The sequence below is a fragment of the Alistipes sp. AF14-19 genome, assembly GCF_003461645.1.
In the GTDB taxonomy this organism is placed as follows: Bacteria; Bacteroidota; Bacteroidia; order Bacteroidales; family Rikenellaceae; genus Alistipes; species Alistipes shahii.
The window spans coordinates 1-57,671 of record NZ_QTXM01000010.1; the positions used below are offsets into that span (position 1 = coordinate 1).

54 protein-coding genes and 1 pseudogene (1 of these 55 running past the window's edge) are annotated in these 57,671 nt (G+C 56.4%); 16 read left to right on the top strand and 39 right to left on the bottom strand.

Annotated elements, in window-relative coordinates; translation table 11 throughout:
* From DWW03_RS09635 to DWW03_RS09675, 9 genes and pseudogenes are all read right to left on the bottom strand, one after another.
* Positions 1-360: pseudogene (locus tag DWW03_RS09635) on the bottom strand (MFS transporter); the annotation flags it as partial.
* Positions 361-744: 384 nt separating this feature from the next.
* A complete protein-coding gene (locus tag DWW03_RS09640) occupies positions 745-2,694 on the bottom strand; it encodes a LamG-like jellyroll fold domain-containing protein (protein WP_181989615.1) in 1,950 nt (649 codons plus the stop codon).
* 132 nt (positions 2,695-2,826) lie between these two features.
* Positions 2,827-4,797 (bottom strand): BACON domain-containing protein, encoded by a 1,971-nt coding sequence (locus tag DWW03_RS09645; protein ID WP_118406669.1) that lies wholly within the window; start codon positions 4,795-4,797, stop codon positions 2,827-2,829.
* A gap of 73 nt (positions 4,798-4,870) precedes the next feature.
* The gene (locus tag DWW03_RS09650; RefSeq protein WP_022062561.1) at positions 4,871-6,166 is read right to left on the bottom strand and encodes a DUF1735 and LamG domain-containing protein; all 1,296 of its coding nucleotides are present in this window, start codon (positions 6,164-6,166) and stop codon (positions 4,871-4,873) included.
* Positions 6,156-7,187, bottom strand: coding sequence for a glycoside hydrolase family 18 (locus DWW03_RS09655; protein ID WP_015547852.1), 1,032 nt, complete (start codon positions 7,185-7,187; stop codon positions 6,156-6,158). The genes DWW03_RS09650 and DWW03_RS09655 overlap by 11 nt, the downstream gene beginning before the upstream one ends.
* 38 nt (positions 7,188-7,225) lie before the next feature.
* Positions 7,226-8,869 carry a SusD/RagB family nutrient-binding outer membrane lipoprotein gene (locus DWW03_RS09660; protein ID WP_022062562.1) on the bottom strand — a complete coding sequence of 548 codons (1,644 nt, stop codon included), beginning with the start codon at positions 8,867-8,869 and terminating at the stop codon, positions 7,226-7,228.
* A 12-nt stretch (positions 8,870-8,881) separates the two neighbouring features.
* Positions 8,882-12,253: a SusC/RagA family TonB-linked outer membrane protein gene (locus DWW03_RS09665; protein ID WP_118406670.1), complete on the bottom strand. Its 3,372-nt coding sequence runs from the start codon at positions 12,251-12,253 to the stop codon at positions 8,882-8,884.
* Between the two features lie 141 nt (positions 12,254-12,394).
* Positions 12,395-13,348, bottom strand: coding sequence for a FecR family protein (locus DWW03_RS09670; RefSeq protein ID WP_118406671.1), 954 nt, complete (start codon positions 13,346-13,348; stop codon positions 12,395-12,397).
* A gap of 113 nt (positions 13,349-13,461) precedes the next feature.
* Positions 13,462-14,049, bottom strand: coding sequence for an RNA polymerase sigma-70 factor (locus tag DWW03_RS09675; protein ID WP_118406672.1), 588 nt, complete (start codon positions 14,047-14,049; stop codon positions 13,462-13,464).
* Between the two features lie 355 nt (positions 14,050-14,404).
* Here DWW03_RS09675 and DWW03_RS17075 point away from each other — a divergent pair, with 355 nt between their 5' ends.
* A complete protein-coding gene (locus DWW03_RS17075; protein WP_371300289.1) occupies positions 14,405-14,713 on the top strand; it encodes a rubredoxin in 309 nt (102 codons plus the stop codon).
* Positions 14,661-15,239, top strand: coding sequence for a hypothetical protein (locus DWW03_RS09685; RefSeq protein WP_240047980.1), 579 nt, complete (start codon positions 14,661-14,663; stop codon positions 15,237-15,239). Before DWW03_RS17075 ends, DWW03_RS09685 begins: the two co-directional genes overlap by 53 nt.
* A 219-nt stretch (positions 15,240-15,458) precedes the next feature.
* Here DWW03_RS09685 and DWW03_RS09690 read toward each other — a convergent pair whose 3' ends face one another.
* Positions 15,459-17,483: a dipeptidyl-peptidase 3 family protein gene (locus DWW03_RS09690; protein WP_409012314.1), complete on the bottom strand. Its 2,025-nt coding sequence runs from the start codon at positions 17,481-17,483 to the stop codon at positions 15,459-15,461.
* A gap of 109 nt (positions 17,484-17,592) precedes the next feature.
* On the opposite strand from DWW03_RS09690, the gene panC reads away from it, so the two are divergent.
* The 4 genes from panC (at position 17,593) to DWW03_RS09710 (ending at position 22,396) form a co-directional block, all read left to right on the top strand.
* Positions 17,593-18,432 (top strand): pantoate--beta-alanine ligase, encoded by an 840-nt coding sequence (gene panC, locus DWW03_RS09695; protein ID WP_022062568.1) that lies wholly within the window; start codon positions 17,593-17,595, stop codon positions 18,430-18,432.
* Positions 18,429-18,788, top strand: a complete 360-nt coding sequence (panD, locus tag DWW03_RS09700; protein WP_015547859.1) for an aspartate 1-decarboxylase — start codon at positions 18,429-18,431, stop codon at positions 18,786-18,788. The genes panC and panD overlap by 4 nt, the downstream gene beginning before the upstream one ends.
* A 182-nt stretch (positions 18,789-18,970) precedes the next feature.
* Complete coding sequence (locus DWW03_RS09705) at positions 18,971-19,483, top strand: DUF456 domain-containing protein (protein ID WP_015547860.1); 513 nt, start codon at positions 18,971-18,973, stop codon at positions 19,481-19,483.
* A gap of 12 nt (positions 19,484-19,495) precedes the next feature.
* Positions 19,496-22,396 carry a M16 family metallopeptidase gene (locus DWW03_RS09710; RefSeq protein ID WP_259301988.1) on the top strand — a complete coding sequence of 967 codons (2,901 nt, stop codon included), beginning with the start codon at positions 19,496-19,498 and terminating at the stop codon, positions 22,394-22,396.
* 98 nt (positions 22,397-22,494) lie between these two features.
* On the opposite strand, the gene DWW03_RS09715 is transcribed toward DWW03_RS09710, so the two are convergent.
* From DWW03_RS09715 to rsfS, 14 genes are all read right to left on the bottom strand, one after another.
* Complete coding sequence (locus DWW03_RS09715; protein WP_015547862.1) at positions 22,495-23,637, bottom strand: hypothetical protein; 1,143 nt, start codon at positions 23,635-23,637, stop codon at positions 22,495-22,497.
* Between the two features lie 11 nt (positions 23,638-23,648).
* Positions 23,649-25,655, bottom strand: coding sequence for a DUF5689 domain-containing protein (locus tag DWW03_RS09720; RefSeq protein ID WP_118406675.1), 2,007 nt, complete (start codon positions 25,653-25,655; stop codon positions 23,649-23,651).
* 30 nt (positions 25,656-25,685) lie between these two features.
* Positions 25,686-26,627 carry an endonuclease/exonuclease/phosphatase family protein gene (locus tag DWW03_RS09725; protein ID WP_015547864.1) on the bottom strand — a complete coding sequence of 314 codons (942 nt, stop codon included), beginning with the start codon at positions 26,625-26,627 and terminating at the stop codon, positions 25,686-25,688.
* A 15-nt stretch (positions 26,628-26,642) separates the two neighbouring features.
* Complete coding sequence (locus DWW03_RS09730; RefSeq protein WP_181989617.1) at positions 26,643-28,181, bottom strand: SusD/RagB family nutrient-binding outer membrane lipoprotein; 1,539 nt, start codon at positions 28,179-28,181, stop codon at positions 26,643-26,645.
* A 13-nt stretch (positions 28,182-28,194) separates the two neighbouring features.
* A complete protein-coding gene (locus DWW03_RS09735) occupies positions 28,195-31,614 on the bottom strand; it encodes a SusC/RagA family TonB-linked outer membrane protein (RefSeq protein ID WP_118406677.1) in 3,420 nt (1,139 codons plus the stop codon).
* 177 nt (positions 31,615-31,791) lie between these two features.
* Complete coding sequence (locus DWW03_RS09740; RefSeq protein WP_022062578.1) at positions 31,792-32,802, bottom strand: FecR family protein; 1,011 nt, start codon at positions 32,800-32,802, stop codon at positions 31,792-31,794.
* A gap of 45 nt (positions 32,803-32,847) precedes the next feature.
* A complete protein-coding gene (locus tag DWW03_RS09745) occupies positions 32,848-33,405 on the bottom strand; it encodes a sigma-70 family RNA polymerase sigma factor (RefSeq protein ID WP_015547867.1) in 558 nt (185 codons plus the stop codon).
* Positions 33,406-33,599: 194 nt separating this feature from the next.
* Complete coding sequence (gene ahcY, locus DWW03_RS09750; RefSeq protein ID WP_022062579.1) at positions 33,600-35,009, bottom strand: adenosylhomocysteinase; 1,410 nt, start codon at positions 35,007-35,009, stop codon at positions 33,600-33,602.
* A 158-nt stretch (positions 35,010-35,167) separates the two neighbouring features.
* Positions 35,168-35,533, bottom strand: coding sequence for a riboflavin kinase (locus DWW03_RS09755; protein WP_022062580.1), 366 nt, complete (start codon positions 35,531-35,533; stop codon positions 35,168-35,170).
* Positions 35,533-36,639, bottom strand: a complete 1,107-nt coding sequence (locus DWW03_RS09760; RefSeq protein WP_118406678.1) for an AI-2E family transporter — start codon at positions 36,637-36,639, stop codon at positions 35,533-35,535. Before DWW03_RS09760 ends, DWW03_RS09755 begins: the two co-directional genes overlap by 1 nt.
* 4 nt (positions 36,640-36,643) lie before the next feature.
* Positions 36,644-37,327: a phosphatidylserine decarboxylase family protein gene (locus tag DWW03_RS09765; RefSeq protein ID WP_022061039.1), complete on the bottom strand. Its 684-nt coding sequence runs from the start codon at positions 37,325-37,327 to the stop codon at positions 36,644-36,646.
* A 19-nt stretch (positions 37,328-37,346) separates the two neighbouring features.
* Positions 37,347-38,195: a phosphatidate cytidylyltransferase gene (locus tag DWW03_RS09770; RefSeq protein ID WP_229028797.1), complete on the bottom strand. Its 849-nt coding sequence runs from the start codon at positions 38,193-38,195 to the stop codon at positions 37,347-37,349.
* A 34-nt stretch (positions 38,196-38,229) separates the two neighbouring features.
* A complete protein-coding gene (gene ftsH, locus DWW03_RS09775; RefSeq protein WP_118406679.1) occupies positions 38,230-40,329 on the bottom strand; it encodes an ATP-dependent zinc metalloprotease FtsH in 2,100 nt (699 codons plus the stop codon).
* Positions 40,330-40,337: 8 nt separating this feature from the next.
* Complete coding sequence (rsfS, locus tag DWW03_RS09780; protein WP_015547873.1) at positions 40,338-40,688, bottom strand: ribosome silencing factor; 351 nt, start codon at positions 40,686-40,688, stop codon at positions 40,338-40,340.
* A gap of 191 nt (positions 40,689-40,879) precedes the next feature.
* Between rsfS and DWW03_RS09785 the strand changes: the two genes are divergently transcribed.
* Positions 40,880-41,431, top strand: coding sequence for a hypothetical protein (locus DWW03_RS09785; RefSeq protein WP_229028796.1), 552 nt, complete (start codon positions 40,880-40,882; stop codon positions 41,429-41,431).
* Between the two features lie 70 nt (positions 41,432-41,501).
* Here the strand turns inward: DWW03_RS09785 and DWW03_RS09790 are convergent, their stop codons facing one another.
* Positions 41,502-42,401, bottom strand: coding sequence for a hydrogen peroxide-inducible genes activator (locus tag DWW03_RS09790; protein ID WP_015547874.1), 900 nt, complete (start codon positions 42,399-42,401; stop codon positions 41,502-41,504).
* 214 nt (positions 42,402-42,615) lie between these two features.
* Entirely contained in the window at positions 42,616-42,828 is a 213-nt protein-coding gene (locus tag DWW03_RS16995; protein ID WP_007567577.1) for a hypothetical protein, read from the bottom strand.
* 106 nt (positions 42,829-42,934) lie between these two features.
* On the opposite strand from DWW03_RS16995, the gene DWW03_RS09800 reads away from it, so the two are divergent.
* The 9 genes from DWW03_RS09800 to DWW03_RS09845 all read left to right on the top strand — a co-directional run bounded on the left by DWW03_RS09800 (position 42,935) and on the right by DWW03_RS09845 (position 46,852).
* Entirely contained in the window at positions 42,935-43,345 is a 411-nt protein-coding gene (locus DWW03_RS09800) for a hypothetical protein (RefSeq protein WP_004291538.1), read from the top strand.
* Positions 43,346-43,506: 161 nt separating this feature from the next.
* Positions 43,507-43,722, top strand: coding sequence for a hypothetical protein (locus tag DWW03_RS09810; RefSeq protein ID WP_004291535.1), 216 nt, complete (start codon positions 43,507-43,509; stop codon positions 43,720-43,722).
* Between the two features lie 11 nt (positions 43,723-43,733).
* Positions 43,734-43,955 (top strand): hypothetical protein, encoded by a 222-nt coding sequence (locus tag DWW03_RS09815; RefSeq protein ID WP_004291534.1) that lies wholly within the window; start codon positions 43,734-43,736, stop codon positions 43,953-43,955.
* Positions 43,956-43,968: 13 nt separating this feature from the next.
* On the top strand, positions 43,969-44,385 hold the full coding sequence (locus tag DWW03_RS09820; RefSeq protein ID WP_004291533.1) for a PcfK-like family protein: 417 nt from the start codon (positions 43,969-43,971) through the stop codon (positions 44,383-44,385).
* The gene (locus tag DWW03_RS09825; protein ID WP_004291532.1) at positions 44,382-45,713 is read left to right on the top strand and encodes a PcfJ domain-containing protein; all 1,332 of its coding nucleotides are present in this window, start codon (positions 44,382-44,384) and stop codon (positions 45,711-45,713) included. Before DWW03_RS09820 ends, DWW03_RS09825 begins: the two co-directional genes overlap by 4 nt.
* A gap of 24 nt (positions 45,714-45,737) precedes the next feature.
* A complete protein-coding gene (locus DWW03_RS09830; RefSeq protein WP_004291531.1) occupies positions 45,738-45,995 on the top strand; it encodes a hypothetical protein in 258 nt (85 codons plus the stop codon).
* A gap of 19 nt (positions 45,996-46,014) precedes the next feature.
* Entirely contained in the window at positions 46,015-46,248 is a 234-nt protein-coding gene (locus DWW03_RS09835; protein ID WP_004304291.1) for a DUF3873 domain-containing protein, read from the top strand.
* Positions 46,245-46,490 carry a DUF6956 domain-containing protein gene (locus tag DWW03_RS09840; RefSeq protein WP_004291529.1) on the top strand — a complete coding sequence of 82 codons (246 nt, stop codon included), beginning with the start codon at positions 46,245-46,247 and terminating at the stop codon, positions 46,488-46,490. The genes DWW03_RS09835 and DWW03_RS09840 overlap by 4 nt, the downstream gene beginning before the upstream one ends.
* A gap of 53 nt (positions 46,491-46,543) precedes the next feature.
* A complete protein-coding gene (locus DWW03_RS09845; protein WP_004304290.1) occupies positions 46,544-46,852 on the top strand; it encodes a hypothetical protein in 309 nt (102 codons plus the stop codon).
* A 33-nt stretch (positions 46,853-46,885) separates the two neighbouring features.
* Here DWW03_RS09845 and DWW03_RS17000 read toward each other — a convergent pair whose 3' ends face one another.
* The 13 genes from DWW03_RS17000 to DWW03_RS09905 all read right to left on the bottom strand — a co-directional run.
* Positions 46,886-47,275, bottom strand: a complete 390-nt coding sequence (locus DWW03_RS17000; RefSeq protein WP_004291527.1) for a hypothetical protein — start codon at positions 47,273-47,275, stop codon at positions 46,886-46,888.
* A 64-nt stretch (positions 47,276-47,339) separates the two neighbouring features.
* A complete protein-coding gene (locus DWW03_RS09855; RefSeq protein WP_004291526.1) occupies positions 47,340-47,867 on the bottom strand; it encodes a glycoside hydrolase family protein in 528 nt (175 codons plus the stop codon).
* Positions 47,864-48,367, bottom strand: a complete 504-nt coding sequence (locus DWW03_RS09860; RefSeq protein ID WP_004291525.1) for a DUF3872 domain-containing protein — start codon at positions 48,365-48,367, stop codon at positions 47,864-47,866. Before DWW03_RS09860 ends, DWW03_RS09855 begins: the two co-directional genes overlap by 4 nt.
* Complete coding sequence (locus tag DWW03_RS09865) at positions 48,364-49,272, bottom strand: toprim domain-containing protein (RefSeq protein WP_118406680.1); 909 nt, start codon at positions 49,270-49,272, stop codon at positions 48,364-48,366. The genes DWW03_RS09860 and DWW03_RS09865 overlap by 4 nt, the downstream gene beginning before the upstream one ends.
* Before the next feature lie 8 nt (positions 49,273-49,280).
* Entirely contained in the window at positions 49,281-49,856 is a 576-nt protein-coding gene (locus tag DWW03_RS09870) for a conjugal transfer protein TraO (protein WP_007749013.1), read from the bottom strand.
* A 2-nt stretch (positions 49,857-49,858) separates the two neighbouring features.
* Entirely contained in the window at positions 49,859-50,845 is a 987-nt protein-coding gene (gene traN, locus DWW03_RS09875; RefSeq protein WP_007749017.1) for a conjugative transposon protein TraN, read from the bottom strand.
* A 70-nt stretch (positions 50,846-50,915) separates the two neighbouring features.
* On the bottom strand, positions 50,916-52,334 hold the full coding sequence (gene traM / locus DWW03_RS09880) for a conjugative transposon protein TraM (RefSeq protein ID WP_118406681.1): 1,419 nt from the start codon (positions 52,332-52,334) through the stop codon (positions 50,916-50,918).
* The gene (locus tag DWW03_RS16600) at positions 52,315-52,623 is read right to left on the bottom strand and encodes a TraL conjugative transposon family protein (protein WP_004291520.1); all 309 of its coding nucleotides are present in this window, start codon (positions 52,621-52,623) and stop codon (positions 52,315-52,317) included. Before DWW03_RS16600 ends, traM begins: the two co-directional genes overlap by 20 nt.
* A gap of 6 nt (positions 52,624-52,629) precedes the next feature.
* Positions 52,630-53,253, bottom strand: coding sequence for a conjugative transposon protein TraK (gene traK / locus DWW03_RS09885; protein ID WP_004291519.1), 624 nt, complete (start codon positions 53,251-53,253; stop codon positions 52,630-52,632).
* Between the two features lie 31 nt (positions 53,254-53,284).
* Positions 53,285-54,289: a conjugative transposon protein TraJ gene (traJ, locus tag DWW03_RS09890; RefSeq protein ID WP_004291518.1), complete on the bottom strand. Its 1,005-nt coding sequence runs from the start codon at positions 54,287-54,289 to the stop codon at positions 53,285-53,287.
* 3 nt (positions 54,290-54,292) lie between these two features.
* Positions 54,293-54,922, bottom strand: coding sequence for a DUF4141 domain-containing protein (locus DWW03_RS09895; RefSeq protein ID WP_004304283.1), 630 nt, complete (start codon positions 54,920-54,922; stop codon positions 54,293-54,295).
* 23 nt (positions 54,923-54,945) lie between these two features.
* Entirely contained in the window at positions 54,946-55,326 is a 381-nt protein-coding gene (locus DWW03_RS09900; RefSeq protein ID WP_004291516.1) for a DUF3876 domain-containing protein, read from the bottom strand.
* 40 nt (positions 55,327-55,366) lie between these two features.
* On the bottom strand, positions 55,367-57,671 hold the 3' portion of the coding sequence (locus DWW03_RS09905; RefSeq protein WP_004291515.1) for a TraG family conjugative transposon ATPase. It continues 200 nt past the right edge of the window; the window shows 2,305 of its 2,505 coding nt (coding positions 201-2,505); its start codon lies beyond the right edge, outside the window; its stop codon occupies positions 55,367-55,369.

Genomic DNA, 57,671 nt, shown 5'->3' on the forward strand with positions numbered 1-57,671 from the left:
GTCGTGCGTCGCCCCGCTGAAGGCAACGACCGCAAAGACAGCAACACTGACCGCGAAGAACAGCGGAAGGTGAAGCGAAAGGGCCGCGACGCCGAACAGAACGCCGCTCAACAACTGGCTCCCCACGACCCAGAACTTCTTCGTCCGGTAAAGCTCCAAAAAAGGGCTCCACAGAAACTTGATCGTCCATGGCCACATGATCAGAGAGGTCCAGAACGCGATCTGAGCATCCGAGATCCCCAGGTCCTTGTACAGAACCGCAGAAACCATGTTCAGAACCACAAACGGAAGCCCCATCGCAAAGTACAAACTCGGAACCCATTCCAAAGGAGAATGTTTAAGATGACTAAGAGATTGCATAATACACAACTAAAAGAATGCTTAAAACATTATAAATATACGGATTTCATCCGATATGAACAACTTTTTTATATGTTTTATACTAAATCACAATAGGTTATTACTTATTCTGATATAGTGCGACAATCGCGAAATACAATCTTGTATTTTAACAAAGAAACCTGTTCGAAATTTTTTGTATCTTGTGATAGGTTATTTGAAATGCGGTATTTGAACGCAATAGGCTGAAAATAGACTGTTGCCTTCTCTACTGTATAAAGAATGTAACGACTCGATAAATCGAGTCGTTACGCTCTTTCAATCCCATAGCAGAATGGGATTCAGCTGCCACACACGAACCGTCGTTCCCGACGGACAGGCAACGCTTATTTTATCCGCTCGAAATTAGGGCAGACTCATCTCCACCCAGTTCATACCCGGGTCACCGATCTGCTGACCACCCGAAGAGTGGACGTTGATTTCACCCAGCATGTTGTTGCCCGAAGGAGAATGATCCTTGATAATCTGACCTGCTCCGTCGTTGAGTTTCCAGTAGCCTACCAGACCTTCCGAATCCACCGGAACGGAGTAGAAGTGGTTTTCGGCATTGATCTCCTCCTTGGTCAGCGTGCGGTTCCATACGCGCACCTCGGCCATATAACCGGGGAAGAAACGGTCGGCGTTGTAGGCATAACCGATCCAGAAAGCACGGTTGTAGTCGCTCTCGGAACCGCCGTATGCCACACCTAGGTTAAAACCGGAGTAATTGGAGATACCGGTTCGATACAAAAGTTCTCCGTCAATGTAGAAATAAGCGAAAGTATCGTCCCACGTCACGGCGACATGGTACCAGCGATCCAGTTCGGAGAGTTTCAACTTGGTATCCGTACGGTTTCCGCCTTGCATGGCCAGCTGAATTTGGTTCCAAGGCACATTGACGTCGCCCAGGCGGAGGAGGAATTTACCCTCGACACCCATGATGGTCGACAAAGATCCGGATACGCGCGTCTCCTGAATATTGACCAGCGCCTCCATGGTGCCGTTCTTCAAGCTGTTGAGCGCTCCGCCATTCTTCAAAAACGGGAAATAGCAGCGCGAGCGGCGCATGTCGGCCACACACTCGATCAGACCCTTGGGCTTCTGCGTAATATTGATGTTGACCGTCAGCGCCTCGGCGTTGTCGGGAGCGTTCTTCTCGGTGAGCACGACATCGCAGCTGCGAGCAGATCCGTTAACCAGAGCCTCCACTGTGAAGTGCAGGCCGCTATCGTCGGCATTATTATAGGTAAACCAGCCCGTCGCCCCCTCGCTTACCGTCACATCGAACTCGACATTGGCCGTTACCGGAATATCGAGTGTCTGAGCCTCCACATCTAGGAAATAGGCCAACTTCTCGGGCTCGATCTTCGACTTGGGAAGCTGAGTTACCTTCAGCACGGCTGTGCCGTTCTTCACACCCTTGATCGTCACGGTAGCCTCACGCGGAGTCTCACCGTCGTTCTGGGCCATGGAGAAATAGGCCGTCACGTCGGTCTCGGCGCCGCCCTCGGTGGGGCGGGCAATCGTATAGGTCAGCCACCCCTCGGTCTCCGATACGATTTCGGCCGTCAGGTTGCGATAGTTGACATTCGTCGTCAACTCCACGGCCAAACGCTCCACAGCCGTATAAGCCAGGCGCATTTCCGACTTCGACGTGATTTCGATGGTCTCGCCAGTTTCGCCTTTCTCGACGATCTGGAATTCGACCTCCTTACTGCCCATCTTGAAGACGTAGTTGGCGCTCCGCTCCTCCTCGGTCTCATTGGGATCCACCTCGAAGACTATCTCGGCACCGTCTTCTCCACTCGTAGCCGACGGCGTCACGAAATCGGACTCTCCTTCGAGCGTCCACGCGCCCGAGCTGGTAACCAGCACCGTCACCTTGCCGCCTTCGCAGGACAGGATGTTCGCCCCATCGGCATAGAAGAGTTCGAGCTGCTCCTCGGTCTCGGAGGCCTTTTTCTTGAGCGTAATCTTGAAAGACGCGGTCTTCTTGCCGCATGTGAACGTATAGGTGAAGACCTGGTCTTCCTCCTTGTCGTTGGCCTTCACGGTGAAGGCCACGATGTCGCCATCCTTGCCCTTAACGGCCGAAGGGAGCACATAAGCGTTCTCGGCGCCTTCGAGCGTCCACGCGCCCGAGCTGGTAACCATGGCCGAGACATCGCCGCCCTTACTCCCCACAACGCCTTCCATCGGCGAAACGGAAATCTTGTCTTCGGTAGTCGAAGGATCCACTTTGTCGTCGCTGTCATCGCAGGCTCCGCAGAGTGCGAGCGCAGCAGCGGTAAAAAGAAATATTTTCGAAATTTTCATATCTTGTCGTTCAGGTTTTAAGGATTTGTTCATTACCAGCGAACCGGAAAACGGCTTCGCCCGGTTCCGACCGAACGATCGGCGGCATCCCGGCCGAAGCCGGAACGCACGACCGAGTCGTTCGTTTTCAAGTTAGTTGATCGGGTGCGGTGCGGGATCGTATTGGCCCTCGCTGATCTTGTTGTAGACATTTTTGGGATCGCGTACGCTCTGCTCGTAGCAGCCCTCTGCCACGTTGCGGAACTGCCGGAGCGAATGCGAACGGTTGTTGCTGACCGTTCCGGTTCCGGAAGGATCGAATGCGAACCACATGATCCAGCCGTAACCCTGATTCATCAGTGCCTTGGCTCCAGACGACGAGATGGAGTAGCCATAGTTGAGTTGGATAGAGTTGCCGGCACATCCGCTCAGTCCCATACCGTTTACCGGTCTTGCCGAACCGCCGTAGTCGGCGCAGACGTTGTCAATGAATTCAGACGGCTTATGCTCCACACCGTCGATGAATACCGAAGGCAGAGAGGACTGGATATAGCCCAAGTAATAGAGGTGTACCCAAGTCTCCCAGGGGCACAATTCCTTCATCGCCTTTTTGGTCTCGTAGCAGAGACGGGCGGCCTGCTGGGAGCTGGGGCCTGCGAACCATTTTCCGGATCCGTAGTAGCGCGAATACTCGTCATCGAAACCGATACCATCGAGTTTATAGTCGAGACAGATTTGAGCCAGCTCCTTACCGAACTGCTCACAACCCCAGTCGCTCAAACCAGCGATGCCGGCCTGGTCGTGGTTGCCCAAGATGTCGAGCAACACCTTGATACCTTTCTTACGCAGCGGCTGGAGCAGTTCCTCCGAGTTGTCGAGTAACGCCTGCACGTTGGGGTTGGCATTCATGTAGACCTTCTGCTTCGAAGCATCCCAGTTGATGTTGCCAGCGAATAGCACGACAGCATCGAAAAACGGCTGACCGTCCTCCAAAATGTACTCAATGGCGTTGAGCGGGTTGCAGTCGTTCACCTCGAAATAACAGATGTTACGGATCTTCTTCGAACCAATGCGCGAAACTAGGAAGTCAACGTATTCAGCCTCATCTTTAACGACGATACCCTCCGTTTGGGCTACGGCCTGAAGGGGAACCATGTAGGTGGTTACATACTCCAGATCGGAAGCACTCGGCGTGAGCGTTACCTCGATCTGCGCAGAGGTTTCACCGGCGGGGATAGTCATCACGCCGTCGTTCGCAATGGTGCAGAGTTTCTCGGGGAATACGACATACTCGGTAGCGTGGTCGAAGTTGTACTCTTCGACATGGCGTTCGTCGAAGACGAGCTTCACCTTGGTCTCAACCATAGCGGTCTTCTCCAGCGTGAAGGTCAGGGTTTTCTTGACGGGCTCCACGGCATCGTGAGCGAACTGGATGTTCAGATCATCGGCCGTCGAGAGCGAACCGGCGATCTCCTCGCCCGGGGTGGGATTCTCGCTGCCGGCCTTCTGCGACACGGCGATCTTCGCAGTCTTCTCACCCTCGCTGGACGTCACGACGATCTGCCCCACACGGGCATCTCCCGTATTGTCCTTGGCGTTGACCGTCAGCTTGTCGCCCTGCTTCTCGGCCGTCATCCACTCCTCGGGGTAGGAGAACGTCCAGTCGGGTGCATTAGTCGTAACGGTCAGTTCAACGGCCTTGTTGCCAGTAGCCTCGAACCCAATGGGATCCGACGGCGAAATGCTCAGTACGATTTCACCTACTTCAAGCCCCTTTTGGTTTACGTTGATGTTGACGGGTTCGGCGTTACCGGCCGTAATCGTGATGCGGCCCGGACGTACGGACTCCGTGGTATTAGCCTGGGCATTCACAGTTAGTTTGTCGCCGTCCTGCTTGGCGACGATCCACTCACCGTTCTTCTCGAATGCCCACGACTTGGCGTCGGTCTTGACGGTCAGCACAACGTCCTGATTGTCGCCGGCCTTGAACTCAATAGCAGACGCAGGTGTTACCGACAGGGAATTCTTTTTGTTCACATCATCGTCATCGTTGCAACCGACGAGAGCCCCCGATGAAATGGCGAACATACCCGTTAAAAGCATCAGAAATGACTTTCTTTTCATGTTTGGTTGATTAGGTTAATTAAAAAGGTTAAATTAAAGTTAAGGAATTACGATTCTTCAGGTAATAAATCTCTCACTCTTCGGGAAGCGCGACGCTCTGCCAATTCACTTCGCGCTCGGTCTTCAGATCGAAGCCGTTGCCGGTATAATCCTTGACGGTCTTACCTTTCGTATTGTCGTCGAACTTCCAATAAGCCACCAGTCCGTCTGATGCGGGATCGATTTTGTAGAAATGGTTCTCGGAAGCGATCTCCTCGGCCGTCAGGGCCTTGTTCCAGAGGCGCACTTCGCCCATCATGCCGTCGAAACGACGCTCGTAGAACAAGTCGCCGTCCGACTGGAGGCGGTACGAGTGGCCGATCCAAAAGCAGCGCTCCTTGCCGTCCGTCTCGTCGGAGTGCGGAATGGCGAAGTTGATCTTGTCGATGATCACGGCATGCCCGTCGGTACCAGATACTGAAGCCTTGACCGTATCCTTCAGCTTGCCGTCGATATAGACGCAGATAGTGCCACGATCGAATGTGACGGCGATATGATGCCAAACGAACAGCTTGAGGTCATAACGGCTGTCGGCCTCGGCCGGAATCTTCCCGCGTGCAGGCGAGGTCTCCTCCTCCGAAACCTTCTTGGCGAAGGCCACCTGCAACTGGTTAGTCGGACGGCCGTCGTCGCCCAAACGGATGAGGAACGTATCCTCGATGCCCATAATTGTCGAGATCTTGCGGTCGAACGAGTTGGCGTAGACGAGCGCTTCGAGCGTGAAGGTCTCCATGTCCTTCACCGCCTCGGTATCAGCCGTCCACTCGGGCCAGGCGCAGTTGTTCTCCATCTCGGCCACGACGTTGATGAGCGCGGCCTTCGAGAAGACGAAGTAGACCGTCCGGGCGCTTTCGAGGATATTCATGCCGTCGGCCGACACGATGCGTACGGGCAGCACATAACGCTGCTTCTCCTCGATGGGCAGATTGTCCAAATTCGTAAAGGCGAAGGTGAGCGGCGCACTCTCCACCATCCCGGCCGTGATGACAGTCGAATTATCCGCGAAATCGTAATAGCCGCCGTTGGCAGGGAGCAGTTCGGCCGTTGGATCGTCGTAGAACATCCGGTAGTGCTCCAACAGACCGGGAGCCTCGGCGAACGTGACCGTGATGTCGCGCTCCCGGGGCTGGGCCATGGCGACGGTAACGTCGCAGCTCTCTTCCCGGGTCACGTCGAGGTTGTCCCGTTTGATAAACACGTCGTCGGTGAACGACGTGGCGGAGATGAACACCTGATTGCTGAAGTGGTGTTTGCCCTCCTCATCCTCCTTGCAGCCCATGAATACGGCTACCAGGAGCAGACACAATGCGAATCCTAATTTATTTTTCATCGTCGTTTTTATTTTCGGGATTGTTTTCGGGCTCCTCTTCGGGCTCGGGGTTCAGGATGCCGAGCGCCTCGCGGATTCTCTTGTATGTTGGCGTATTGAAATAGTCTTCCTGTGCGTTCGATGCGCAGAGCCCCAGCTTATCGCACTGTACAGTCTGGGAGGTTTTCGGATCCATCACCCACTGCGCGGCCACCTGGAGCGAAGCGCCCACCTGAGCGTCGTCGCCACCGTCGGCGATCGACGGCACGGAGGCTTCCAGCACGACCCGGTTGCTCGGAACACCCTCTTCGAGTTGGTCGCGCACCATACGGGAGATAGCCACCGACGACGAGGCACCCTCAGTCAGGATGATGACGTAGTCACACTCCGCAAGAATCGTCTGGTTCTCGATGCTCGTGATGAAGGCGGGGTATCCGCGGAAGAAGAGTAGCTTGTTGGGATTGTCGCGGCGCCACGTGTCCGCCGCCAGGACGAACGGAGCTGCGGCGCTGCTGTCGTAACCGCCCAGATAGGAGACGACGATGCCGTCGAATCCGTATCGGGAGCAGGCCGCAAGCTGCTTTTCAGTCTCGGCCTTGCAGTACTCGGCGAACTTCTCCTCCGTATAGTCGCCCTCGTGCTCTGTACCGAAAGATGCCTCCTTCATGGCGTCCCAGGTACTGCGGATTGTCGTATAGTCCACGACGTTGAGCGTGCGGGTACCCTTCTTCGAACGTACTTCGGCGATCTCGTCCGACAGCGCCGGATGCAGGTCGTCGACGTCGGTCATGAGCAGGTAATCCACACTGTCGGGCATGGACATCGGATGCTGGTTCTGCCGGTTCGGAGCGGTCGAAGTTCCCCGGACGATCATCATCGTCACCAGGTGTTCGCCGACCTTGAAATCCCGGAGCGATGTCAGAAAAGCCGGATCATTCTGATTCATCGGCGGCAGAAAATCTTTGTGTTCGGCTTCCGTCCAGTCGCTGCACGAGGCCAGCAGGGCCGCCGCGGCGAAGAACGGAATGAATATGCGTTTCATGTCGAATTTCGTTTTAATGGGTTAAACGGTGTGTACGGTTATTTGACGGCCGGATTGCAGTCCCACCACATGCGGGTTGCCATGTTATCGGAGCCACCAAGCATCTCCACAGCCTTGGCGTAGTTCTCCGGGTTGTTGGTCGCCTCGTCCGCAGGATAGGACATGCGGCGAGCGCCGAGCGTAAGGTTCCGGATGCCCTGCGAGTTATTGCCCACGGCAGACTCCATGGCCGGAATCAGGTGCGGAAAGCCTGTACGGCGGAAATCAGCCCACGCCTCGTTGCCAAGATGGAAGTTGGCGATCCACTTCTGGATGATGATGCGCTCCTGCATCTCCTCCTTCGAGGCGCTGTCGTTCCAAGCCACCCCCAGCTGGGAGAGCTGTGTAGAATAGGAGGTCGCACCGCCGTTGGGGTCGGTGTAGGATTCCGGAAGAGTGGTGCCGACAAGGTATTCGTCGACGCCCGCAACACCCCACTGTTCGAACGAGAGGCGGACGCCCTGCTCGTAGAAGGTCTTAGCGCTGCCACCCATGTTCCAGCCGAACACGCCGACGGCTTCCGCCTTCAGGAAGGCCACCTCGGCGGCATTCATCCACTGCAACGGAGTAGCCATGCCATCTACGAAGTTGACGCCTGAATAGAGCAGCCCCACAGTGCTGAGCGCTGGAATGGCGATACCACGACGCATGCCCACATACTCAAGGGCATTGTCCCCGGAGAACTGTGCCTTGCTGAAATATTTCTCGCGGCGCGGATCCTCATAACCGTTCATGTAGCAGATGATGTCGGCTGCAGCATGCGAATCGCCGCCCGTCACCGACCCAGCTGGGGAGTTGTACATGCATGCCGTATAGAGCGGATTGCCGTCCTTGCCGAAGGCCAGGGACGAAAGCTGCGCATTGTCTGCGTTCGACTGCATGACACCGACAGAGTGCGCCACGGCCTGTTCGCCCAACTGCTGCGGAGAGAGGCCCTTCGAGCTTACGAAATCGGTGTATACCACCCGCATGGCCAGCCGCAGCTTCATCGAGTTGGCAAAACGGCACCATTTCACGGCTGTGCCGTCGAAGACTTGGTCGGTCGTGCTCGTGATGCTCCTGTCGATGTTCTCGTCCAACAGGGCGATTGCCTCGTCCAATTCATCGAACATCTGCGAATAGACCTTGGGCTGGTCGTCGTAAGCCACCTGGATCTTACCGGTGCTTCCGATCTCGGAATAAGGAATCGGGCCATAAGTGTCCGTCACACGGTTCAGGACGCAGACCTTCACGATCTTGAGGATGGCCAAAACGAGCGGATCCTCCGAAATCCCCTCCACGTTCGACATGTTACTGTACAGTTGCGGGATGACTTTGTCGCTGTACATGAACACGTTCGTCCAGTTGTCGGTCGGGTTGTATTTGGAAATGGTGTTCGTCCAGCCATTGTTCGCATCAGCGTAATAACCGCCCTGCGTACTGCCCAGCAGACAGTCAGTGAACTGCGCCGTATTGACATCCGTCGAGACGACGGTCCCGAACATGGCAGAGAGTCCCGAGGCGATGGCGTAGTCCTTGGCCTCCATCTGCTCCTTGTCCACCTCGTAGGGATTGCTGTTGATGTCGAGGTAATTCTTGGTGCATGCGCCCAGAACGCACACAACTGCGAAGGAGAGCGCCGCTTTTATCAATTTGTCTTTCATCGTGTCGCTGTTTTAGAATTTGAGACGGAGATTGAATCCTACGTTGCGCAATGACGGCATCATGAAGTAATCAATACCTTGATAGTAGTTGCCCGTCGTAGCGATGCTTTCTGGATCGAACGGAGCCTTGTTGTAGAGCATCCACAGATTGCGGCCCACGATAGAAACCGTAATCTCGCAGACGTTACGCAGCAGCTTGCGGGGAATCGTGTAGCCAATCGAAGCCTCCTGCAACCGCACGTTCGTGGCCGAGTAGGTGTAGAACTGCGGGATGGAATTGCCGCCTGCGATGGCCGAATACCAAGTGTAGGCATCCACCACGTCGCCGCCGTTGAGCGTCACGCCTCCGGCATCGCGCGCCGCGGCCGTAACCTCTGACACGCCGTATTGGTCGAGCATGGCCTGCGTACGCGAGTAGACGATGCCGCCCAGACGGGCCGAAATCATGAAGCCGAAGTTCAGGTTCTTCCAGCGGAAGTCGTTGCGCCACGACATGTTGACATCGGGCAGTACGCTGCCCAGCTTGACATACTTATTCACATCCTGGATCGTCTCCGTAGCTACATTTCCGTTCTCGTCGATGTAAATGGCATTGTTCTCGTCGTAGCGCAAATCGCGGCGGGAGTAGAGGTCGCCCAACGTACCGCCCTCCTGCAGTAGGAACTGTGCGTCGCCCAGACCGCCCATGTTGAGCCGGTCGATCGAGAAGCGCTCGCCCGTAGCGTAGTTGATGACGTTGTTGGCCAGCGAGATGATCTTATTCTGATTGGTCGACAGGGTGTAGTTGGTATCCCACGTGAAGTCGCGCCAGGTGTTCCGATAACCCAATGCCAGCTCGATACCCTGGTTACGGACGTTACCCGACTGGATGATGATCTTGGAGAAACCCGTACCGCCCGAGATCTGCGGGTCGAAGGTCTGGTTCGACGTATGCGAATTGTAGTAGGTGAAATCGAGGTTGAAATGCTTGAGGAAACGCATCGTCAGACCCACCTCGAACGACTTGGTGCGCTCGGGCTTGAGGTGATAGGTGGGATACTGCGTCTGCGTGTTCCACGACAGGCCGCTTTCGTTCCACGAATAGAGCGGGTTGGCGATGTAACGCTCGAAGGCAACGCCCACCGAGGCGAACGAACCGCGCAACTTGATATAGGAGAGATTTTCAGGCATGTTGGGAATGAGCTGCGACAACACGACCGAAAGTCCGACCGAAGGATAGAAGAACGACTTGGCGTTCGAATGCGGACCCGCCAGTTGCGAAGGCCAGTCGTTGCGACCCGTAAGGGTCAGGTAGTAGGTGCCCTTGTATCCCACCTCGGCCGAAGCGAAGATCGACTGCGTCTGCTCACGCCAGCCTTCCTGCTTACGGACGGTCTTGGTCGAATTACTCAAGTTCTGAATGTTGAAGACGTTGGCCAGCCCCTGCTTCTCGCCCGACGTACCGTCGGCAATGGGGCCGCGGATCTTCAGGGCGTCGTTCTTCATATCCGAGAACGAAGCACCGATGTTGGCCTGCAACGACCAGTCGTCACCGAACGTTTTATTGATATTGAGCAAAGCATCACCATAAACCTGGCGGTCCATCGTCTTGGTGACGCCGTAAAGGCCGTTGGCGGACTGCTCGGTGAGCTGCACGTTCGAGGAAGCATACATCTTTTCGGTGTAGGTGTTGTGCGAGTTGTCGATGCGGATGCGGCCTGAAACATTCAGCCAGTCGAGGATGTCGTACGACAGCGCCGCGTTGAGCATGTAACGATCCTTACGGTTCTCGCGCAGGTTGCGGTAGTTCGCCCAGTAGGGGTTCTGCATGGTGATGGAGCCGTCACCCATCGGCCAGTACTGTTTCGAAATCTTGTCTATGGGATCGTAGCGCTCATACATTTCGATATCCGCCCAGTCATCGCCGCGCGGGAAGAGGTAGGCTCCCGTCAGAGGGTTGTTGTAGGTTCCCTGATTGATCATGTTGCAGTCTTCCTGCAATATGTAGCTGGCTCCTACGTCCAGTCTCATCTTGTCGTTCAGAAAAGAGGAGGTGTTGCGGAACGTGAAGTTGTAACGGTCATAGCTGTTGTTGGGCACGATGCCGTTGGAATTGATGGCCGCGGCTGAAAAATAGGTCTGGTTCTTCTCCGTTCCGGTCGAAAGCGAAACGCTCTCGGAATTGGCTACGCCGGTACGGAAATAGTCTTCGCGGGGATCGTAGCCGTATCGGTTGGCGCGGTTGAGCCGCTTACCCCAGCTGTAACTGGCCACGTTGATCGGCGTAGTAAGGTTGCCCGTACCGTACCGGTTCTGGAACTCGGGAAGAACGAACGGAGTCATGATCTCAACACCGGCCGTCGCAGTGACGGAGAGCTGCCCCGCCTGTCCCTTTTTCGTTGTCACGACGATGGCGCCGTTGGCCGCGTCCGAGCCATACAATGCAGCTGCCGCAGCACCCGTCAGTACGGAAATCGACTCGATGTCCTCGGGGTTGATGTCCGCAATGGGATCGGTCGTACCCTGCGAACTGAACTCTGTGCCGCCCTCCTGGGCTTTGGTGAACATCGGCACGCCGTCGATCACGTAAAGCGCATTGGAGGTCTGCGAAATGGACTTCATACCGCGCATGATGACCTTCGAAGCGCCGCCGACGCCCGCCGACGAGGCGTTGATGTTCACACCAGCCACCTTACCGTTGAGCGAGTTGATGAAGTTGGCGTCCTTGTTGGCCGTGATGGCATCGGAATTCACCTGCTGCACGTTGTACGACAGGGCTTTCTCGGCACGTTTGATGCCCAGGGCCGTAACGACGACCTGCTCGACCTCGATGGACGAATTGGCCAGCGTGATGTCGAAAGTCGTACGCGAGCCGATGGGCACGACACGGGTTTCGTAGCCGATGAAGCTGACCGACAGTTCGGGGTTGTCGACCGAGGCGGGGACCGTCAGGGCGAAGTCTCCGTCGATGCCGGTGGTCGTTCCGACGGTCGTGCCCTTGATCAGAACGGTGGCTCCGATAATGCCCAGGCCGCCGGAATCCTTCACCACGCCCGAGATGGCCGACGGCCGCGCTGCGGCGACGCGCTTCGACAGCACGATGTTGGGAACCGTGATCTCATAGGTGATGTCCGTGTCCTTGAACAGCAGCGGCAGCACCTCGTTGAGAGGCTTCGAATCGGCCTTGATCGAGACGATGCGTTTCGTGTCGATTTCGTCCGTATAAAGGAAAAGATACTTGGTCTGCTTTTCGATTTCGTTCATGACGGTCTTCATCGGAACCTTCGTCATGTCGAGCTTCACCGCGATTTTCTGCGTTTGGGCCACGGCGGGCGCACCGCACAGGAACACGGCGAGAATTAGAGTAATCAGGCATTTTATCTGCCTAATACTTAAATTTTTCATAAGTTTGCTGATTTAAGATCAATAGGTTAGCAATCGAATCACTGTTTATCTCCCGCCGGCGGACACGACCGTGTCCGGACGCGTCGGCGGTGCAGCATAAAAGTGTCTTGAGGCAGAGGCGGTTTATTCCATAGAGTCGGTTTAGATTTTAGTTATTTTTATGTGGATCGTATTCGTCTCGTCGTCGCGCGTATAGGAGAAGTTATTGGTGATCTGGAGCAGCTTCAGCGCATGGTCCACACCGTCCGACACGCGGATTTTGCCGTGGTATTTGAGTTCGGGCATATCCTCGGGATTGTCGATCGTGATCCGGACTCCGTAATAGTTCTCGAATTTGCGGATCACCTCCGTGAACGACAGCGTGTTCAGGTTCATCAGCCCGTCGACCCAGCGGAAGTCGTCCGGATCGGTTATCCGGTTGAGTTTGAGATGTCCGTCGACCAGGTCGATCTGATCGTTGGGCGAGAGAATGAAGGATTCGCCGCCGACGAGGCGGTTCGAGATTTTCAGCCGCCCTTCGAGCAGCGCCGCCGAGAAATCGGCGGTCCGGGCATCGGCCAGGATGTTGAATTTCGTACCCAGCACCTCGGCATCGCAGGCGAATGTTTCCACGATGAACGGACGGCTGGCGTCATGTTCCACCTCGAACATGGCCTCGCCCGAAATCTTGACCCGGCGTGTCTTTCTGGAAAAGATCGAAGGGTATTCCAACTTGGCGCCCGAATTGAGCCATACGGTCGTCCCGTCGCTCAAGGTGACGGACATGCTCTGCCCGTTGGGCGCGGTAATGGCCATCATGTCCCGGGTACGGCGTTCGAGAATCCGGTCGGCCATATAGTGGCCCAACCCGGCGCATGCGAGCAGCACGGCCGCAGCCGCGGCACTCCATTGAGCCGTTCTCTTCCAGAGCGAAACGGTATGTCTGCGGATACGGGGCTGCGCCTCTCCGGCCAGGATATTGAGGTTGGAAATATAATCGAGCCGATCGAGATACCGCTGGTTTTCCGTTGACGCGTCCAGCCAGTCGAGCACCTCGACGAGTTCCTCCTCCGAGGTCTCGTTTCTCAAGTATTTCTGCAATAAAAGATCGTCCATGTGTTCGTGTTATATAGTAATAACAAACACACGGAGGGGGTAAGTAGTAAAAAATGCAAGTTTTTTTGAAAAAAGATCGGAACGGACTCCTGACAGCCCTGCGGGGCGCTATTTCACCACCGGGACGAGAGTATCAGGATGATCAGCACGGCCGGGAGGTAATCCTTCAGTTCGGAGCGCATCAGGTTGAGCGCCCGGCGGATTTCGAAATTGACATGGCTGACGGAAATTCCCAGTTCGGCGGCGATCTCGCTGTATGTCATATTCCTGATCCGGCTTAACAGGAATACGCTGCGGGTCATTTTCGGCATCTTGCGGACTGCCTGTTTCAGGATGGCGCGAATCTCTTCGGAGAAGAGCAGATCGGGATCGCAGGCCGACAGCGAGCGCACGTCGGCCTGAAGCCGGCGCGTCAGCGTCGAATGCATGTCCTGTTCGGCCCTGCGGTGGCGGATTTGGGCGTTGAGGTGGTTCAGGCAGCGGTTTTTGACCGAAGTGAGGATATAAGCCGGCACATTGATGTCCGCCGGCAGGGTTTCATGCATTTCCCAAAAGGTCATAAAACTGTCCGACACCAGGTCTTCGGCGGTCTCCCGATCGCGGACATAGCGGTATGCCAGGGCGATAAAACGGGGCTTGAATTCGAAAAATAACTTCCCGAATTCCGTGGAGGAGATGCTGCCTGTCTTGACGTCTGCCATTTGAAGTCCCGTCTGTCCGGTACACGAAAATACCGGCGAACCCGATTCAGGATTCGCCCATCAAAAATTTCCCCCCCCCCGATAAAAATCGGATTGGGAGTCATTGATAATGTTGTATTTACCAAATCATTCAATTTCCGGATGCTTTTGTCGGACAGGAAACCGTCGGTGGTTCCTATCATCGACAAAGATAGCAATAAAAGTGATAATTGAGCTGTTTGCGGTGAAATAGTTTTCCGATACGGAGTGGCCGAAACGGCCCGGACGACAACAAAAACGGCCCCGGAACCGCTTTGCGAAAAGAGCGGACGGATGATTTCGCCTATATATATTATCGGTATAGGACGTCGGCCGGATTTCCGCCGCGCCCGGAACGCCGTCCGAGGAGATTCCCGACGACCGGACATGCCCGGTTTGCGGCGTCGGCAAGAGCAATTCCGAAGAGGTCGAGGAGCAGCCCGGAAAGCGAGGCGCAGCCCCGAAAAGGAGCGCCCCGCGGCATTTCGGAGAGCCGTTTCAAAAAAATCGGGGGGGGTATATAACCTTCGCCGATTTTTGCTATTTTTGTCCGTCGCGCACGGTGCGCGGTCAAGAATCAAATCAATACAATGATGAAAAAAATCCTATTCCTGATGGCTGCAACGGCCATGATGTGGGGGTGTGATGCAGTAAAGGCACAGACCCTCGAACCCGAATTCGAGGGAGAGGTCGTCGGCGTATTCCCCGACGGCTCGTCCAAGAAGCTCGAAAAACACAACGTGCGGATGCGAACGGGCGCCGGCGTCTACATCGCCGGATTCGCAGCCAGCAAATCCAAAACAAAAGTACTCGTGGAAGGCGGTTCGGCCAGCGTGCGGTTCGACGCAGCGCAACCGATCGCGCTCATCGTCCGCGCCAAGGACAATAAGGCCGACCCCATGTCCATCGTGCGCGTCTTCCGCATGAAGAGCACCAAGAAAAACCGGTCGGCGGTGATCTCGGCCGTCGGGTCGTTCTCGGTGAACTCCAACACGATGGACTACCTGCGGTTTTCGGCCGAGAAATACGGCGAAAGCTCCTACCGTCTGACCTTCGACGAACGCCCCGCAGGCGAATACGGCATCATCGTCTCGAACCCCAACAACGTGGACGAGAAGATGGTGATCGTCTCGACGTTCGCCATCGACGGCGGAGCCGCGGCGAAAGAGTAAGCCGGAACCACACGGTTCCGAACAGTACGGTGCAGAGCGATTCTGCACCGTTTTCGCTTATCGCGGAGCAGGTAAAGAGCCCGTGAGAATCGAAACGTCTTCGGTCAGTGCGGTGCAGATGTCGTGCATCGTGAAGAATCCCCGGATGGGTAGTCCTCGGCGGACGTCCCATTCGGGGATTCGAGGGATGTGCGGCAGGTGCGCCGCAATCATCGAAAACTAATTGATGTTGGGCAGGAACGAATAATCCTTCGCGTAGCCGAGCATCTGTCCCACGTAGTCGGCCGGGTAGGAGATCTTCACGTCGACGATCCTGCCGTCCTTCTCCACCAGTTCGTATTCGGGATTGACGAAACCGCCGTAAGGCTCGATGTCGAGCGCATAGTAGCGGTCGCGGACCTCCTTGTGCAGCTCGGGATCGACCGTGACGGCATACTGCTCGACCAGCGTCTTGCCGGCTTCGTAGTCGCCCTCGGACTTGATGCGCTGCACCTCGCGGAGCATCTGGCCGAACAGGTCGCGCAGTTTGCCGAAGTCGTTGACCACGGCGTAGGTCTTGCCGTTCTCCTTCACCAGCTCGATCACCTTGTCGGCCTTGCCGCGCTCGTAGCACCACTCGCAGATCAGCTTGCGGTTGCGCATGTGCGACTCCTCGACGTTCTTGCCCGGCTCGATGCGCGCCAGCTGGGTCATCATGCCGTTGAGGATATACTTGGCATAACCCGCCTTGGCGACGTCGAGCGAGGGAATCAGCCCCAGTTCGACCAGCTTCGGATCACCCAGGTAGTAAAGCCCGAACAGGTCGGCGCGGGTCTCTTCGAGCGTCGAGCCGTAGCTCTTCAGCTCGCCGCCCTTGACACCCGGAGCCAGCTGGCCCGAGCCGTGCCCCAGGCACTCATGCAGGTCGGTGTGCAGGTCGTCGGCCAGCTTGCCGTACCGCTCCATCCGCTCGCGGTCCTCGGCGCGGAGCACGAACTCCTCGTTGAAACCGTTGCCGTGAGCAGCCATGTCGTAGGCATAGGTGATGTTGTCGATGGTGACCGACTTCGAGCCGTACTCCTTGCGAATCCAGTCGGCATTGGGCAGGTTGATGCCGATGGGCGTCGCGGGATAGCAGTCGCCGCCGAGCATCGCCACGGTGATGACCTTGGCCGAAACGCCCCTCACGACCGGCTTGCGGTAGGCCTCGGCCACGGGCGAATGATCCTCGAACCACTGGGCGTTGTCGGAGATCACCTCCGTGCGGTGGCAGGCCTCGGTGTCCATGAAGTTGACGTTGGCCTCCCACGAAGCCTTGCGGCCCAGCGGATCGCCGTAGTCCTCGATGAAGCCGTTGACGAAATCGACGTTCGAAACGGTGTCCTTCACCCAGCCGATGTTGTAGCGGTCGAACTCTTTCAGATCGCCCGTCTTGTAGTAGCTGACGAGCGCCGCGATGTTGGTCTTCTGCGGCTCTTTGGCCACGGCCTGCGCCTTTTCGAGCCAGTAGACGATCCGCTCGATGGCCGGCGAATACATGCCGCCCAGCTTCCAGACACGCTCGCAAATGCGTCCCGCGTCATCCTTCGTCAGCTGCGAGTTCAAGCCGTAGGAGACCGGCTCGGGATTGCCCGCATCGGCGGCGGCCATGTCGGCGTAGAACGCCTCGGCCTCGGCCTGGCTCACGTTGTGGTAGTAGTTGCTCGACGAGGTGAGCAGCAGGTCGTCGCCGGCCTTCTGGTTGAGCTTCGTCGGATAGAGCGCCGGATCGAAGATCGCCCGGCAGACCTCGCCGCGCAGGGAGTTCAGGGAGCCGAACTTCTCCTCGGGGATGGTCTCGATCGCGTCGAGCAGGTAGCCTTCGGTGAATTCGGGCACGAACTTGTCGTTCGAATAGTGGTGGTGGATGCCGTTGGCGAACCATACCTTCTTGAGATATTTCTCCAACGCCTTCCACTCGGCCGTCGTGCGGTCGCCCTTATAGTTCTCGTAAACCGTCTCCAGCGTGCGGCGCACGGGGAGGTTCACCGGGCAGTTCTGGTCGAAAAGAATGTCGCGGCCGCATTTGGCAGCCTCGGAGAGGTAATAGATCAGCTCCTTCTCTTCGAGCGGCAGGGCGTCGAAACCGGGAACTTCGTAACGGATGACCTTGATGTCGTCGAAACGGTCGACGATCCACGGCATATCGCCCTTGAGGCCACCGCCGCACGAGGTCAGTGCGGGAATGATGAGTGTCATAGATACAATAGTAAAAAGCTTTTTCATGCTCGTTCGAAATTAGTATTCCTACAAAAGTAATGCTTTTTCTGCGATTTTCCTTCTTTATGTCTGCGGGAATTTCTACCTTTGCCCCGCAACTCGTTTCAAGAAAGAGATGAAAGTATTTACAAGCGTCAAGGAACTTCGCGCCGAACTGGACCGGACGGAACAGTCGGGTATCGGCTTCGTACCCACGATGGGCGCCCTGCATGCGGGCCACCGCTCGCTCGTGGAGCGCGCCCGCAGGGAGAACGCCACGGTCGTCGTGAGCGTCTTCGTGAACCCCACGCAATTCAACGACAAGAACGACCTGCGGCACTACCCCCGCACCCCGGAGGCCGACCGGCGCCTGCTGGAAGAGGCCGGCGCGGATTTCGTGCTGATGCCTTCGGTCGAAGAGATATATCCCGAGGAAGACACCCGGATTTTCGATTTCGGGCAGATCGACAAGGTGATGGAGGGTGCGACGCGCCCCGGACACTTCAACGGCGTGGCGCAGGTCGTCAGCCGCCTGTTCGACATCGTGCGCCCGGCACGCGCCTACTTCGGGGAGAAGGATTTCCAGCAGATCGCCGTGATCAAGGCGATGACGGCCCAGTTGAAACTGCCGGTGGAGATCGTCGAATGCCCCATCGTCCGCGGAGAGGACGGACTGGCGCTCTCGTCGCGCAACACGCTGCTCGACGAGGCGCACCGCGCCGCAGCGCCGCACATCTACGCCACGCTGCGCGCAGCCGTGGAGAAATCGCACGAAATGACGCCCGCCGAACTGAAGGCATGGGTCACGGCAGAAGTGGAGCGCAACCCGCTGCTCAAGGTCATCTACTACCAGTCGGTCGACGCGCTGACGATGCAGGAGGTCGCCGCATGGAGCGACTCGGTGCGTATCCAGGGCTGCATCGCCGTACAGGCCGGGGAGATCCGTTTAATTGATAATATCTGTATCCGATCATGAAATTCCAGATTGAAGTCATCAAATCGAAGATCCACCGCGTAACGGTCACGCAGGCCGACCTGAACTACGTGGGGAGCATCACCATCGACGAGGCGCTCATGGAAGCCGCCAATGTGATCGAAGGCGAGAAAGTCCAGATCATGGACATCAACAACGGAGAGCGTTTCGAGACCTACACGATCAAAGGCGAGCGCAACAGCGGCTGCGTGTGCCTGAACGGCGCCGCGGCACGCAAGGTGCAGGTGGGCGACGTAATCATCATCGCATCCTACGCGCTGATGGATTTCGAGGACGCCAAGCAGTTCCGCCCGTGGATCGTTTTCCCCGACACGGCGACCAACCGGCTCGTGAAATAACGCGCCCCGGCGCGGCGGCAGGCCGACCCGACACAAAATCTCCCCGAAAAGGGAGGTTTTTTCGTTTAATCCGTTATCTTTGCAGAAGATAACCCCTGCGGCGGCCGCGCGCCCCGGCCGGTCCGGACGAATCCGCCCGGCTCACCGGATAGTTCCGCCGCCGCAGGGCCAAGCACTTTTCGATGGACATAACCCTCTCCATAGCCGCCTTTGCGCTCTCGATACTGGGCATCATCGGCTGCATCGTACCGGCTCTGCCGGGCGTGGCGTTGAGCTACGCCGGACTTCTCTGCGCCTGGTTCACCTCCTACTCCCAGATGACCTCCGGGGCGATCTGGCTGTGGCTCGCCGTGACCGTCGCCGTGAGCGCCGCCGACTATTTCCTGCCCGCATGGATGACGCGGCGCTTCGGCGGATCGCGCTCGGGAGCCATCGGGGCCACGGCAGGCGTCTTCGCCGGGTTCTTCCTCTTTCCGCCCGTGGGGATCATCCTCGGCCCGTTCGCGGGCGCCGTGCTGGGCGAACTGCTCAACGACCGGAGCGACGTTCCGAAGGCTTTCCTCGTGGGATTCGGGTCGTTCCTCGCATTCGTCGTCGGCACGGGCGTCAAGCTGGCCGCCTCGGCAGGCATGCTGATCCATGTCGCGGCCGACACCTACCCCGCTCTCCGGGACTGGTTCGCAACCACTTTCTAAAACATATCGCATATGAAAAGGTTTCTACTACTAACGGCGGTCATCCTCGCGATGCTCGCTTCGTCTTGCAGCAAATACAAGTACGAAACGGTGTCGGGCGATCCGCTGAAAACCCGGATTTACACGCTTCCAAACGGCCTGAAGGTCTACATGAGCGTCATGAAGGAGCAGCCCCGCATCCAAACGGCCATCGCCGTGCGGGTCGGCGGCAAGAACGACCCCGCCGAGACGACCGGTCTGGCACACTACTTCGAACACCTGATGTTCAAGGGAACCGAAAAGTTCGGAACGTCCGACTACGCCGCCGAGAAACCCATGCTCGACGAGATCGAACGGCTCTTCGAGGTCTACCGCAAGACCACGGACGAAGCCGAGCGCGCGGCGATCTACCACCGCATCGACTCGATCAGCTACGAGGCTTCGAAGATCGCCATTCCCAACGAATACGACAAACTGATGGCCGCCATCGGCGCCAACGGGACCAACGCCTTCACGTCGCAGGACATGACCGTTTACGTCGAGGACATCCCTTCGAACCAGATCGACAACTGGGCTAAAATCCAGGCCGACCGATTCCTTAATCCCGTGATCCGTGGCTTCCACACCGAACTGGAGACCATCTACGAAGAGAAAAACATGTCGCTGACGCAGGACGGCCGCAAAATCTGGGAGGCGATGGACGCCGCGCTCTTCCCCAACCATCCCTACGGCACGCAGACCGTGCTGGGAACGCAGGAGAGCCTCAAGAACCCGTCGATCACCAACGTCAAGAACTACCACAAGACCTACTACGTGCCCAACAACATGGCCGTCTGCGTCTCGGGCGACTTCGATCCCGACCAGATGATCGCAACGATCGACAAGTACTTCGGCGGCATGCAGCCCAACCCCGACCTGCCGAAACTGGAATTCAAGCCCGAAGAGCCGATCACCGCGCCCGTGGTGAAGGAGGTCTATGGCCCCGAGGCCGCGCGCGTCATGCTGGGCTGGCGGCTGCCGGCCGCAACGGACCCCTCGAACGACGTGGCGGACATCGTAGGTTCGGTCCTCTACAACGGGCAGGCAGGCCTGATTGACCTCGACCTGAACCAGCAGCAGAAGGTGCTCTCGGCCTATGCCTACGCCTCTGCGCAGCCCGACTACGGAACGTTCCTCATGGCCGGCAGCCCCAAAGCCGGGCAGTCGTTGGACGAAGTGCGCGACCTGCTGTTGGCCGAAGCAGCAAAGATTCGCGCCGGAGAGTTCGACGAAGGGTTGATCAAGGCTTCGATCAACAACTACAAGATGCAGCTGATGAACGAGTTCGACAAATACGACCAGCGCGCCATGTTCTACGTCTACTCGTTCATCTACGGCAAGGAGTGGGCCGACGACATCCGCCAACTGGAACGCATGGAAAAGATCACCAAGCAGGATGTGGTGGACTGGGCCAACAAATACCTCGGTCCCGAAAGTTACGCCATCGTCTACAAACGCGAAGGCAAGGACCCCGGTGAGCAGAAGATCGCAGCCCCGAAAATCACGCCCATCGCCACCAACCGCGACGCGCAGAGCGTATTCCTGACCGAAATCCAGAACACGGAGGTGAAACCCATCGAACCGGTGTTCGTGGATTACAAGAAGGACATGTCGCAGTTCGAGGCCCGCAAGGGAATCGACGTACTTTATAAGAAAAACGAGTCGAACGACATCTTCACACTGACCTATGTGTTCGACACGGGCACGGAGAACGATCCGGCGCTCAATCTGGCGTTCGACTACCTGGGCTACCTCGGTTCCGAGTCGCTGACGGCCGAGCAGATCGCCTCGAAGATGTACGGCATCGCCTGCTCGTTCTCAATGCAGGCCGGCCCCACCTCGTGCCGCATCTCGATTACGGGACTGGGAGAAAATATGGCCGAAGCCATGGAAATCGTCGAGGGACTGCTGAACGGGCCCAAGCCCGACGAGGCGATTCTCGCCAACCTCAAAGCCGACATGATCAAGAGCCGCGCTGACGCCAAACTTAACCAGGGCCGCTGCTTCGGCGCCCTGCAAACCTACGTGTTCTACGGTCCCGACTTCATCCGCCGCACGACGCTCACCAACCCGGCGCTCGAAGCGATGAGTTCCGAAATGTTGTTGGCAAAGATTGGCGAACTGATGGGCAAACAGCACGAAGTGCTCTACTACGGCCCGCAGTCGGAGAAAGAGGTGACGGAGGCGCTGGCCATGCACCACAAAACGTCTGCGGAGCTTCAGCCGCTCGAAAAGAAGCACCTGCAACTGCTGCCCACGGACGAAAGCAAAGTGCTGATGGCCCAATACGACGCCAAGCAGCTCTACTACCTGCAATATGCAAACCTCGGCAAACAGTTCGACGTCGCGGCCGACCCCGAAATCACGCTCTACAACGAGTATTTCGGCGGCGGCATGAACTCGGTCGTCTTCCAGGAGATGCGCGAGGCACGCGGCCTGGCCTACACCGCGCAGGCCAGCATCATGCAGCCGAACTACGCCGACACGAAGTACGGCTACATGGCTTTCATCGCCACGCAGAACGACAAGATGCAGATGGCGATCGAAGCTTTCGACGAGATCATCAACAACATGCCCGAATCGGAGACTGCGTTCAAAATCGCCAAAGAGGGACTGATCTCGCGCCTGCGCACCGACCGCACGGTGAAGGAACAGGTGCTGTGGAGTTTCATCGGACTGCGCAACCTGGGCCTTGAGGAGGACCGCGACAAGCAGATTTTCGAAAAGGTGCAGGCGATGACGCTCGCCGACGTGAAGGCCGCGCAGGAGAAGTGGGTCAAGAACCGCAAATACGTCTACGGCATCCTGGGCGACATCCAGGATCTCGACCTCAACTACCTCAAGACGCTCGGTCCGATCCGGACCGTCTCGCAGGAGGAGATATTCGGGTATTAAACCGGCAAAAGATGTTCCAAAAAGCCCTTTCCTTTCGGAAAGGGCTTTTTTCAGGCAATCCGGACAAAGAGGAGGCGCAGCGCGCTCCCCTTCCGGAATCAGAGATAAGTCGTAACGCCGTCCCCGCTTTCGATGTCGGCGAGCGATCCCGAAGCATCGGCGGCCAGCTTCCGGCAGACAGCCGAACGGCCGCGATAGTAACCGCCCTGCGTAAAACTGCCGCCGAAGAAAACGAACTCCCCGGCATCGTTGCCGCCGTCGGGAAAGAGGAACGTATTGGTTCCCTGCCCGAAGAAGGGCTGACCGACGCCCGACAGGAGGTTCTTCGTGCTGTAAAGATCGTTGTCGGGAATCCGGTAGCCGTAACCGGCCGGGTTGTAGACGTCCGTGGTAATGGTGGCGCCGTAGAAGACCGCGTCGCACGGGACACTCTTTTCGTCGACCTCCGTACCCTTGAAAACAGCGATGCCGTCGGCGATATTTTTATTGCCGTTGCTGTTGTAGTTGTGAAGGAATCCGGTGGTCTTGTCGCCGATGCCGTCGGCCCCGGCCTGCGTATTGTAGTCGACACTGCAAATCCAGTTGGCGCCGCTGATGTCCGCACTCGAATTGCCGTTGAGCCGCTTGTTGACACCGCCGACATAGAAGAATGTACCCTTGGCCGCACGGCCCGAGGTGAGGTTGAACTTGTAGGTAACGTAACTGCCCTGCACCCAGCCCTTGGCGTTGACCTTGTTGTTGCGGCAGGCGATAACGCAGTAGGGCGTCTGCGCAAAGTCGATCTCCTCGAGGGCCATGAACTGAATGTATTCGTTGTTCGTGTCGCTACCCTTGGCGTCGGCCAGCATGCCCGTAATGACGATGGCGCTGCGGAACTCCTTGGCCAAAGGCTCGACCGTCATAATGATGGGCGCCTCATCGCCGGAATCCAGGCGGAACGAATGGAAACAGTCGCTGGCCGTACCGGGGAAGTAGCTGAACGCAGCGCGGTACTCCCCCCGGGTGCTTCCCTTGAAATGGATGCAGCCGTTCTCGTCGGTGGTGTGCCGGTGGGAGTAGAGTTCTCCGTCGTCGCCGATGAAGTTGAGCGTGAGCGGCTCGTTGGCACGCGGGGCGTCGGTCTTGGCGTCCATCACCTGAAGCGTGCGCGGCAGGAACCAGGCGCCGTCGTTGTCGTCGTCGCTGCACGAACCTGCCAGCAGGCAGGCCGTGAGCAGCAACAGGATATTCTGGAATTTCATGGAATCGTCATTTACTTGTTATACTTGATAGATACGTGGCCCAGCCGGTTCGTGGCGTTGGGCACGACCGACGACTTGCCGTCGGTTCCGGTCAGGCTGGCGCAGCGCAGACGAATGCTGACCGACGCCTTGTCCTGCAAAGCGGCGGGCAGGGCGAAGTCGAAGACCTTGAAGCCGGGCATGTAATGAGGCAGCGCATTTTTCGAGTCGCACTGGCCGATGACGGTATAGCTGCCGCCCGGAACGGCCGTCCACGACGTACCGTCGGTCGAATATTCGACTACGAAATCGCGCGGTCCGGTAGCCAGCAGCGAATTGGTCTCGATCTGCAACGACAGCTGCGAACGGATTCCCGAGGTCGAGACGTTGCTGATAAGCCAGTAGGTGTCCGTATCCCACAGCGCCGAATACATACCGCCGCCCTTGACCGTATTGGCCGTACCCTGACCGTTCGAGTCGACGTCGCCGCGCGGCTTGTTGCCGAAATAAATGCGGCCGCTGCCGGCGAGGAAGGCGTTGTAGAAACCGTCGGCATTGCTCTTGTAGAGCGAGGCGGACGCCGGGCCGGTCGTCGGGGCGACGTGGGTCACGCCCTCCTTGAATCCGGCGGGTTTGACACAGGTCCACTCGACGAGCACCTTGCTGAAGCTGTTCTCGCGCGAAGGGTCGAGGGCGATCTCCGCCTGGGTGAGGTGACGGATCTGGAAAGCGCCCATCTCCCCGAAATTGGAGTTGTACTCGCGGGTCAGGATGCCCGTGACGGTTCCCGAACCCATCGGCAGCGAATGACGGCGGTAATCCACGCCGAAATTGGTCAACATGTACAGATGGTCGCCGTTGATATCGCGCAGGCACGTGCTGTAGTACTTGGTGAGATTCTTGCCGTAGACATTGACGCCGCCGCCGGATACATAGTACTCGTCGTAGTTGACAAGACCGCCGTAAGGCATCGCGATCTCCACGTCGCGCAGCCGGACCAGCGAGAAAAGCATCTCGTCGGTCAGATCGCGGATGTAAACCTCGCGGGGCTGTACGGGCGAACCGGCCTCTTTCTGCATGATATGTTCGGCGGCGATACCCGTGAAAACTTTATAGGTGAACGTCCCTTCGGCAACCTCCTTCACGGTGCTGCCCAGCAGCCAGAGCCTTACACGGTCGTTGCGGGCGACGCCCAGGTCGATCGTCGACTCGAAGAGCAGCGCACGGCCTTCGGCGTCCTGAATCGAATAACGCCGATTCGGGAAGTTGGCATTGCGTCCGTCGAGCACGATCTGCCCCGTGACGTAGACGTTTTCCTCCACGTCGCCGGTCCCGAGGGCTGCCGCAAAGGCGAAGTCCTTTTCCGTGGCGGCAGAGGGATTCATGCTGAAAGACTGGGTGATACGTACGGCCGCTTCGGTCGTGCGGCCGAACTCATCCTGATAGAGGAGCGAAATCACCGCGATGCGCCGTTCAGACGAGTCGTTCTCCCCGGCGTCGAATGCGAGTTTTCCGTCGGCGAGGGTCAGGTTTTCGATCCATGCCCCGCCTTCCTCGTCCCCGTAGCTGACCGAGAGGTCGATGCCCGAATCGACGGACGTTTCAACGGCGATTTCGTGGTGTGCTGCCGTGGCGGAAATCGGCAGGGCTTCGGTTTCGAGACGGATATACGACTCGACGGGCATTTGCGAAAGGATGAACGAGTCGCTGGCGTCGCCCGAGAGCGTCGTGGCCGTAATGACGGCCGTACGCTTCTCGGTCATCGAGGTATTCTCCGAGTAGGTGATGATCACCGAGGCGCTTTTGGCGCCCTTCGTCAGGTTGAGTGTGAACCAGTCCGCGTCGCTGTGGAGTTTCCACGACGTGTCCGAACGCAGGATGAAAGAGGCGGTGCTGCTCTCGGGGCCGATGACGACCTCGGGCTTGTCGAAATGCAGCGTGGAGGTCTCGTCGTCGTCCGAACAGCCGCAGAAGAGCGCCGCGGCGCTCAACACGACCGCCGTACGGGCGATAAACCGCTTGATGAAGTATGTGTTCATTGTTCAGTTTCTTTTAGGCATGGATATACGTTATTTGGCAAAGGACCACTCGATGACCACCGGAAAATGGTCCGAAGGGTACTTCTGCGAATACGAGGTGTTGACAATCGCCCACGACTGCACCTTCGTCCGGCCCTTGGTCACGAAAATATGGTCGATGCGCGAAGCCTTGGCCGGAGGTGTGGAGATATACTTGTAACCGTTGTAGGAGGGCCAGTCGGCGTTGACCTTATCGGTCGTACGGGCATAGCTGTCCACCAGCGTCCCGGAGGTAACGATCGTGTTGTAGACGTTGGTCTGCTGGTTCGAGTTGAAGTCACCGGTGCAGAAGGCCGGGGTCTTTCCGGCGATCTCCGCGACCTTCTCGATCAGCAGCTTGGCGCTCTCGGCCCGGGCGACGGTTCCGATATGGTCGAAATGCGAGTTGAAGTGGAAGAACTCCTTGCCCGTGGCCTTCACGCGGAAATGCGCCCAATTGCACATGCGCGGGGAATAGGAGTCGGAGAATTTCGTATTGGGAACGTTGGGCGTCTCCGAATACCAGAACGAACCGCTTTCGAGCACTTCGAATTTGTCGGTCTTGTAGAATATCGGATTGAAATGACGGCGCTCCACATTGTCTTCGCCCGTCACGCTCGTGCCGATCCAGGTGTATCCGGGAAGGGCGGCGGCCATATCCTCGATCTGGAACTTGTAGGGTTCCTGCGCACCGAAGATGTCGAAATCCTCGGCTTCGAGCAGCCGGCAGACGATCTCCTTGCGGTTCTCCCAGCGTCCGGCCTCCTCGTTGCGGTTGTCATACTGGATGTTGTAGCTCGCCACGCGGATGGGTTCGAGCCATTCCAGCTGTGTGCCGCCGTTGCCGCCGCCGTCGTCGTCCGAACTGCACGAGAGGGCCGAGGAGCTGAACAGCAGAAGTCCGCAAAAAAGGGTCGATTTCAGAAGTCGGTTCGTAATATGGAAAGTATTCATGGTGTTTTGCTTTTATCAGTTTTTATATCGGAACGGGAACGGAGCGGGGTTGAAGAGCGGATCGGAACCCTGCAACAGCCACATCCGTGAATTGCGGTCGTCGCCCTTGTCCAGACGCTTGATCGCCTCGGAAACCTGCGCATTGTTGTTGTCGATCTCCGACTGCGGATAGCGGTAGCGCAGAGGCAGGTAGCCGTCGTTGTAAATCTGGTCGGTGTTGTGCGTCAGGTAGGCCGAGAAATCGGGATAGCCCGTACGGCGCAGTTCGAAATAGGCCTCGTTGCCGCCCTGCATGAAGAAATTGAGGTATTTTTCCGTGATGATCTTACCCAGTTTTTCGGTGTCGCTGCCCTTGAACTGCACCTTTTCGTGCCCCAGGTAGGCCCGGGTGTCGGCAGAACTCACCCCCAGGAACTCATGCGCAGCGCGGATGCCGTTCAGGTAATGGGTCTCCGGATCGTCGTCGGTCCAGCCCCGCAGGGCGGCTTCGGCGAGGATGAATTCCTGCTCGGGATAGCCGATGTTCATGGCCGAAGGACCGACCGGCTCCAGATACCATTTCGACTTCAGGCGCGACTGCGACCCGTCTTCCATGTCGGTATTGTTGTTGTCGCCCGTAGCGCCGGGATTGGGAATGACGCCCTTGTAATTCGCAAGGTCCGTGGGATCGGCATTCTTGCCGTCCAGCTTGATCATCATTTCGGCCAGTTTCGGCAGACGCATGTCCCCGCGCTCCCGCATCCAGTCGACGACGAACTTGGAGATCCGGTACGACGAAACGAAATTGTTGTCGTTGTAATACTTGTAATTCTCCATATTGCCCTTTTCGTCGCGGATGGCGCTGTCGGACAACGTCCCCATGATCGGGTTGCCCTCCGGATCGCCGACGATGCCGGCGAACAGTTCGCCGACACGCTCCCCGGCGATGGTCTGCTTCATCGAGCAGTTGATCAGGATGCGCAGGCGGTAAAGATTGATCAGCTGACGCCACTTGCGAATGTCGCCGCCGAAGATCACATCGCCGTCGATTTTGGTATTGTCGTAGTCCCCCAGGGCCTCGTTGGCCGCCGCAAGCTCCCGCAGCAGCCCGGCCACGATCTCCTCCTGGGGATCGTATTTGGGCGAAAAGTTCGGATCGTCGAAGCGTCCCTGCGCAGCCTCGGTGTAAGGCACGTCGCCGAACAGTCGGGTGGTGTCGAAAATCCAGCTGGCACGGAAGTATGCCGCAAGGTGGATGTAACGGGGATCGTTGAGGCGTTCGGCTTCGCGGATCATGTCGTAGCACCAGGTCACACGGCGGTATTCGCTGATGAAATTGCGGCGCTGGAAGTTGAAATGGCCGCCGCCACCGCGCTGATCCCACTGCCAGGCCAGCCGGTAGGGCTGCACACCGTAGTATTCGATGCCGAAAGTCGTGATGCAGAGCTGTGTGAGGATGGTTTTCGGATGCACCTGCGTCGGCTTGTTCACGTCCTGGCTCACCTCGTCCATGGTCAGGTCGCAGGAAACGAACACCAACGGCAGGACGAAAAATATCGAGAGAAAGCGTTTCATATTCATATCCGTATTAGAGTTTGAGGGTAAGATTGAAGCCGATCATGCGTTCGGTCGGATAGGAGAAATTCTTGTAAGCCGCATCGGGGTCTTCGTTGTCGAGCTTCTTCCAGATGAGCAGGTTGGTGCCGATAACGGAGAGTTCAAGCCCCTTGAAAATCCGGCTGCCGGAGAGCAAATCCGAAAAATCGTAGCCGACGGACATCGTGCGGAGTTTGATGAAATCGCCCTTGAAAAGGTTGTAACCCATCGTGTAGGGACCGTTGAGCTTACCCATGTAGCCGATCCAGCTTTTGAAATAGACGGGCGTAGTCGAAGGGGCGTAGCCGCGCGTATCGTAGAGCACATTGCCGTGATCGTCATACTCGATGTCGCCGTCGACCACCACCACGGCGTTCGAAGGGATGTACGACGGAGTTTTCGTCCAGTCCAGCTCCCGCTCGGGAGCGGCCGTGAGCTTGTGGGTTCCGGCTTCGATCATACGGGCGTTGAGGTCTGAACGGATGACACCGCCGACACGGCCCGCGATGTCGAACGACAGGCTCCAGTTGCGGTAACGCAGCGTCGACGAGATGCCGAACTCCCAATCGGCGCCGGCATAGCCGATCACACGCTTGAAGGGGTCTTCGATGGGACGCCCGTTGTTCTCGAAAACGATGAAATTGCCCTGCGGATCACGCTGCCAGACACTCTCGTAGAGCGCATCGGCACGGTCGCCCACCTTGAGGTTGTTGTAGTTATAGGCCCCGTTGTAAATCTTGTCGAGGTACTTACGGGTCTGGAACCAGTTGAAGCTGATGTCCCATTTCCAATCCTTGGTTTTGATCGGCGTGGCCCCGACCATCAGTTCGTATCCTTCGCGGCGGTAGTCGTTGCCGTTGGTGAGCATCTCCTCGTAGCCGCTCGACTGGTTGATGTCGACCTTCTGGATCTGGCCCTCGTCGTAGGTGCGGTAATAGCTGAAGTCGAAACGCAGGCGGCTGCCGAAAAAGCGCAGGTCCGTGCCGACCTCGAACGAACTCGTGAAATAGGGTTTGATATTGGGATCGATGATCGTGGTCGGAGGCGTGAACGCGGCATTGCCGTCCCAGTAGGTATTGAACGAATAGGTGTCCTGCAACATGTAGACGGTCGACTGGTCGAACCCGACCTTGGCCCACGAGGCGCGGACTTTCCAGAAGGAAACAGCCTTCGGAAGCTTGACCGCCTCGGTGATCAGTGCGCTGAACGCCACCGACGGATAGAAAAAGGAGCGGTTGTTCTTGTTGAGCGTCGACGACCAGTCGTTGCGGCCGGTGAACGAAAGGTAGAATGCATCGCGGTAACCCAGCGTGACGGACCCGTAAGCGCCGGCCATGCGGCGGCGTTCGATCTTCGAAGTGGTCGACGGGGTGTTCTGCGAGTTGGAAAGGTTGTAGAGATCGGGCTGCTGGAGTCCGCCCTCGGTCGTCGAAAAGAGGTAATTGCGCTGGTAGTTGAAGAGCGAAACACCCAGCATGGCGTCGAGGTCGAACTCCCCGAACCGTTTCTTGTACGAGAGCATGGCGTCGAGGTTGACGTCGACGCGGCGGTCGCTGCCGACCGAATAGAGACCGCGGTCGTTGCCCACCCAGGCGTAAGGTTTGCACTCCTCCTGGTTCTGGTGTTTGGAGTCGGTGGCGGCCTTGACCATGAAATTGAGGTCGTCGGTGATGTCGTAGTCCAGCGACGCCGAAGCGATCAGCTCGGGTTCGCTGTAAGGACGCGTGTACTCCTCGGCCACAAACCAGGGATTGTTGAACCACACGTGGTTCCAGTTACGCTGGGCGTAGCCTTCCTGCCCCTCCTCCCAGTAATTGCGCAGATCGCGGATGTCGTTGTTGGCGCCCATATACACCAGAATGTTGTAATACGGATGCGAATTGCCGTAACCGGACCAGGGACGGTTTTTGGAATAGGTATAGTTGTAGATCATGCTGGCATTGATATGCAGCTTCCTGGTGATGTTGTAGTTGGCCGCCATATTGACGCCGAAGCGCTTGAGATCGGTGTTGGGAGTCTGCCCCCGGCGGTAGAGCTGGTTGAGGCTGATGCGGAACGACCCCTCCTTGAATTTATGGGAGATGCTGACGTTGTTGCTCGTGGTGAGGCCCTGTTGCAGAAAATTGCGGAAATTGTCCTTGTGGGAGACGAAAGGCGTCGGAATCCGCTTCCCCGTCTTGGGGTCGATCGGGCTGTTGTACTGTACGGTCTCGAAATAACCGCTCGGCGTGGTGGGGTCTTTCTGGTCGAGTTTCGGGCCCCAGGTCCACAGACCGTCGTATACGCCGCCGCCCTTGCCGTCGAGGTAGGAATACTGGCCGAAATCGCCCGTACCGTAGATGCTCTGCTGCTCGGGCAGGGTGAGGTACCCGGCGGTGAACATCGTCGAGGAGTTGAGCGTGATCTCGGTCTTCTCGCCGATGTCGTCGCCTGTCTTGGTAGTAATCAGGATCGCACCGTTGGCGCCGCGCGAACCGTAAAGCACGGCCGCCTGCGGACCTTTCAGGACCGTGATCGATTCGATGTCGTCCGACGAAACGCCGCGGTAATAGGTCACGGGCGTTCCGTTGATGACGTAGATCGGGGTCTCGCCACGCAGCTTGATCGGAGGATCTTCCAGAATGCCGGCGCGGGTATTGACCGTAAGTCCGGCAACCTTGCCGTTCAGGGCGTTGATCGGATTATCGGTCTTCACCTTGTCGAAAGCGTCGGAGTTGACCTGCTGGAGCGAATATCCCAGGCTCTTCTCGGCTTTCTTGATGCCGAGGGCCGTGACCACGACCGTTTCCAGCGAAATGTCCGACGGTTCGAGACGGATGTCCACACGGGTCTGCACGCCGACATGCGTCCGCTGGGTCTTGTAGCCGATATAACTGAACGAGACGGACGCCCCGACCGGGACGCTGATGCGGTAGTTGCCGTCGGCATCGGTGACGCATCCGTTGGTGGTTCCCTCCTGGATGATGGTGACGCCGACGAACGGCATGCCCTTTTCATCGGTAACACGCCCCGTCAGGGCCACCGGCCGGGAATCGGTGCGGGGGGGGGTTCCGGCAGACCGCGCTGCGGACTGTCCGATGATGACATGGCGGCCCTTGACGGTATAGGTCAGCGAAGTGCGCGCCAATGCCAGATCCATCACCTCCTGGATCGAGGCGTCGGCGACCTTCACCGAAACACGGATGTCCGCCACATCCTGGTCCTTGTAATTGAACAGATAGTCGCTGGAGGCTTCTACCTGACGGAAAAGCTGCACGAGCGTCACCTCCTGTCGGGTATCCACGGTGATTTTCCGTTCCTGGGCGTGAACGACCGTCGTGCCCAGCAACAGCATGCACACGACCGCACGGCGCAGGACGGTGCGCAAGCAGCGTGTCTTCTGAAAAAATGCGTTGGTAAAGTTTGGTTTCATTGTTTCCGGGTTGGAAGTTTAAAGGTATTGGTACGTTGCCGCGATCGGGGCATCGGACCGAAGCAGAACGGCATCCGTTCGGGCGGAAGCCGCAAAAATCGGAAAGGCGAAGACAGGGATCTTGTCAGTTCATAGGCATCGGAAAATTTAGGAGTTCGGTATTATCGGGTTGGATTTTCAGCGTTTGGTAACGAAATAGACATTGTCGAGTTTGCTCCACTCCATGCCGGTCTGGCGGCTCACGATGTCGAGCGCCTGCTCGACGGACAGCCGTGTTTCGAGCGCACCTGAAAAGCGGGTCCGGCCGACGTCTCCCGCATCGGTGATGATGCGGACGTCGTAACGCGCGGAGAGTTGTTCGAGGACCTCCTCCAGAGTGAGCGATTTGTAGCGGAACAGATTGTCCTTCCAGGCGGTCGTGATCTCAGGATCGAATTCGCTGACGGTGATTTCGCCGCTTCCGACATGATAAACGGCCCGGCGCGAAGGCGTCAACCGCAGATTCTGATTTCCGGCGCGGAACGCGACCGACCCTTCGACCAGCGAAGCGCTGACAATGCCCTCTTCAGTCCGGTTGCTGGCATCGAAAGTCGTGCCCAGCACGGAGACCTGCACATCGCCCATCTCGACAACGAATCGTTTGTCCGGCATCTTCTCGACTTCGAAAAAGCCCTTGCCGACAAGCCGCACGTTCCGCTCGTCCCTGCCGAAATCACCGTCGTATTCCAGACGGCTCTCCTTATCGAGGGTAATGCGGCTGCCATCGGGCAGCTCGAACGACGAAATGCTGCTGCCCGTGATGAAGGCAAACCTTTCGGCAGCACGGGGACCGGACAGCGCCCATCCGCAGAACAGTCCCACGGCCAGCATGGCGGCCATCGACGCATAACGCCCCATACGAGTGGCGAGCAGGCGCAGCATGCCGCTCCTGCGCGATTCGGAGCCGGCAGCGATCCGCCGCTGCAATTTCCGGAACTCCCGCTCCGGGTCAATGCTGCGGGTCGTCGTCACGCGGGCGTTCCAATAGCTCCTGATCCGAGCGTATTCCTCTTCATGCGCGGGATCGGCGGCCCGCCAGGCGGCGAGGGCTTCGCGTTCACCGGCCGGGCAAGCCTCCGTGAGATCACGGACAAGCCGGGCGTTGAGTTCCTTTTCCGAAAGGGTGCGTATGTCTGTTTTTGATTTCATGTCTTATGGATTAAGTACCGGAAACGGCGGAATGTTCTTAACGGATCAGCAAATATTTTTCTTGCGCAGAGCCTCGCGGATCTTCTGCACGGCATGGCCCAGGTGCACTTCAAGGGTTTTGACGGAGATATAGAGCGTCTCGGCCGCTTCGCGGTGCGACATCCGGTCCTCGCGCACCAGTTTGAAGGCCAGCTTGCATTTGGGCGGCAGCGACTCGATGGCACGGTTTATCTCGCGGACGGTCTCGGCGGAAATGCAGTCGTCCTCGGGAGTCGTGCTGGTGCGGGCGAAAAGGTCCAGCGGCATTTCGTCCAGATTGACGGTGGGCAGGTTGCGTTTCCGGAGATAATTCAATGCCTTGAATTTGGCGATCCGGTAGATATAAGCATTGAAATTCCGGATTTCGGGAAGTTCAAGACGGTTCTCCCAGACCGCGAAGAACACATCGGAAGTCAGTTCCATAACAGCCCCGTCATAGCGGACATACAATCCGATATAACGGGCTATACGCTTGTAATAAAGCATATAAAGTTCCTGCAAAGCCTCCTGGGAAGCATTGCAGGCCAGGTCGTCGAGGATGTAACGGATGTCGGTCGGGTCCATGCTTTCTATTGATTAAGTACCCTAAAATCGCAAAAGTTCTTAATCGGAGAGGTGTTTTTATGCGAATAACGGGAAACAATCCGGAAAAACCGCCCTGCTGACAGGGTTTCGGGAGAAGAATGCGAACGCAGTCCGGCCCGGAGGAGCATATGTTCCATCCGGGCCGGACAAACGAAAGAGGCAAGCCCCTGAAATCAATAACGGTAGTGCTCGGCCTTGTAGGGACCGTCCTCCGGAACGCCGATGTAGTCGGCCTGACGCCGGGTCAGGCGGGTCAGTTCGACGCCGAGGTTGTCCAGGTGCAGGCGCGCCACCTCCTCGTCGAGGTGTTTCGGCAGGCGGTAGACGCCGACCGCGTGCTCCTTCTGCCACAGCTCCATCTGCGCGAGGCACTGATTGGTGAAGGAGTTCGACATCACGAACGAAGGATGGCCCGTGGCGCAGCCGAGGTTCACCAGACGGCCTTCGGCCAGAATGAAGATCGAATGGCCGTCGGGGAAAGTGAACTTGTCGACCTGCGGCTTGATGTTCAACTTCACGGCCCCGGACGTTTCGAGGCGCGCCATCTGGATTTCGTTGTCGAAATGGCCGATGTTGCAGACGATGGCCTGGTCGCGCATCCGCTCCATGTGCTCCAGCGTGATGATGTCGCAGTTGCCCGTGCAGGTGACATAGATGTTGCCCTCGGCGAGCGTACTCTCGACGGTCTTCACCTCGAAGCCCTCCATGGCGGCCTGCAAGGCGCAGATGGGGTCGATTTCCGTGACGATCACCCGGGCGCCGTAGGAGCGCATCGAGCGGGCGCAGCCCTTGCCCACGTCGCCGTAGCCGCACACGACGACCACCTTGCCGGCGATCATCACGTCCGTGGCGCGCTTGATGCCGTCGGCCAGCGACTCGCGGCAGCCGTAGAGGTTGTCGAACTTCGACTTGGTGCACGAATCGTTGACGTTGATGGCCGGAACCAGGAGTTCGCCGGCCTCCTGCATCTGGTAGAGGCGGTGTACGCCCGTGGTGGTCTCCTCGCTCACGCCCTTCCATTCGGCGACCGTACGGTGCCATTTTTCGGGGTCCTCGGCCAAAATGCTTTTCAGCGTGCCGAGGATCACCTCCTCTTCGTAGGACGAAGGTTCGTAATCGAGCGTCGAGGCGTCGTTCTCGGCCTTGTAACCCTTGTGGATCAGCAGCGTGGCGTCGCCGCCGTCGTCGACGATCAACTGCGGGCCTTTGCCGCCGGGAAACGAAAGGGCCATGGCGGTGCACCACCAGTATTCGGGCAGCGTCTCGCCCTTCCACGCGAAGACCGGGACGCCTGCGGCGGCAATCGCGGCGGCCGCATGGTCCTGCGTCGAGAAGATGTTGCACGAGCACCAGCGCACGTCGGCGCCCAGCTCCACAAGAGTCTCGATCAGAACGGCCGTCTGGATGGTCATGTGCAGCGAACCCATCACGCGTACGCCTTTCAGCGGCTTTTCGGGTCCGTATTTGCGGCGCACGGCCATCAGGCCGGGCATTTCATGCTCGGAAATCTCGATCTCCTTGCGGCCCCATTCGGCCAGCGACATGTCGGCAACCTTATAGGGAAGAGTGTTGTCAATATACATAGCAGTATGTTTTTAAGTTATCGCATCGTTCGTCCGTATCTGCCCGGTTGAGACCCGCGGCGTACCGCCGCGTTTACAAGTCTGACCCCACCCCAAACCCCTCCCTCGGGAGGGGCTTGTCGCAACGCAACCGGGTTTTTGACCAAAATACGGACACATTATTTCAATCCTAAAATATATTCCTTGTCCCTGGCAATCTGCCCGCGCAGTTCCTCCACCGAAGCGAACCGGCGTTCGTCGCGGATCTTTTCGAGCAGTTCGACCCGCAGCCGACGGCCGTAAAGTTCGCCGCGGAAGTCGAAAATATGCGTCTCCAAACGCCGCTCGACACCCCCGACCGAAGGGTTGCGGCCCAGGTTCGACATGGCGTCATAGACTTTCCCGCCGACCTCCGCACGCGAACGGTAGACCCCGTCGGCAGCGGCGACGTCCTCCGGAACGGCCAGATTGGCCGTCGGAAAACCCAACTCACGTCCGAGTCGGCGTCCGTGCTCCACAACGCCTTCGATCAGAATCCGTTCCATCAGATTTTTTCGGTCAGTTTACGCACCAGCCGGAACTGCGAGAAGAACTCCTTGGCAAAGACACGCAGTACCGTATAGGAAGGTATCGCCAGCAGCATGCCCAGGATTCCGGCCAGCGACCCGGCAATGAGAATCACCAGGAAGATTTCGAGCGGATGCGCCTTCACTCGTTCGGAATAGAGCGTCGGCTGGAGGATGAAATCGTCCATGCCCTTGAGGATCAGCAGCGACCCGGCGATCACGAAAGCCGTATGCCCCACGCTCATGCCCTCGATCGGCGAGACGATGCCCACGAAGACCGAGACCACGCCGCCGATCAGCGGCCCGGCGTAAGGCACGACGTTCATCACACCCATGATAAGGCCGATGAACCCCGCGTCGGCGGCCTTCATCCCGAAGGCCATCATCACCAGCGTCACGGCGATCGTGAGCAGCAGGCTTTCCGAAAGGATACCCGTAAAGTAGCGCGCCAGCAGGACCGTCACCGAATCCAGCGCACGGGTGATGTTGCCGTGATAATGTTCCGGGAAAACGGAGGTGACCATCGCGTAGAACAGGCCCTCCTCCTTGAGGAAGAAGAAGGTGATGAACGAAACGGAGAAAATGGCGATCACCGACGAAAGCACAAGGTTGATGACCGACGAGAAAATCGTGTTGAGCGAATTGATGTCGATGATCTGCCGGAGGGCGGCCGTCAGTTCGTCGGAGAGCGAGAAAGTGCTCTCGGGCAGGGAGAAAAGCGCCTGCAAATCGTGCTGCATCCGGGCGATCGGCTCGCCGATGCTCCCCACGACCGCCGCGAAGTCGACGTGCGCGAACTGGTTTATCTTGTTGAAGACCAGCGGCACGAACAACGAACACAGCGTAGCCAGGACGACCCAGATCACCACGAGGGTCGCCAGCGCGGCCAGCCAGCGGGGAACCTGCCAGCCCTTGAAGTGAAGCCCCGAAAGAAACTTCACGAGCGGATTGCCCATGACGGCCAGCACGGCCGAAACGAGGATGTAGACGACGATCGAGGAGAAATACCAGACCAGAAAGAGCACGGCCGCGGCAACCGCCGCGCCCGCGATGAACCGCAGGAAGGTCTGGGGCGTCGCCTTCATGGCGTTATTCGTTTTCGAGGTTCTTGCGCAGCCGGGCGATCGGAGTCTGCGAACCCACCGTGGGATCGCCGATCTCCACCAGCAGTTCGCTGTCCTTGGGGACGAGCACGTCGACGCGCGAGCCGAACTTGATGAATCCGCAGACGCTGTTCTGCTCGACCTGATGACCGACGGTCATATACGAGATGATGCGCCGGGCGATCAGTCCCGCGATCTGGCGGAAGAGCACCTTTTGGCCCGAGGGCATCCGCACCACGGTCGTCGTGCGTTCGTTCTCGGTCGAGGATTTGGGGTGCCAGGCCACCAGGAAACGCCCCGGATGGTATTTGAAATACTCCACCTCGCCGCCCACGGGGACCCAGTTCATGTGGACGTTCGTAATGGACATGAAGATCGAAATCTGCAACATCTCCTCCTTGAGGTACTCGTCCTCGGAGACGACCTCCGTCACGACCACGCGGCCGTCGCAGGGAGCGAAGACCAGATCGGCGTCGTGGATGCGCACCCGGCGGGGTTCGCGGAAGAAGGCTACGATGAAGAACCAGAACAGCAGCAGCACGAGGGTGCTGAACCACAGCAGCGAGACGTTCGCATCGTGGACCAGCAAATGGTAAAACAGCCACCACAGAAGCAGGCAGACAGCGCCCGAGATGCCGATGATTTTGTATCCTTCCTTATTGATTCTCATAACACGGTTAAGTTTGCAGTTACATCACAAAAAGCATATAGACGAAGACGAACGGCGCCGAGAGCAGCATGGCGTCGAAGCGGTCCAGCACTCCGCCGTGACCGGGAATCAACGTTCCCGAATCCTTGACCCCGGCGGCGCGCTTGAACATCGACTCCACCAGGTCGCCCAGAACCCCCGTAGCGGCCGCGACGAGCGCCAGCCCGGCCCACACCCAACAGCTGCCGTCCATCACGCGGGCGGCGACGAGTCCCAGGACAACGGCCCCGGCGATGCCGCCGAAGAACCCTTCCCACGACTTCTTGGGCGAAAGGCGTTCGCACAGGCGGTGCCTGCCGACGGACATGCCCACCAGATAGGCGAAAACGTCATTGGCCCAGATGATGAAAACGTAGAAAATCATCATCCAGGGACTCCACGTCTCGCTGCCGATGATCGGAATGTAACACATCAGCGAGAACGGCAGCGCCACGTAGACGACGCCCATGAAAGTGATGCCGATATTGGCGGCGGGATTCTCCCGACGGCGGTAAAGTTCGCAGATGAACATGGCGGGCAGCAGCAACAGCAGAAGGGCCATTCCGCAGGCGAAAGCCTGCCGGGCGCTGCCGAGTATCTGGATGTCGTCCGACACGAATGCGAAATTCAGGGCGAAAAGCACGAGTCCCGCAGCCAGTCCGACGATCCGCTGGGGATTGCTGCCCTGCTCCCCGGCCAGGGAATAGAACTCCGTCATGCCGACGACCAGCAACGCCGCCAGCAGCAGGCCGAAACTCCATTGCGACCATGCGATAGCCCCCAGCATCACCACGGCGAGGACAGCCCCGCTCACAGTGCGCACCCAGAGGTTCTTCATTTTTTCACTCATTGTTTTTTAAGGGTGTAGTTGGGTTTCAACGGGGTCATTCGGTTTCGGGCGCGGCAACGGCCGGAGCTACGGGAGCCGGTTCGGCCGTTTCGGACTTATCCGATTTGGCCGAAGGATCGGCGACCGCGGCGGCCTGCTTGCCGGCCTGCGGCTCCTCTCCGGCGGGTTTGCCGCCCTCGGCCCTGGCTTTCGCCTCGGCCTCGCGGCGTTCGCGTTCGATGTCCTTCTTGCGGCGCCCGAAGATGCGCTCGACGTCCTCGGTGAAGACCACCTCGCGGGAGAGCAGCAGTTCGGCCAGCTCTTTCAGACCGTCGGCATGTTCGCGGAGCACCTTCTCGGCCATCTTGTAGGCCTTCTCGATCACCTGCTTGGCCTCGGCGTCGATCTGCTGGGCCGTCAGTTCCGAATAGGGCTTCGTGAAGGCCATGTCGCTCTGGCCCGTGGAGTCGTAGAAGGAGAGCGTACCGACGTTCTCGCTCATGCCGTAGTAGGCCACCATGGCATAAGCCTGCTTGGTGACGCGCTCCAGGTCGTTGAGTGCCCCGGTCGAAATCTCGCCGAAGGTCAGCTGCTCGGAAACGCGGCCTCCGAGCGTAGCGGCCAGTTCGTCCATCATCTGCTCGCGCGTGGTGATCTGACGCTCCTCGGGCAGATACCAGGCGGCGCCCAGCGCCTTGCCGCGCGGGATGATCGTCACCTTGATCAGCGGGCTGGCATGCTCCAGAATCCAGCTCACCGTGGCGTGTCCCGCCTCGTGGAAGGCGATCACGCGCTTCTCCTCGTCGGTGATGATCTTGTTCTTGCGCTCCAGGCCGCCCACGATGCGGTCGATGGCGGCGAGGAAGTCCTCTTTCGAAATGAATTTCTTGTTGTGGCGCGCGGCGATCAGCGCGGCCTCGTTGCAGACGTTGGCGATGTCGGCGCCCGAGAAACCGGGGGTCTGGCGCGCCAGGAACGAACGGTCCAGCTGCGGATCGAGCTTCAGCGGACGCAGGTGGACGTTGAAAATCTCCTCGCGCTCCTTCACGTCGGGAAGTCCCACCTCGATCTGGCGGTCGAAACGCCCGGCGCGCATCAGCGCCTTGTCGAGGATGTCGGCCCGGTTGGTGGCGGCCAAAACGATGACGCCCGTATTGGTCTGGAAGCCGTCCATCTCCGTCAGAAGCTGGTTCAGCGTATTTTCGCGCTCGTCGTTGCCCGAGAATCCGGCGTTCTTGCCGCGGGCGCGGCCGATGGCGTCGATCTCGTCGATGAAGACGATGCAGGGAGCCTTCTGCTTGGCCTGCTCGAACAGGTCGCGGACACGCGAGGCGCCCACGCCGACGAACATCTCGACGAAATCGGAACCCGAAATCGAGAGGAACGGCACGTTGGCCTCCCCTGCGACGGCCTTGGCCAGCAGGGTCTTGCCCGTTCCCGGAGGGCCTACGAGCAGCGCGCCCTTCGGAATCTTGGCGCCCAGCTCCTTGTATTTGTCGGCCTTCTTGAGGAAATCGACGATCTCCATGATCTCGACCTTCGCCTCCTCCAGGCCAGCCACATCCTTGAACGTCACGCGCTTGGAGTTGTCCTTGTCGAAGACCTGCGCCTTGGCTTTGCCGACGTTCATAATGCCACCGCCGCCTCCGGCGCCCGCGCCGCGCGACATGGAGCGCATGATGAAGAACCACGCTCCGATGATCACCACCCACGGCAGCAGGTTGATCAGAATCGAGGTCCAGTCGTTGGCCTTGTTTTCATAGATCACCGGAACGGTCTGCCCCGACTTCTCCTCGGCGGCCTTCAAATCCTCGCGAAACGAATCTACCGAACCGATGGTGAAAGTCAGCTGCACGCCCGACTCGGGCAGGCGGCGGAAACGCTTGTCCACCTGATCGTTACGGTACTTCTCGCCGGCCTCCTTTTTCAGGAACACCTGCGCCTGGTCGCGGTTCACGACCTGGATCTTCTCCACGTCGCCCTTCTCGACCATCTCCTGCACGGTGGTCCAGTCGCTGGGCAGCGGCGCTTCATTGCTGCCGTCGAACAGACACCAGCCGATGATGAACAAACCGATCAGGCCGTAGATCCACAGCATCGAAGGCCGCGGCATGTTCATATTCATTTTATTGTTGTTCTTGCTTTTCTGTGCCATAATCCGGATTACTCTTCGTATTCATATTTCACCAGCGGTGCGTCGGCCCACAGCTCCTCGAGCTTGTAGAAGCTCCGAAGCTCGGTCTGGAAAATGTGCACCACGACGTCCACATAGTCCATGGCGACCCACACGCCGTTCTGCTGGCCTTCGATGCGCCACACCTTCTCGCCCAATTTCTCGAACACCTTCTCCTCGATTTCGGCGGCTATGGCGCACACCTGCGTCGTGGAATCGGCGTTGCAGACCACGAAATGCGAACAGATCGCTCCATCGAATCCCGAGAGGTCCAACGATACAATATTCTTACCTTTTTTATCTTCAATCGCGCTGACGATCGTTTCGATCAGTTTATCCATAAATGTTCAATAGGTATCTATAACCTTGCAAAGGTATGAAAAGAGAATGAGATTTGAAAGCAACGCGGTAAAAATCGCGCCGCAAGCGGGCATATTGTTCCGGAAGCGATTCATTATTTCGCCCTTTTTGTCGCCGGATTCGTTTTTTATCACTACTTTTGGAGATACTCCAACTAACCCAAGTTCAATTTATGCGAAAAATCTTCATGTTCTGTCTGACCGGCGCACTCGCACTGGCCACGACGTCCTGCAAGGACGAAAAAGTAACCACCATGCAGACGATCACCGTCAATGGTCAGATCTGCGAGGTCAAAAGCGCTTTCTATGTGGAAGAAAAAGCCGACGAGCAATGGGAAACCTCATACGACCTCATTCTATTCAGAGAGTATTTTTCAACATTACCGTTTACAATGTCCGACTACGGTGTCGATATAGAAGTTTCTGAATCCCTGATAGGCAAAACTATCGACCTCACAGAACCCGTTACCCAAACCGGGCCTCTCAGACCATACCTCTCCGTCGGGGCAATCGGTGAAACAGAGTTCGACATCGTACACTCGTTTGAAAGAATTACGGTAAGCAATGGAGACGACATCTCTTCGGCAACAGTCTCCTACGGAATGCTCACTGTCACCAGAGACGGGGATAATTTCTCCGTCAAACTCTCCGTCAAACTTTCCGACGGCAAATCAATCTTCGCCGACTGGACGGGAAAAGCGACCAAAGTAACGATTCCGGAATAACCGACCGGATAATCGACATGCGCCCGGCCTGCGTTTTGCAGGCCGGGCGCATTCTTTCAGAGAGCGGAAGCTATGCCTTCGCACCCGGAACATTGGCCAGAATGGTCTCGGTCAAGGCCCGGATGATCGAGTTCTTGACGTAGGTGCGGCGCACGGCGACGGCGATCTTGCGCGAGGTAGCCCCTTTCGAAAGGGTTTTCAGCCGGTCGCGGCGGTCCGAGGGGATGTATTCGACGGCCATTTCGGGAATGATCGTCAGACACGACGTGCAGTCGACGATCCGCATGAGCGTATCCAGCGAACCCGATTCGAACGAATAGTGCGACGGCATCGAACGCCGGGCCTGGCAGAGTTCGATGATCTGGTCGCGCATGCAGTTGCCGGGGCTCAAGATCACCAGGTCCTTGAGGTCGATCTCCTCGATACGGATATTCTGCCGCTCATAGAGCGGATTTTCGGGCGACACGTAAGCGTAGAAGCGGTCGTTGAAAAGCTCCTGCTCGAGGATGCCCTCGCCGCAGGTGCCGCTGGCGACCAGCGCCGCGTCGATACGGTCGCGCTTGAGCGCCTCGACGATGTCCGAAGTGATCATCTCGGATATTTCCAGCTCGACCTTCGGGTAGTCGCGCACGAAGGCCGGAATGAATTTGTGCAGCAGGTAGGGCGCGATGGTCGGGATGACGCCCAGCCGCAGTTTGCCCGCGGTTTCGCCCTTGAGCTCCGAAACGGCCTCCTTGATGTAATTGTACGCCTTGATCGTCTCGCGCGCCTGTTCCAGCACCACCTCGCCCGCCTCGGTGGGAATGACGGGCTTTTTCGAACGGTCCAGAAGCACCACGCCAAGCTCCTCTTCAAGCGCCTTAACCTGCATGCTCAAAGAAGGTTGCGTCACAAAACAATGTTCGGCCGCAAGCGAGAAACTCCCGCAGTTGGCCACGGCCAGCAGATATTCGAGTTGGATGATTGTCATAACAGGCGTCTATTTGAGAAAGCGAAGATATAAAAAAAATCTATATCGGACAACTTTTTCGCATTGCCGCATAGTTTTTCGTATCTTCGCCTGCAGAAGTTACGAAAAGAGTGTAATTTATTGGAAATGAGCGTAGGTTAATTGCTCTTGATAGTAATAGGTTACGATTTAGTTAGTTATCTACTGCATTATCCTTCTGCGCGTTGCGTAACCTTCAAAGAACTCTTCGTATGCAAAAGTAGCTATTTAATTCGAGATTTTGATATAAACTCCCGTTTTTTATCCCCTCATTCATAAGAATTTTCCGTAAAAGCGGTATTGTCCGTCGGCACACCATTGCCCAAAACGAGTTTGGAACAAACGTGTGCCGACTACCGCATAGCTGGAGAAAAGGGCATTGCCTCACGCCTAAACGATGTTTAGACAGATGAAGCAATGCCCCTTTCTTTTGCGCCTATGCCAAGAGGTGCTTTTACGGGTTTTCAAATGATTTTTCTTTTTTCGCTGTCTCTTTTGCCGGAAGCGGAAAGTGAATGCAGAGTGTGTCAGCCTGCCCCATGAATGAAACAGGCGCCCACACACAGCCGGACAAACCGGGAAGAATGATTGTTGCCACCCGGCTGAACAAGTTCCGTCGGATCGGAAACAATCATACTTCCTTTGTTGTGGTTTGCCCTTTTCACGCTTCCGGTGATGTCTTTTTCCTTTTGGTGATTCTTTTTTTTACGGATTTTCCCCTGAAGTTTTTTTCTACACAATCTGCCTCTGTTTTCGTTTACCTCCATTTTGCGCCTTTCAGTAAGCCGCATCAGTCAGTCATTTTCGTTCTGGGCGCAAAGGTAATTCCGGGATTGGACGGGAAAGCAAGGTCAAGCCTCCTGTTTTCGGTAAAAATCTCCAGCCCTGCGGGTAGTATTTTGACCGAAAAACCTTGCATTCCCTAATCCCTACCTTTTCAAGCACCCGAAACGAAAACGACCGATGCGACAGAAAGACGCATAAAAAAAATGTCGGATAAACGAGAGGCAGATAAGATAGTTTGAAACTCAACTCCCTCAGCTCTTGAATCCGCATTAAAAACAAAAAAATCAAAAACAGCGAAGATATGACGGCAACGGCAAATTTCAGACAAATGGCGCAACACATCGGGTTGGCGATATGCGGCTTGATGATGCGCACCGCCTTCGGGGTGTTCGGCATCCTTTGGGGCATCATCAGAGAGATTGTAAACGGAGTGTTCCGAGTGGCGATAGGTGTAATCGTGGCTATCCTTTCCACCATTGCCTTCTTTGGCTTCATCCTTTGGTTATTCACCCTTTAACCCTTACCGACATGGCAAAAAGAAACAGCAAGACGGCAGCGCAGCAGTGCAGATATTACGAGGTGGACAACATCTTCGTGTATATGGTGGAAACGTACATCAACGGCAATTTTGAAACTTTCCGAAGATTGTACCACGAACTGAACAAGGACGCACGGAGGGATTTCATGGACTTCCTTCTCAGCGAGGTAGAGCCGACCTATTGGAGAGAGATACTGAAACAGATAATCTAAAAATGACAGCGATATGAAAGGAACAGACCATTTCAAGAGAACGATATATATGTACTTGGAACAGCGTGCGGAGGAAGATGCGCTATTTGCAAAGAAGTACCGCAACCCTGCCAAGAACATGGACGAGTGCGTGACCCACATTCTGAACTATGTGCAGAAAAGCGGTTGCAACGGTTTCACGGACGGAGAGATATTCGGGCAAGCCATCCACTACTATGAGGAAAACGAGATAGAGGTGGGCAAACCGATGGACTGCCAAGTGGTTGTGAACCACGTTGTGAAACTCACGGCAGAGGAAAAGGCGGAGGCACGTCAGAACGCTGTCCGCAAATACCAAGAGGAGGAACTCCGCAAGTTGCAGAACCGCCACAGACCGTCAGCGAGAAAAGAAAACCAACCCCAACCCTCATTATTTGATTTAGGCTTATGAAACCGAAGACCAAGATACAGAAAGAGGTGGCAAGACTTTCCGCCAACCTTCGCCCCATATCAGCGACACAAATAGATTGGGCATACCGCCACTGCGTTGAGCATATCGGCTACCGCACCAAGAAAGGGAACATCACCTGTTCCGACTGCGGTCACGAGTGGCACAGCGACAGCGGACTATGCGACACCCTTGAAGGCTGCACCTGCCCCAAATGCCATGCCGAACTCAAAGTGCAGGACACACGCAGACGCATCTACAAGGAAACGCAGAATTTCAGCGTGATAACCACCTGCAAAGGGTATCAGGTAATCCGCGTGGCGCAGGTCAGATGCGAGAGCAGGAAAGGCGAACCGATGCGTTTCTACTGCCACGAGGTCGTGCAGCGTTGGATTTCACCCGACGGCAAGGTTACGGACATGGCGTTGCTCCGTGGCTTCCTTTTCTGCTATTGCGATGTGTGGGCATTAGGCAGCGATATGGAGGTAAGACCGCACAACAGCCTATACGATGATGTGGTGGCAAGAAGCTGTGCATATCCAAAGATGAGGATATTGCCCCAACTCAGACGTAACGGCTTCAAGGGCGATTTCCACGGCATCTCCCCCGTGCGTCTTTTCAAAGCCTTGCTTTCAGACCCAAGAATTGAAACCCTTATGAAAGGCGGTGAGATTGAGGTCATGAAACACTTTCTTTTCAATACCCGTACTGCCGATGAATGTTGGGCATCATATCTGATTGCCAAGCGTCACAAGTATCAGATAGACAACCTCTCAATGTGGTGCGACTATCTGCGTATGCTCAAAAAACTCGGTCAAGACCTCCGTAACCCGAAGAACATCTGTCCCGAAGATTTCATGGCGGCACACGACAACGCAACCCGAAAAATTGAAGCCATACACGAGAAGGAAAGAGCCGCAGAGCAACGCCGTTGGGAGATTGAAAGGCGTGAGCGTGAGCAACAGCGACAACTCCAACGAAAGAAAGATGCGGAGGATTTCATCGCCAACAAATCCAAATTCTTCGGCTTGGTAATCACGGACGAGGAAATAATCGTCAAGGTGCTTGAAAGCATAGACGAGTATTACAACGAGGGCAAGACGCAGGGCATCTGCGTGTTTGGCAGTGGATACTACAAGAAAGCCGACACCCTCATACTATCGGCAAGGATTGGCGATGAGATTATTGAAACCGTAGAGGTGGACTTGCGAACCCTCGAAGTGGTGCAGTGCCACGGCAAGCACAACCAGGACACCGAATATCACGAGCGCATCATAGACCTTGTGAACAAGAACGCCAACCTTATCCGTGAGCGGATGAAAGCGGCATAGCATAACCCCTAAAACAACATTGATATGGAAGTAAGAATTGAAAGTATGATTTGTGTGTGGGATGATGCAATCCCCACGATGTTCCTTGAATTTGTGAACCTCCTCACTCTCACAACGAGTGAGGGGGAATTGAGAAAGAGCGTAAAGGAGTTTGCCGAGAAGCACGAACTTGACAAGTTTTTCCTTTACGGCTTCGGCTCACACCATTTCTACCTGCACCAACGCTACACAAGCAACCCCGAAATGGTGATGAAGAACAGAGTTCTGTCAGTACATTTTTAACCATCTAAAAAGCAACATTATGACAACACGAATGACCATCAACGGAGTAAGCACCTGCGCGGAAGCAGGTACGGAGAAATACGAGCGTTTCCAATCGGGTATCGGAAGACGCAGGCGGACACTTGTGCAGTACGACTACCGCCACCCCATAGACAGAGAATTGTTCTCTTGTGTCAAACCCACGTTGGACGAGTGCCGAGCCGCACGGGACAAGTGGCTGAACGCAAAGAAGGGAAAGGAGGACAGACTATGAACACGACCTATCAAACGCTGATAGTCAAGTTCAGCGAACCTATCACGGCATTGGACGGTATCTTTGACGATACCGGAGCGTGGGGAACGGACACCCTCAAGGGGTGGATAGATGATTACGAAAGCACACGTTTCACCGCCACCGACAGCCATACGGCAGTCATCACGAGCGAGTACAATATGGAATGTGTGAAAGAGTGGCTACAACGGCAGACCCCCATTTCCGAAATGCGAGAATTTTGAACGGGATGGCGGTGTCCGCACCGCCAATACTTAAAACCCTAAAAACAAAAGATATGATAGCCAAGACGATATTACAGCAGATAGGCGGAAAACGCTTCACCGCCATGACAGGTAGCCGTGATTTCATAGATATGGGCAACGGCTTACGGATGAGCCTTGCAAGGAACAAAACAAGTGCCAACCGCCTTGACATCATCTATGACGAAGGGGCAGACCTCTACAATATGCGCTTCTACCGCAGGACGTTCAGCAAAAAGACCTTTGAGTGCAAGACAAAGGACATTGCCGTACACGAGGGTATCTATTTTGATATGCTGGAGGAAATGTTCACGATGGTGACGGGACTTTACACACGCTTTTGAGTGGCGGGGCGGCGAGAGCCGCCCTACTTTCTTTCAGTGAGCATGATGGCGGACAAAGAAAGTAGCAAAGAAACCTTTGTCCAATCTGCGATAACTAAAAAATCCGCAAGTAAAACTTGCGGAGGCTATATATTGGGTCGTTATTTTTTGGTGGAGGGGAATGATAATCTCGAACCGTTGAACTACACATTTCTGCTTCGTCTCCATTTCCCCCAACGATTTGATACGTTCAATCATTTTTGTTGTTCCTTTCTGAATTTTCCTAAATACTTTCTTCATAATTTCGCTATACTTTTTATGGTTAATAACTATGTTTTGTATTGCTCTCACAACACTTACAACTTGAAGTGTTATTTGGAAACCGATAGGCAAAAATGGCTCAACGATGTCAATTAACGAGAAAATCCTACGATAATCTATCAAGTGATAGAGCAAAAGACGTGCCAAGTTAAATATGGCACGTCTTTTGCCAGTTTTGTCAGTCCTTTTATGGGATATACAACAGCGCAAACTCCGCCTTTCTCCGTTTGAGCAGCATGGCGTGGCGTTTTCCTTTGTAGTTGCAGAAGGCTATATACTCACGGTAGATGTTCCTGTCACCAGCTTCCAGCTTCTTGATTAAGGTGCTTTTGGGGATTGTTTTGCTGCCTAACAGCTTCGCCGGTCCCACATTGTAAGCTAACGTGCCAAGCAAAATCGAATCAACCCCGAATTTACGGAACATGGCGACAAATTTGCGCAGGTCTTTCCGCAAAAGTTCATCCGCATCCCGTTTTGTCATGGTTCGTGCCGAATACTTCTCGTTTGGCAAAAGTTTGTGACCCCAACCGACGTATGGGTAGTGTTTTTCTGAGTGCCAGCCTTCAAAGTAGCGGCAGCATAAAAAAGCACGTTCCATAAGCGGCAGTCGGTAGATTGCCGCCTGCCCGTCCGTTCCCTCTTGGCGGCTGATCTGCGCGGACACAGAACAGACCGTCAGAAGTGAACAGAGCATTGTCATGAATACACGCATCATTTCAACAAGGGGCTGAAGTTGCCGATGGGAACGATGGTAAGATCGTCGTCCTTTACATTCCTGTTGTTGAAGTCAAATTCCAGTTCGTAGGAGTTGCTAAAGTTATCCTCCACCACCACGATGAAATTATGCGCCTCATCACCCGCCGCCGTGTAGTACAGGCGGAATTTTTCGTTCTCCAGCAGGTAGCGGTCGTTAGGCAGGAAGGTGATGCCGTTATCCATTTTGAGCGAGCCTTCCCCCTCGAACTGGAAATAGCGGATGGTATAGAGCGTACCCGAAAAGTCGCCCTCCTTTTTCAGTTCACAGCGGATTTCCACTGTCTGCCCCTTTACTACCTTGTTCGGCACGGGCATGACCTCCACCGTGAAGGGATAGGACTGCTGGATGTCCATGTCATCGTCACATGACACGAGGGTGAATGACATGGCGGCTATCAGGCATAACGCCACTGCCTTGAATATTGATGTTCTCTTGTTTCTGTTGTTCAGTATGTTCATTGTTCTTCGATTTTTAGATGGTTGTTTTTCTGTTTTTTCGTTGTCAGTTGCAGGTACTCGTTCAAGTCCTTGCAACCGTCATAGAGGGAGGAACGGTCGGTGACACGTTCCCCGTATCGCATGGTAAGTGCGGCAAGCGTCCGCCGTCCGGCTTCGTCACGGTCGAGGAAGCAGCCGATGCGCCCGTATCCGTCCAGCAATCCCGCCGCCTTCTCCACGTTGGCGACTGAGTTCAGCACAAGACAGTCAGCGTTACCGGTTACACCAAGCGTCACGGCAGAGAGAAAGTCCATGAAGCCCTCGAACACGAGGCACTCGTCAGCCGGGATGTCATTCGCCTTTACCAGTGATACAGACTTCGGAGGTATGCATCCCTTGAAGAAGCGGCTGCGGATTTCATACCCGCCCGTCACATTCGGAAAGCCGACGGTGAAATACCGTTTGCCACGCACACCGTAATTCAGTCGGCAGCAATAGCGTGATGCGACAACGTAAGGGATGCCCCGTTCCGCAAGATAATCCGTCAGTGGAGAACGAAGCAGCGGGACGGCTTCCACTCCCTCAAAGGCAGGTTCTGACGGTTTAGGCAGGAAAGTCGGTTTGCTCCCTTCGGGAACAGGCATAGGCATATTGACAGTTTCCGCTATGAATTTCACTTGCTCCATGAAGTCGTTGCTTCTGATAAACTCCCCGGCAAGCGTGAAGATGTCGCCGCCCTTGCCCAGCCCGAAGTCGTACCAGAGCTGTTTTGCCACGTTCACACGGAAAGATGGCGTGCGCTCATTGCGGTATGGCGCACGATACCACAACTCGTTTCCGCTTCTTCGGACAGGCTCATGTCCCAGCCGTGCGAGGAAGTCCGCAAGGGGTATATGCCTCATGACGTCGATTTCCGTTCGTTCCATGCGGCGTATCAGTTGATGATGAACTTGATGCCGACCCCGAACTGCGTATGAAACTTCCTCGTGTCGCCACCCCACAGGCAACGCTCCCGGAGGTTGGCGAGCAGAGCGATACGGTCTGCCACGTAAAACTCCACATCGAACGTCAGCGCACCGCCGTAGATGAAGGCATCCCGGTCATGAAGCGTGGAGCCGTCATGCAGCACCTTTTCGCCCCAGTTCACCGATTCATATCCGGCAAGAGCCGAAGCACCTGCATAGACGAACACGATTTTACGGGCATCGGAGAGTATCTTGAAGTAGTATCCGCCCTCCGCCGTGAACTGCGCCACGGGTATCTTCCCGTCCTTGTAAGGGTTGTTCTTCAACAGGTATTCGCCGCCGAACACCCATTTGTTCCCCTTTTTCGTGTAGGTGGAAAGAGCCGCCCCGAAGCTGTACCCGCCGTCGTTGCCGCCTGGATTGAAACCGTCCGCCATGTTCGCCCTGATCTCGATGCCCTGCATCTTCGGCAGGCATCGCTGGGCGTGCGCCTGCCCCGTACACAGGGCAAGCGATGCGATGATTATTGCGATGTACTTTCTCATGGTCAGCGCACTTGAAGTTCGTTGATGGTATTGGCACGCACCAAGTCCTCGTTCTCAATCACGAAAGACTGGTGGCGACCTCCGTTCTTCTCGTTGAGTTCCACCACGAGGCACTTGTCATCGGGGATGGTGAACTTCGCCATCGTGAACACCGTGCGCTCGCTCTTCTTGCCCGGCACGAGCGTGGCGTAATTCTGCGCACGGAGTGGCAGGATAATCTGCTCCTGCACGGCGGTACGCTTCGCCACCTTCTTGTCCACGATTTTCCATGTGATGTAGTCCACGTCGAAAGGCACATTGCTCTGGTTCTTTATCTCCGTGTGGAAATAGAGCAAACCGTTATGCGTGTAGATACCTTTCAGCAGGTACTGGATGCCGAATCGCTTGCAGCCGATGTGCTTCACCTCGCGCTTGTTCTGCTTGTGGATGGACTTCATGATAAGGCGTACCAGCATCGGGCTTTCGCTGCCCAGTTCCTTCAGGTAGATTTCCTGAGCGTTGTTCGGGCGGTTCACCTTTTCGCCGTCATGGATGAAGTCGCACATCTCCACGTTGAGCAGCAGCGGTTCAGCGGCATATTTCACGTTGAAGGTATAGAAACTCCCGTCCTCCGTTATCACGGACATATTGGTTTCGTTCGGGAAGTTCCTCACGGTAGCTTTCACGCGGATGACATTCTCCGCTCCGTCGGCTTTGCCCGCAATCAGGTCGGGCGAGCCTAAATCGACGTAGCGCACCTCCGAGGGGAAAATGACGTGAACGGTCTTGTCGTAGGTTACTTCCAAGCCGTGCGGAGGAACCATGCGGTCGAAGGTCAGCTTCTTCGTCAGCCCGTGATACAGGTCGCCGTCCGCCTCCTTCTGCGGATAGACCTCCTTTGTCAAGGTCGGTTGTTCACTTCCGTTGTCCGTTCCAACGGTTACGTTCTCCTGCGCGTTGGCAGTTACGATGCCCATAGCGAGGGCAAACATGATGATTACTTTTCTCATTACTTTAGATTTTAGTGGTAAATAAAAATTGGATTGTTGTTTTTTTGTTAGTCGTTGATTGTTATTACTTTCAATTCCTGTCCTGATAGAGCATGACCTTGTACCCGGCTTTCAGATGCACTTTGACGGTACGCATCTTCTTGGCGATATACTGGCTGGTTCCTTGTATCAGCCCCTTACCCAAATCGGAGGCGAGTTGCGCCCCTGCGTTGGTGGAGATATTGATGCTGCTGCCCAGCGAGCCGCCCATGTTGGCGGAAACCTCCCTGACGGCATTCATTTCCATAGAGTTCGGAATGAAGATACCGGGCTGCCCGTCCGTGTCATACACCGCCAGTTCTACCGGGATAATCGTACCCGCATATTCCAGCGAAGTAATTTCAATATCAAGCCGTTCGCCCTGAATCTTTGCCGTGCCGACCACCACCGCATTATGGGGGATGATTTTGTCCGCCACCGCCATCGGCTCCAACAGACGGAGCTTGACAGCCTGCCCGTCCGTCACACTCTGCGCCCCATAGACGCACGCCGATATGGTGTTTTTGTCCGATACGGTCGTGACGCCCACCGCCGTATTGAAACTGCGGTTACGCTCTTGCGAGAAGGAGGCGACAAACTCGGCGTTGCTCATCGGCTGTGAGAGCGAGGATACAACCTGATGCGCCACCTGCCTGACAGGTGCAGCCGTGTTCTTTCCGGCTTTCTGCACGAGGCAAGGCTCTGTCGCCTGTCCAACAGGTGGCTGTGTGCCGTTCTGTCCGCCCATGTACTTTGCCGCCAGTTCATAGGACTTCTCCATAAGTGCCACTTGGTCATCCATAGCGGACGCCTTGCCTTTCTCGCTTTCCAATTCCGATTCCAGCGAGGCGATACGCTCCAGCAGTTCGTTCATCTCCGCGTTGTCGTTCTTCGGCTGCTCGTAGAAGTTGCCGAGCGTGGCATTAAGGTCGCGATATGCGGCTGCGGAGGACTGGATGGTCTTCGGGGCGGACTTCACATTCTCTTCCGTACCACCGGGATTGGCAAGGTAGAAGTCCCTGCCACCGTCCGTTTCCGCCACCTCGCGGTCGAACATATCGCCCAGTTCCTGCATGGCGCGGCTGCGGTTCTCTTGCCGCTCCTCCATCGCCCCCTGCTCGTAGGCTTTCGCCTTGTCGCCGATGATCTGGCGGTTCGCCTTGTCAGCATCGGGCATCTCGGTGTTGTATCCGTCCGTTCCCGGCGGTTGCTCCTTGCCGGAGGACGGGGCGAATATCAGCCACATAGCCCCGATGAATACCAGCACCATAGCGGGCAGCACTATCATTTTCTGACGTTTCAGCCGTTGCGCCTCTGTCAGCGGCTTACGCTCCTTGGCTTTGCCTTCCTCCTTCGCGCCTTGGCCATTCAAGCAGGCATGATGGCTCTCGGCTTGGCGTCGGTTCTTCGGTTTCCCGTTGTCGGGAGCCGCCTTGTTCTCGTTTTTAGGTTCATTCTTTGTCTGTTCCATATAAATAAGGTGTTAAGTGATTGCCTGTTTCCGCCGGGGTCGGCAGTTCCACCCGTCCGGCGTGTCCCGTTTCCATATGTGAGCCGTCGTTCCTGCCGATGTCATAGACGGCTCTGCCGAAGGTGTAAAGGGCAAGCACCGCGAAGGCGGCGAACATCCCCAGCACGATGCGGCGGCGTGTTTCCGGCGGCAAGCCGTCCAGATACCCTTTGAGACTTGCCGCCAAGCGTTTCCGTTTGTCGTGGAGTTTCCAATACATGCCCCACATTGATTTTCTGATACTTTTCATGTCCTGTTACCGTTTGATAGTCTGTAAATCCTTGTTCTCAATGATGGTGAAACCCTCGATGGTAAAACCGTTCGGGTTGTCATCCGACCGCGATGCGTTCAGCAGGCGGCAGGTGGTCACGAGGCTGCGCTCGGTGACGTTGCTCTGCCGGATGATTTTCTGTGTGGCGTAGGTCACGGCACGGTAGGGATAGGCGTTGAAGTCGCACACCACGCTGTCCACCTTCAGCACTTGGTTGATGTTCCCGGCGATGATGCGGTTGTAGTACCCCTTCTCCGCGAAGTCCGAATAATAGTGGTACACGCTCTTGTCCGCCAGCAGCAAGGCACGTTTCACGTTGTGTTCAATCGCGCTTTTTTCAGGTGATAGCGTGAAGAACATCTCGTGGAAACGGCGCACATGTTCCCGTGCCTCCGCCGGGCGGTTCTGCGACAAATCCTGAGACAAGGCGAGCATCAGGCTCTTGCCGTTGTCCAGCACATAGATTTTCTCCCGTTGCTTCTCTGCGAAACGGTAGGAGTTCCACACGCTCCACACCGTCACCACGGCGCACAGCGAGAGGAAGACGATACCGAACAGGCGTATCTGCCTGAACGACGATTCGATGTTTCTAAGTGATTTGAATTCCATTTATATTTTCCAATTTATGATTGCACATTGATTATTTCAGCAATTTGCCGACACGTCCGACTGCGTTTCCTGCGGCTGCACCCGCCACGCTGCCCGCCATGCTTCCGGCTCGTCCCGCCATCTGGTTCACGTTGCGACCGTAACCGCCCATGCCTCCGGCTTGGATAATCCAGCCCGCAACGGTGGGAATGGTAAAGTAGCCGATGATGCCGATGCAGAGGAATACGATATACACCCCGTCGCTCGAATCCAGCGAGAAGTTCGGGTCTGCCTGCATCCGCTCGATGTCGTTTTGCAGCATCAGAACCTGTATCTTCGCCAGTATGGTGCTGAACATGTCCGATACCGGTAGCCACAGATAGACCTGTATATAGCGGCATATCCACTGCGTGAGCGTGTTTTGGAAACCGTCCCATACCGACAGGGCGAAGGCTATCGGACCGAGAATCGCCAGCACCACGAGAAAGAAGGTGCGGACGGTGTCTATCACGAGGGCGGCGGCTTGGAACAGCAGTTCGAGTATCTCGCGGAAGAAGTCGCGGATGCTCTTCTTCATGTTGTACATTCCCCGGTCGATATACATTCCCGCCATCGTCACCATGTCGGAGGGCGACCAGCCGAGTTCCTCCAGTTGCTTGTCAAATTCCTCGTTGGACACGAGGTAGGCGGTTTCGGGGTTGCGTACCATCGCCTCGTATTCCAGTTTGTCCTTCTGCTCCCGGTATCGGTTCATGTCCAGCGTTTCCGCCTCCAGCATCTTTGCCGTGCCCTGTACGACGGGTGAGAGGATGCTGTTTATCGTGCCCAGCACCACAGTCGGGAAGAACATGATGCACAGACCGATGGCAAAAGGACGGAGCATCGGGAATACGTCTATCGGTTCAGCTCTCGCCAGCGACTGCCATACCCGGTAGGCGACGTAGAACAGCGCACCCAGCCCGGCGATGCCTTTCGCCACACCAGCCATGTCCCCACACAGCGGCATCATCTGCTCATAAAGTGAACGTAAAATCTGATGAAGGTTGTCGAACTTCATAGGCTACCAGTATCTTTCGTTCATGTTCCCGTACAGCCCCATGATGCGGTCGAGGTCGTTCTTCTTTTTCGCACGCAGGTAACTCACGGAGATGTTCTTGTTCGTGTAGTAGCTCACGAGGTTGCGGTAACGCTTCATCTTCGAGTGGCAGCGTTCCACCACGTCCATGCGCTCCTTGTCGGTCATGGAGAGCGTGGTGATGTTCACCACGTTCCTGAGTTCCGTCAACACTTCGTTGCTTTCCTCCAGCAGTTTCGTGTAGCCGAAAGCGATTGCGGAAAGCTCTTCGGGTCTGAAATTCCCGTCACGGAGCATCCGTTGGAAACTGTTCACATAGATGTCTGTGATGTCGCCCACCATCAGGATGGTCTGCTGCACCTTGCGGGCGTCCTTGACCAGATTGTTCACCGATTTGAGGGCATCGTAATACTTCTTGCCCTGCTGATAGATTTTCACCGTCTCCTGAAAGTTGCTCACCATGTTCGTGGCGGTCTTGGAGGTATGGATGATGTTTTTGGAGGCATTGATGATGCCCTGCGCTAGATTGCCCGGATCGCTTACGACCCACTGTGCGCTTGCCCTGCCCGCGAAAAGCAGGCACAGGCAGATAATCATTGTTATTCTTGTTCTCATGTTACTTTGGATTTTAGTGGTTGTTATTCTTCGGTCGGATGTCCCGGCTGCGGCTTCACCCGCACATAGTCCCCGTTTGGCGAGAAAGTCAGCACATCCGTGGCCTCGTTGTAGGACACGTCGATGCGGAAGCCGGTGTTCATGAACAGGTTGCCGTTCTCCTCCTGCAAGAGATAGGTTTCCGGCTTGAGCTTGCGGCGCAGACCGCTACGACGGAACACCGTCACTTTGTAGGCTTCGCCCTCCTTGTAGATAAGCACGTCAGGTTTTCCCTCCACGCTCTCCCAGTTCCCGCACAGCATGTCGCGGCGGTTGTCGGCCACGTCGCAGGATTGCAGCATCATGACCGCCAATCCGATAAGGCACTTGCTGACTTGCAGCATTTTCACTTTTGGTAAATTCATACGCGTTTTTCTTTTTTGGTTGATACATTCTGTTTTTTAGTTATTCCTTGTTTCTCCGCCTTTCGGCAAGCTGCCGGATGGCGGCTTCGATGTCGTCGCCCAGCTTCTCCGCCAGACGGTAAACCTCCACTTTTTCCGTTTCCTCGGTGGTGTACGCCAGATACTCTTCCGCGCTGACCTCCGTGGCATAGACCGCCGACTGCGTGCCGCCCAAGCCTATCCACACCTCCTTGTAGAGCCGTGAAGGGTTGTTCGCCATGTTGATGGAGAGTATCTGCGACTTCTCCTTTTCCGTCAGTCCGAGCAACGCCTGTATCTGGTCGAACTTGTTCATATATTTCCTTTGGTCAAGCAGGATTTTACAATCCGAGTTGTTGATAATGCTCTCTTTGACCACCGGAGAACTGATAATGTCGTCCACCTCCTGCGTCACCACGATTGCCTCGCCGTAATATTTTCTGACCGTCTTATACATATAGCGCAGATATTCAGCCATGTTCGCCGATGAGAGGGCCTTCCAAGCCTCTTCCACGATAAGCTGTTTCCGCACGCCTTTCAGCCGCCGCATCTTGTTGATGAAGGCTTCCATGATGATGATGGTCACGACGGGGAACAGTTCGCGGTTTTCTTTAATCGAATCTATCTCGAAGACGATGAACCGCTTGCCGAGCAGGTCGATGTTCTCCGTGGAGTTGAGCAGGAAATCGTAACGCCCGCCCCGGTAATACTGCCGCATGGTGGTGAGCATGTTGTCGATGTTGAAGTCGGACTTCTCCACCTTGATGTCACGCTGTGCCAGTTCCTTGCGGTAGTCGTCACGCATATACTCGTAGAAGGTGTTGAACGACGGCACGATGCTACGGTCGGATTGGATGCGCTCAATATAGGCACTCACGGCACTGCCCAGCTCGCCGCTCTCCGTCTTTGTCACCTTGTCGTCCTCCGACTTCCAGAGCGTCAGCAACAGGGTCTTGATGCTGTCCTTCTTCTCCACGTCGAAGATGTAATCGTCGGTGTAGAACGGGTTGAAGCTGATGGGCTTATCTTCCGTGTAGGTGAAATACACACCGTCCGCTCCGCCTGTCTTGCGTCGGATCATGCCGCACAAGCCCTGATAGGAGTTTCCCGTGTCCACCAATACCACATGTGCGCCTTGCTCATAATATTGGCGCACGAGGTGGTTCATGAAGAAAGACTTGCCGCTGCCCGAAGGACCCAGCACGAACTTGTTGCGGTTGGTCGTGATACCTCGCTTCATGGGCAGGTCGGAGATGTCAAGGTGCAGCGGTTTTCCCGTGAGCCTGTCCACCATCTTGATGCCGAAGGGCGAGAGCGAGCTGCGGTAGTTGGTTTCCTCTGTGAACAGGCACACCGCCTGTTCGATGAAGGTGTGGAAACTCTCTTCCGCCGGGAAGTCCGCCGCATTGCCGGGTATCGCCGCCCAGTAGAGTGTCGGGCAGTCGATGGTGTTGTGGCGCGGCACGCATTCCATGCTTGCCAACTGGCTGCCCACGTCGTTCTTGATATGCTTCAGTTCCTCCGCATCGTCGCTCCACGCCATGACGTTGAAGTGTGCCCGTACCGAGGTCAGTCCGTAGGAATGGGCTTCGTTCAGGTATTGGTCTATCCACTCGCGGTTGATGCTGTTGCTCCTTGAATAGCGAGATAGCGACTGCATGTTACGGGCGGACTTCTCGAACTTCTGCAAGGTTTCCTCACTGTTGTCTATCAGCACATACTGGTTGTAGATATGGTTGCAGGAGAGCAGAAGCCCCACCGGGGAGGCGAATGACAGTCGGCAGTCACTCCGGTCGGTGGAGAGCTTCTCGTAACGGGTGTCGGTAGCCACCTTGCCCGGCAGGTCTTCCGCGTCGGAGAGGGTGTGCAGACACAGGCGGTTGTCGCCGATGCGCATCTCCCTTGCCGAAAGCTCGATGTCCTGCAAGGTGGTGTCACCTTCCGGCATGAGCGAGAAGTAGCGTTCAATAAGTCCCGTCTTTCCCTCAGTACCCACAATCTCATCGGTGGAGAGGCGGCGCAGCCTGACAAGCCCGCTGTCGTTCATGATGCGCTCGAACTGTTCGCAGGCTTCCAAGAACTTGGTCGTGGTTTCCCTGTCCAGCTCCTTCGGGATGATATGTCCCCGGCACAGCGTGCTGAAATTGCTCTGCATCCGGTTACGCTCCTTTGTTGTCTTGGTCAGGTAGAGGTAGCAGGTGTGTTTCAGGTACGGACGCTCGTTGAAGTGACGCTCGAAAGAGCGGCTTAAAAAGCTCATGTCGTCCTTCTGAAGCTCCGGTTTGTAGCGTTCCTTGATGAACCAGTCCTGTTTGTGGACGACGGAG

Bases quoted from the DNA above. Each gene is read 5' to 3' on its own strand.
- DWW03_RS09640 (WP_181989615.1), bottom strand. From the start codon at position 2,694: ATGAAAATTTCGAAAATATTTCTTTTTACCGCTGCTGCGCTCGCACTC.
- DWW03_RS09650 (WP_022062561.1), bottom strand. From the start codon at position 6,166: ATGAAAAATAAATTAGGATTCGCATTGTGTCTGCTCCTGGTAGCCGTA.
- DWW03_RS09645 (WP_118406669.1), bottom strand. From the start codon at position 4,797: ATGAAAAGAAAGTCATTTCTGATGCTTTTAACGGGTATGTTCGCCATT.
- DWW03_RS09815 (WP_004291534.1), top strand. From the start codon at position 43,734: ATGGCAAAAAGAAACAGCAAGACGGCAGCGCAGCAGTGCAGATATTAC.
- DWW03_RS09810 (WP_004291535.1), top strand. From the start codon at position 43,507: ATGACGGCAACGGCAAATTTCAGACAAATGGCGCAACACATCGGGTTG.
- DWW03_RS09735 (WP_118406677.1), bottom strand. From the start codon at position 31,614: ATGAAACCAAACTTTACCAACGCATTTTTTCAGAAGACACGCTGCTTG.
- DWW03_RS09900 (WP_004291516.1), bottom strand. From the start codon at position 55,326: ATGAATTTACCAAAAGTGAAAATGCTGCAAGTCAGCAAGTGCCTTATC.
- DWW03_RS09720 (WP_118406675.1), bottom strand. From the start codon at position 25,655: ATGAACACATACTTCATCAAGCGGTTTATCGCCCGTACGGCGGTCGTG.
- DWW03_RS09755 (WP_022062580.1), bottom strand. From the start codon at position 35,533: ATGGAACGGATTCTGATCGAAGGCGTTGTGGAGCACGGACGCCGACTC.
- DWW03_RS09670 (WP_118406671.1), bottom strand. From the start codon at position 13,348: ATGGACGATCTTTTATTGCAGAAATACTTGAGAAACGAGACCTCGGAG.
- DWW03_RS09725 (WP_015547864.1), bottom strand. From the start codon at position 26,627: ATGAATACTTTCCATATTACGAACCGACTTCTGAAATCGACCCTTTTT.
- DWW03_RS09715 (WP_015547862.1), bottom strand. From the start codon at position 23,637: ATGAAATTCCAGAATATCCTGTTGCTGCTCACGGCCTGCCTGCTGGCA.
- DWW03_RS09895 (WP_004304283.1), bottom strand. From the start codon at position 54,922: ATGAGAACAAGAATAACAATGATTATCTGCCTGTGCCTGCTTTTCGCG.
- DWW03_RS09865 (WP_118406680.1), bottom strand. From the start codon at position 49,272: ATGGAACGAACGGAAATCGACGTCATGAGGCATATACCCCTTGCGGAC.
- panC (WP_022062568.1), top strand. From the start codon at position 17,593: ATGAAAGTATTTACAAGCGTCAAGGAACTTCGCGCCGAACTGGACCGG.
- DWW03_RS09820 (WP_004291533.1), top strand. From the start codon at position 43,969: ATGAAAGGAACAGACCATTTCAAGAGAACGATATATATGTACTTGGAA.
- DWW03_RS09685 (WP_240047980.1), top strand. From the start codon at position 14,661: ATGAAAAAAATCCTATTCCTGATGGCTGCAACGGCCATGATGTGGGGG.
- DWW03_RS09860 (WP_004291525.1), bottom strand. From the start codon at position 48,367: ATGAACATACTGAACAACAGAAACAAGAGAACATCAATATTCAAGGCA.
- DWW03_RS09675 (WP_118406672.1), bottom strand. From the start codon at position 14,049: ATGGCAGACGTCAAGACAGGCAGCATCTCCTCCACGGAATTCGGGAAG.
- DWW03_RS09770 (WP_229028797.1), bottom strand. From the start codon at position 38,195: ATGAGTGAAAAAATGAAGAACCTCTGGGTGCGCACTGTGAGCGGGGCT.
- DWW03_RS09765 (WP_022061039.1), bottom strand. From the start codon at position 37,327: ATGAGAATCAATAAGGAAGGATACAAAATCATCGGCATCTCGGGCGCT.
- DWW03_RS09745 (WP_015547867.1), bottom strand. From the start codon at position 33,405: ATGGACCCGACCGACATCCGTTACATCCTCGACGACCTGGCCTGCAAT.
- DWW03_RS09845 (WP_004304290.1), top strand. From the start codon at position 46,544: ATGATAGCCAAGACGATATTACAGCAGATAGGCGGAAAACGCTTCACC.
- DWW03_RS09840 (WP_004291529.1), top strand. From the start codon at position 46,245: ATGAACACGACCTATCAAACGCTGATAGTCAAGTTCAGCGAACCTATC.
- DWW03_RS09835 (WP_004304291.1), top strand. From the start codon at position 46,015: ATGACAACACGAATGACCATCAACGGAGTAAGCACCTGCGCGGAAGCA.
- DWW03_RS09870 (WP_007749013.1), bottom strand. From the start codon at position 49,856: ATGAGAAAGTACATCGCAATAATCATCGCATCGCTTGCCCTGTGTACG.
- DWW03_RS09785 (WP_229028796.1), top strand. From the start codon at position 40,880: ATGCGAAAAATCTTCATGTTCTGTCTGACCGGCGCACTCGCACTGGCC.
- DWW03_RS09760 (WP_118406678.1), bottom strand. From the start codon at position 36,639: ATGAAGGCGACGCCCCAGACCTTCCTGCGGTTCATCGCGGGCGCGGCG.
- DWW03_RS09825 (WP_004291532.1), top strand. From the start codon at position 44,382: ATGAAACCGAAGACCAAGATACAGAAAGAGGTGGCAAGACTTTCCGCC.
- DWW03_RS09800 (WP_004291538.1), top strand. From the start codon at position 42,935: ATGCAGAGTGTGTCAGCCTGCCCCATGAATGAAACAGGCGCCCACACA.
- DWW03_RS09660 (WP_022062562.1), bottom strand. From the start codon at position 8,869: ATGAAAGACAAATTGATAAAAGCGGCGCTCTCCTTCGCAGTTGTGTGC.
- DWW03_RS09790 (WP_015547874.1), bottom strand. From the start codon at position 42,401: ATGACAATCATCCAACTCGAATATCTGCTGGCCGTGGCCAACTGCGGG.
- panD (WP_015547859.1), top strand. From the start codon at position 18,429: ATGAAATTCCAGATTGAAGTCATCAAATCGAAGATCCACCGCGTAACG.
- DWW03_RS09655 (WP_015547852.1), bottom strand. From the start codon at position 7,187: ATGAAACGCATATTCATTCCGTTCTTCGCCGCGGCGGCCCTGCTGGCC.
- DWW03_RS09830 (WP_004291531.1), top strand. From the start codon at position 45,738: ATGGAAGTAAGAATTGAAAGTATGATTTGTGTGTGGGATGATGCAATC.
- traN (WP_007749017.1), bottom strand. From the start codon at position 50,845: ATGAGAAAAGTAATCATCATGTTTGCCCTCGCTATGGGCATCGTAACT.
- ftsH (WP_118406679.1), bottom strand. From the start codon at position 40,329: ATGGCACAGAAAAGCAAGAACAACAATAAAATGAATATGAACATGCCG.
- DWW03_RS09665 (WP_118406670.1), bottom strand. From the start codon at position 12,253: ATGAAAAATTTAAGTATTAGGCAGATAAAATGCCTGATTACTCTAATT.
- DWW03_RS09730 (WP_181989617.1), bottom strand. From the start codon at position 28,181: ATGAAACGCTTTCTCTCGATATTTTTCGTCCTGCCGTTGGTGTTCGTT.
- DWW03_RS09855 (WP_004291526.1), bottom strand. From the start codon at position 47,867: ATGATGCGTGTATTCATGACAATGCTCTGTTCACTTCTGACGGTCTGT.
- ahcY (WP_022062579.1), bottom strand. From the start codon at position 35,009: ATGTATATTGACAACACTCTTCCCTATAAGGTTGCCGACATGTCGCTG.
- traM (WP_118406681.1), bottom strand. From the start codon at position 52,334: ATGGAACAGACAAAGAATGAACCTAAAAACGAGAACAAGGCGGCTCCC.
- traJ (WP_004291518.1), bottom strand. From the start codon at position 54,289: ATGAAGTTCGACAACCTTCATCAGATTTTACGTTCACTTTATGAGCAG.
- traK (WP_004291519.1), bottom strand. From the start codon at position 53,253: ATGGAATTCAAATCACTTAGAAACATCGAATCGTCGTTCAGGCAGATA.
- DWW03_RS16600 (WP_004291520.1), bottom strand. From the start codon at position 52,623: ATGAAAAGTATCAGAAAATCAATGTGGGGCATGTATTGGAAACTCCAC.
- DWW03_RS09710 (WP_259301988.1), top strand. From the start codon at position 19,496: ATGAAAAGGTTTCTACTACTAACGGCGGTCATCCTCGCGATGCTCGCT.
- DWW03_RS09705 (WP_015547860.1), top strand. From the start codon at position 18,971: ATGGACATAACCCTCTCCATAGCCGCCTTTGCGCTCTCGATACTGGGC.
- DWW03_RS09740 (WP_022062578.1), bottom strand. From the start codon at position 32,802: ATGAAATCAAAAACAGACATACGCACCCTTTCGGAAAAGGAACTCAAC.
- DWW03_RS09690 (WP_409012314.1), bottom strand. From the start codon at position 17,483: ATGAAAAAGCTTTTTACTATTGTATCTATGACACTCATCATTCCCGCA.
- rsfS (WP_015547873.1), bottom strand. From the start codon at position 40,688: ATGGATAAACTGATCGAAACGATCGTCAGCGCGATTGAAGATAAAAAA.